The sequence below is a fragment of the Alteromonas sp. Cnat2-8 genome (assembly GCF_022348355.1).
Classification (GTDB): Bacteria; Pseudomonadota; Gammaproteobacteria; order Enterobacterales; family Alteromonadaceae; genus Alteromonas; species Alteromonas macleodii.
Genome location: NZ_JAKREX010000008.1, coordinates 1 through 57,671, shown reverse-complemented (window position 1 = coordinate 57,671; position 57,671 = coordinate 1). Strand labels below are relative to the sequence as shown.

The 57,671-nt window shown below is 44.4% G+C and carries 45 protein-coding genes, 4 tRNA genes, 1 rRNA gene and 1 pseudogene (1 of these 51 running past the window's edge); 20 read left to right on the top strand and 31 right to left on the bottom strand.

Features of this window, described 5'->3' with window-relative positions:
• Window positions 1-151, bottom strand: partial view of a type 1 glutamine amidotransferase domain-containing protein gene (locus tag MHN00_RS19315; RefSeq protein ID WP_202941856.1) — the beginning only. 533 nt of this gene lie to the left of the window's left edge; 151 of the gene's 684 nt are visible here — the first part of the coding sequence; it begins with the start codon at window positions 149-151; the stop codon falls past the left edge of the window.
• Between the two features lie 186 nt (window positions 152-337).
• Window positions 338-3,547: a TonB-dependent receptor gene (locus tag MHN00_RS19310; protein ID WP_202941855.1), complete on the bottom strand. Its 3,210-nt coding sequence runs from the start codon at window positions 3,545-3,547 to the stop codon at window positions 338-340.
• 382 nt (window positions 3,548-3,929) lie between these two features.
• Here MHN00_RS19310 and MHN00_RS19305 point away from each other — a divergent pair, with 382 nt between their 5' ends.
• The 5 genes from MHN00_RS19305 to MHN00_RS19285 all read left to right on the top strand — a co-directional run bounded on the left by MHN00_RS19305 (window position 3,930) and on the right by MHN00_RS19285 (window position 8,838).
• Complete coding sequence (locus tag MHN00_RS19305; RefSeq protein ID WP_202941854.1) at window positions 3,930-4,826, top strand: PhnD/SsuA/transferrin family substrate-binding protein; 897 nt, start codon at window positions 3,930-3,932, stop codon at window positions 4,824-4,826.
• Window positions 4,823-5,773, top strand: coding sequence for a hypothetical protein (locus MHN00_RS19300; RefSeq protein ID WP_239302098.1), 951 nt, complete (start codon window positions 4,823-4,825; stop codon window positions 5,771-5,773). The genes MHN00_RS19305 and MHN00_RS19300 overlap by 4 nt, the downstream gene beginning before the upstream one ends.
• Window positions 5,774-5,981: 208 nt before the next feature.
• Window positions 5,982-6,605 (top strand): uridine kinase, encoded by a 624-nt coding sequence (udk, locus tag MHN00_RS19295; RefSeq protein WP_014950808.1) that lies wholly within the window; start codon window positions 5,982-5,984, stop codon window positions 6,603-6,605.
• Window positions 6,606-6,617: 12 nt separating this feature from the next.
• The gene (locus MHN00_RS19290; RefSeq protein ID WP_239302097.1) at window positions 6,618-7,829 is read left to right on the top strand and encodes a NupC/NupG family nucleoside CNT transporter; all 1,212 of its coding nucleotides are present in this window, start codon (window positions 6,618-6,620) and stop codon (window positions 7,827-7,829) included.
• Window positions 7,830-7,998: 169 nt separating this feature from the next.
• Window positions 7,999-8,838, top strand: a complete 840-nt coding sequence (locus MHN00_RS19285) for a 2OG-Fe(II) oxygenase family protein (RefSeq protein WP_014950810.1) — start codon at window positions 7,999-8,001, stop codon at window positions 8,836-8,838.
• A 55-nt stretch (window positions 8,839-8,893) separates the two neighbouring features.
• Here MHN00_RS19285 and MHN00_RS19280 read toward each other — a convergent pair whose 3' ends face one another.
• Entirely contained in the window at window positions 8,894-10,051 is a 1,158-nt protein-coding gene (locus tag MHN00_RS19280; RefSeq protein WP_239302096.1) for a tetratricopeptide repeat protein, read from the bottom strand.
• Between the two features lie 90 nt (window positions 10,052-10,141).
• Here MHN00_RS19280 and MHN00_RS19275 point away from each other — a divergent pair.
• The 3 genes and pseudogenes from MHN00_RS19275 to MHN00_RS19265 all read left to right on the top strand — a co-directional run.
• Window positions 10,142-10,261: pseudogene (locus MHN00_RS19275) on the top strand (fasciclin domain-containing protein); the annotation flags it as partial.
• Between the two features lie 236 nt (window positions 10,262-10,497).
• Window positions 10,498-10,917 (top strand): MAPEG family protein, encoded by a 420-nt coding sequence (locus MHN00_RS19270; protein WP_239302095.1) that lies wholly within the window; start codon window positions 10,498-10,500, stop codon window positions 10,915-10,917.
• A 206-nt stretch (window positions 10,918-11,123) separates the two neighbouring features.
• Window positions 11,124-12,107: a diguanylate cyclase gene (locus MHN00_RS19265; RefSeq protein WP_239302094.1), complete on the top strand. Its 984-nt coding sequence runs from the start codon at window positions 11,124-11,126 to the stop codon at window positions 12,105-12,107.
• Here the strand turns inward: MHN00_RS19265 and MHN00_RS19260 are convergent.
• The 4 genes from MHN00_RS19260 to MHN00_RS19245 all read right to left on the bottom strand — a co-directional run bounded on the left by MHN00_RS19260 (window position 12,104) and on the right by MHN00_RS19245 (window position 16,700).
• Window positions 12,104-12,790 (bottom strand): 3'-5' exonuclease, encoded by a 687-nt coding sequence (locus MHN00_RS19260; protein ID WP_239302093.1) that lies wholly within the window; start codon window positions 12,788-12,790, stop codon window positions 12,104-12,106. The two genes, MHN00_RS19265 and MHN00_RS19260, sit on opposite strands and share 4 nt — an antisense overlap.
• A gap of 5 nt (window positions 12,791-12,795) precedes the next feature.
• Window positions 12,796-14,625, bottom strand: a complete 1,830-nt coding sequence (locus MHN00_RS19255) for a putative nucleotidyltransferase substrate binding domain-containing protein (protein WP_239302092.1) — start codon at window positions 14,623-14,625, stop codon at window positions 12,796-12,798.
• A 98-nt stretch (window positions 14,626-14,723) separates the two neighbouring features.
• A complete protein-coding gene (locus MHN00_RS19250; RefSeq protein WP_039216400.1) occupies window positions 14,724-16,430 on the bottom strand; it encodes a sodium:solute symporter family protein in 1,707 nt (568 codons plus the stop codon).
• Window positions 16,431-16,433: 3 nt separating this feature from the next.
• Complete coding sequence (locus MHN00_RS19245; RefSeq protein ID WP_039216401.1) at window positions 16,434-16,700, bottom strand: DUF4212 domain-containing protein; 267 nt, start codon at window positions 16,698-16,700, stop codon at window positions 16,434-16,436.
• A gap of 248 nt (window positions 16,701-16,948) precedes the next feature.
• On the opposite strand from MHN00_RS19245, the gene MHN00_RS19240 reads away from it, so the two are divergent.
• A complete protein-coding gene (locus MHN00_RS19240) occupies window positions 16,949-20,392 on the top strand; it encodes a PAS-domain containing protein (RefSeq protein WP_239302090.1) in 3,444 nt (1,147 codons plus the stop codon).
• 47 nt (window positions 20,393-20,439) lie between these two features.
• On the opposite strand, the gene MHN00_RS19235 is transcribed toward MHN00_RS19240, so the two are convergent.
• Complete coding sequence (locus MHN00_RS19235) at window positions 20,440-21,063, bottom strand: mechanosensitive ion channel family protein (RefSeq protein WP_014950819.1); 624 nt, start codon at window positions 21,061-21,063, stop codon at window positions 20,440-20,442.
• Window positions 21,064-21,339: 276 nt separating this feature from the next.
• Here MHN00_RS19235 and rimK point away from each other — a divergent pair, with 276 nt between their 5' ends.
• The 4 genes from rimK (at window position 21,340) to MHN00_RS19215 (ending at window position 24,835) form a co-directional block, all read left to right on the top strand.
• Window positions 21,340-22,245 (top strand): 30S ribosomal protein S6--L-glutamate ligase, encoded by a 906-nt coding sequence (gene rimK / locus MHN00_RS19230; protein ID WP_014950820.1) that lies wholly within the window; start codon window positions 21,340-21,342, stop codon window positions 22,243-22,245.
• Window positions 22,246-22,293: 48 nt separating this feature from the next.
• Window positions 22,294-23,325, top strand: a complete 1,032-nt coding sequence (locus MHN00_RS19225) for a succinylglutamate desuccinylase/aspartoacylase family protein (protein ID WP_014950821.1) — start codon at window positions 22,294-22,296, stop codon at window positions 23,323-23,325.
• Between the two features lie 17 nt (window positions 23,326-23,342).
• Window positions 23,343-23,777, top strand: a complete 435-nt coding sequence (locus MHN00_RS19220) for a RimK/LysX family protein (RefSeq protein WP_014950822.1) — start codon at window positions 23,343-23,345, stop codon at window positions 23,775-23,777.
• Between the two features lie 68 nt (window positions 23,778-23,845).
• Window positions 23,846-24,835: an amino acid ABC transporter substrate-binding protein gene (locus tag MHN00_RS19215; RefSeq protein WP_239302088.1), complete on the top strand. Its 990-nt coding sequence runs from the start codon at window positions 23,846-23,848 to the stop codon at window positions 24,833-24,835.
• On the opposite strand, the gene MHN00_RS19210 is transcribed toward MHN00_RS19215, so the two are convergent.
• On the bottom strand, window positions 24,795-25,439 hold the full coding sequence (locus MHN00_RS19210; RefSeq protein WP_014950824.1) for a response regulator transcription factor: 645 nt from the start codon (window positions 25,437-25,439) through the stop codon (window positions 24,795-24,797). The genes MHN00_RS19215 and MHN00_RS19210 overlap by 41 nt on opposite strands.
• Before the next feature lie 18 nt (window positions 25,440-25,457).
• Window positions 25,458-27,404 carry an acetate--CoA ligase gene (gene acs, locus MHN00_RS19205; RefSeq protein ID WP_239302086.1) on the bottom strand — a complete coding sequence of 649 codons (1,947 nt, stop codon included), beginning with the start codon at window positions 27,402-27,404 and terminating at the stop codon, window positions 25,458-25,460.
• Between the two features lie 245 nt (window positions 27,405-27,649).
• On the opposite strand from acs, the gene MHN00_RS19200 reads away from it, so the two are divergent.
• Window positions 27,650-28,813, top strand: coding sequence for a DcaP family trimeric outer membrane transporter (locus MHN00_RS19200; RefSeq protein WP_239302084.1), 1,164 nt, complete (start codon window positions 27,650-27,652; stop codon window positions 28,811-28,813).
• A gap of 92 nt (window positions 28,814-28,905) precedes the next feature.
• On the opposite strand, the gene MHN00_RS19195 is transcribed toward MHN00_RS19200, so the two are convergent.
• From MHN00_RS19195 to MHN00_RS19185, 3 genes are all read right to left on the bottom strand, one after another.
• On the bottom strand, window positions 28,906-30,060 hold the full coding sequence (locus MHN00_RS19195) for a Na/Pi symporter (RefSeq protein ID WP_239302083.1): 1,155 nt from the start codon (window positions 30,058-30,060) through the stop codon (window positions 28,906-28,908).
• Between the two features lie 110 nt (window positions 30,061-30,170).
• Window positions 30,171-31,223 (bottom strand): aldo/keto reductase, encoded by a 1,053-nt coding sequence (locus MHN00_RS19190; RefSeq protein WP_014950828.1) that lies wholly within the window; start codon window positions 31,221-31,223, stop codon window positions 30,171-30,173.
• Between the two features lie 82 nt (window positions 31,224-31,305).
• Window positions 31,306-32,364: a hypothetical protein gene (locus MHN00_RS19185; protein ID WP_039228583.1), complete on the bottom strand. Its 1,059-nt coding sequence runs from the start codon at window positions 32,362-32,364 to the stop codon at window positions 31,306-31,308.
• Between the two features lie 393 nt (window positions 32,365-32,757).
• Between MHN00_RS19185 and MHN00_RS19180 the strand changes: the two genes are divergently transcribed.
• The 6 genes from MHN00_RS19180 (at window position 32,758) to MHN00_RS19155 (ending at window position 41,713) form a co-directional block, all read left to right on the top strand.
• The gene (locus tag MHN00_RS19180; RefSeq protein ID WP_239302082.1) at window positions 32,758-35,235 is read left to right on the top strand and encodes a S8 family serine peptidase; all 2,478 of its coding nucleotides are present in this window, start codon (window positions 32,758-32,760) and stop codon (window positions 35,233-35,235) included.
• Between the two features lie 92 nt (window positions 35,236-35,327).
• On the top strand, window positions 35,328-36,173 hold the full coding sequence (locus MHN00_RS19175) for a DUF6689 family protein (RefSeq protein ID WP_014977490.1): 846 nt from the start codon (window positions 35,328-35,330) through the stop codon (window positions 36,171-36,173).
• Between the two features lie 154 nt (window positions 36,174-36,327).
• Window positions 36,328-37,167: a GAF domain-containing protein gene (locus MHN00_RS19170; protein WP_014950832.1), complete on the top strand. Its 840-nt coding sequence runs from the start codon at window positions 36,328-36,330 to the stop codon at window positions 37,165-37,167.
• Between the two features lie 79 nt (window positions 37,168-37,246).
• Entirely contained in the window at window positions 37,247-40,405 is a 3,159-nt protein-coding gene (locus MHN00_RS19165) for a protein kinase (protein ID WP_239302081.1), read from the top strand.
• Window positions 40,398-41,087: a sensor histidine kinase gene (locus MHN00_RS19160; protein WP_239302080.1), complete on the top strand. Its 690-nt coding sequence runs from the start codon at window positions 40,398-40,400 to the stop codon at window positions 41,085-41,087. Before MHN00_RS19165 ends, MHN00_RS19160 begins: the two co-directional genes overlap by 8 nt.
• Window positions 41,084-41,713, top strand: coding sequence for a response regulator transcription factor (locus MHN00_RS19155; protein WP_014977493.1), 630 nt, complete (start codon window positions 41,084-41,086; stop codon window positions 41,711-41,713). The genes MHN00_RS19160 and MHN00_RS19155 overlap by 4 nt, the downstream gene beginning before the upstream one ends.
• A gap of 252 nt (window positions 41,714-41,965) precedes the next feature.
• Here the strand turns inward: MHN00_RS19155 and MHN00_RS19150 are convergent, their stop codons facing one another.
• The 18 genes from MHN00_RS19150 to rrf form a co-directional block, all read right to left on the bottom strand.
• On the bottom strand, window positions 41,966-44,413 hold the full coding sequence (locus MHN00_RS19150; protein WP_239302079.1) for a S8 family serine peptidase: 2,448 nt from the start codon (window positions 44,411-44,413) through the stop codon (window positions 41,966-41,968).
• Between the two features lie 223 nt (window positions 44,414-44,636).
• A complete protein-coding gene (locus MHN00_RS19145; RefSeq protein ID WP_239302078.1) occupies window positions 44,637-45,179 on the bottom strand; it encodes a hypothetical protein in 543 nt (180 codons plus the stop codon).
• Window positions 45,180-45,287: 108 nt separating this feature from the next.
• The gene (locus MHN00_RS19140; protein ID WP_239302077.1) at window positions 45,288-45,905 is read right to left on the bottom strand and encodes an ankyrin repeat domain-containing protein; all 618 of its coding nucleotides are present in this window, start codon (window positions 45,903-45,905) and stop codon (window positions 45,288-45,290) included.
• A 150-nt stretch (window positions 45,906-46,055) separates the two neighbouring features.
• Window positions 46,056-47,660: a catalase gene (locus MHN00_RS19135; RefSeq protein WP_275444398.1), complete on the bottom strand. Its 1,605-nt coding sequence runs from the start codon at window positions 47,658-47,660 to the stop codon at window positions 46,056-46,058.
• A gap of 8 nt (window positions 47,661-47,668) precedes the next feature.
• Window positions 47,669-47,845, bottom strand: coding sequence for a hypothetical protein (locus MHN00_RS19130; protein ID WP_155279885.1), 177 nt, complete (start codon window positions 47,843-47,845; stop codon window positions 47,669-47,671).
• A gap of 273 nt (window positions 47,846-48,118) precedes the next feature.
• Window positions 48,119-49,471 carry an alkaline phosphatase PhoX gene (locus MHN00_RS19125; RefSeq protein ID WP_039228568.1) on the bottom strand — a complete coding sequence of 451 codons (1,353 nt, stop codon included), beginning with the start codon at window positions 49,469-49,471 and terminating at the stop codon, window positions 48,119-48,121.
• Between the two features lie 548 nt (window positions 49,472-50,019).
• Window positions 50,020-51,204, bottom strand: a complete 1,185-nt coding sequence (gene tuf / locus MHN00_RS19120) for an elongation factor Tu (RefSeq protein WP_014977498.1) — start codon at window positions 51,202-51,204, stop codon at window positions 50,020-50,022.
• Window positions 51,205-51,271: 67 nt separating this feature from the next.
• Window positions 51,272-51,347 (bottom strand) — tRNA-Thr (locus MHN00_RS19115).
• A 7-nt stretch (window positions 51,348-51,354) separates the two neighbouring features.
• A tRNA-Gly gene (locus MHN00_RS19110) sits at window positions 51,355-51,429 on the bottom strand.
• A gap of 33 nt (window positions 51,430-51,462) precedes the next feature.
• Window positions 51,463-51,547, bottom strand: a tRNA-Tyr gene (locus tag MHN00_RS19105).
• Between the two features lie 7 nt (window positions 51,548-51,554).
• Window positions 51,555-51,630: transfer RNA gene (locus MHN00_RS19100), tRNA-Thr, on the bottom strand.
• 109 nt (window positions 51,631-51,739) lie between these two features.
• Window positions 51,740-52,498, bottom strand: coding sequence for a type III pantothenate kinase (locus tag MHN00_RS19095; protein WP_014950845.1), 759 nt, complete (start codon window positions 52,496-52,498; stop codon window positions 51,740-51,742).
• 147 nt (window positions 52,499-52,645) lie between these two features.
• Window positions 52,646-53,632 (bottom strand): bifunctional biotin--[acetyl-CoA-carboxylase] ligase/biotin operon repressor BirA, encoded by a 987-nt coding sequence (gene birA / locus MHN00_RS19090; protein ID WP_039222269.1) that lies wholly within the window; start codon window positions 53,630-53,632, stop codon window positions 52,646-52,648.
• Complete coding sequence (gene murB, locus MHN00_RS19085) at window positions 53,629-54,660, bottom strand: UDP-N-acetylmuramate dehydrogenase (RefSeq protein ID WP_110289686.1); 1,032 nt, start codon at window positions 54,658-54,660, stop codon at window positions 53,629-53,631. Before murB ends, birA begins: the two co-directional genes overlap by 4 nt.
• A 172-nt stretch (window positions 54,661-54,832) precedes the next feature.
• Window positions 54,833-56,398: a methyl-accepting chemotaxis protein gene (locus tag MHN00_RS19080; protein WP_239302075.1), complete on the bottom strand. Its 1,566-nt coding sequence runs from the start codon at window positions 56,396-56,398 to the stop codon at window positions 54,833-54,835.
• 215 nt (window positions 56,399-56,613) lie between these two features.
• Window positions 56,614-57,141, bottom strand: a complete 528-nt coding sequence (locus tag MHN00_RS19075) for a hypothetical protein (RefSeq protein WP_239302074.1) — start codon at window positions 57,139-57,141, stop codon at window positions 56,614-56,616.
• A gap of 47 nt (window positions 57,142-57,188) precedes the next feature.
• On the bottom strand, window positions 57,189-57,326 hold the full coding sequence (locus tag MHN00_RS19070; RefSeq protein WP_155279878.1) for a hypothetical protein: 138 nt from the start codon (window positions 57,324-57,326) through the stop codon (window positions 57,189-57,191).
• A gap of 227 nt (window positions 57,327-57,553) precedes the next feature.
• Window positions 57,554-57,669 (bottom strand): 5S ribosomal RNA (gene rrf / locus MHN00_RS19065).
• Window positions 57,670-57,671: the final 2 nt, after the last annotated feature.

Sequence of the window (57,671 nt, the reverse complement as noted above, 5' to 3'; positions counted from 1 at the left end):
CCCCCATAGGCGATGCTAACGTTAAGGTATAGCCGGCATCTTTAAATGCATAGTACGGGGCGGCAAACTCCTCTAGCCACATACCGGTTTTCTTGCCCGTATCGCCCATTAGCTCGTGTGATGTCATTACCATTAATACATGTTTGGACATTATTCCTCCTTGCTTGGTTATTTAAATCTTGCGCAAGTTGGTTCGCATGAAGAGAGGCGTTAGATCAGTTTTTGGAAAAATCTTAATGAATGGAAAAGCGGAGTTATTGAATTTTAGGCATAAAAAAGTGCCACCCCCGATTAAGGAAAGTGGCACCTAACACTACAATTGGTTCACACCATTGGATTAGAAGTCGTATTTAATACCGAACTGAACTTGCCATACAGACTGGTCAAGAACTTCTAGGTTCTTAATACGGCTGTCGCTGTTCAGGTCAAAGTACTCGTACTGACCATCAACGATGTTTGCAGAAACAACTGCACGCTCATACTCGTAACGAGTACGCTCGATACGACCCCAGTCGTCATTTAGTAAGTTACCGAAGTTCTCGATATCGAAGAACACAGTAAGCTTATGCTCTGGGTAGAAAGCAGGTAGTTGCTGCTGAATACGTACATCGATGATAGTTGACCAACGAGAGTTGTCACCATTACGCTCAGCGATGCCGCCTTTGTATTGTGCAAGCTCAGAGCTGTTGATGTAATCAATGAACTCTTGCTGAGCAGCTAGGTCGCCACCGAATGAAGTAGATGCAAACAACGGATCGTCGATACCGTTAGGTACGTATAGCAAGTGACCCGCATCATCGTTACGGCTTTCACGCGCACAACGACCGCCACCAACATCTAGCACACACGCGTTGTTTTCGTCGAATGTGTAGCTGTAAGGTTGACCTGAACGACGCTCAGCAAATACGGACACTTTAGTCTCGTAACCGTCGATTAGCTCTTTGCTCCAGTTAAAGCGCATTTTCCATAGGTGCTCAGTCTGGAAGTTAGACGTACCAGCGCGTGGCGCTTGACGGTCATAAGCTGCGAAGTCAGAGTAGTTAGACGTCGCAGTAGATGAAGTACCGTAGCCGATATCTTCTACATCAGCATATGTATAGCTAGTGAAGAAGTCGAATGAACCGTAAGACGTTTCCCACGCTTTTGACGCAGACAATGCGTATAGCATAGCGTCGCCGTCGTCTACAGAACCTGTAACAATCGCTTCTGGGCCTTCGCTACAGTCGTAAACGCCACGACCGTCTGGTGATGTACCAACAGGGTTTTCACAGCGTTGATCGTACCAGTAAGTTGCATTTTCAAGCTTGTTATATAGAACGTCAGCAGAGAACAACCAGCCTTCAAGTACTTCGATTTCTGGCTCGTGTGCAACACCCAAGCTTACTTTCCATGTAGTAGGAATTTCGAAATCTGGTGCTAGTGCGTTTACAGTACCGTCAGGTGCTGTATTCGCTAGCGCATCAAGAACGTTTTGAGGGATATACTGGCCAGTAGCCGCATCAGGCGTAGTTGGTACTTGGTAAGTTTGACCAGAACCAAAATCTTCGTAATCATCAGAGATCACGCCATCGTTAGAGTAGCTGTTTGAAATCCAAACACTTGGCGCACCACCAGAGAAACGACCGATACCACCACGAACAGTGGTGTAGTCAGACGCATACCACTGGAAAGACACACGAGGAAGAATCACGTCAAGACCGTCGATGTCTGTAGTGTTTGTAAAACCATAACGGTCAACAAAGTTTTGGTTTTCACGGATAGAGCCTTCTGACTCATACCAGTCATAACGAATACCAGCGTCGATAGTTAGCTCAGCTGACGCTTCCCATGAATCTTGGAAGTATAATGAGTTGTAGTTATAACCCCAGATTGCACGAAGGTCGTTTTCGTCGTTAGTAACAGCATTGTTATAAAGAAGCGCAGACGCTTGTGCATTTGCTAAGTCTTCAATGCTGTCGAACAAGTATGAACCTTCAGAGTTCTGCGCAAACAAGTTGTCTACGTCTACTTCTTCACGCTCGTAACCAAGTTTAAGGATGTGGTCACCAGTAGTGTAAATACCTACTAACTTAACTTGGAAGAAATCTTGGTCTAGTGAGTTACCGTGACGGAAACGGTCTGGACCAATTGTTAGGTAGTTCTCATCGCCATCTACTTCACGTAGGAAAACAGCGAAGTTAGGGAATTCTGCACCGTTAAGTGAGTTCTGGCCAGTTTCTTGAGTCGTACTTGCAATCTTGAACTGAGTCGAGAAATTTGACGTCCAGTCAGAGAACACGTGAGCAATGAAGCTTTCAACTTTTTCTGAGCGGTCGTACCATGCAGATGATGCACCTAGTACTTCGTCATTAGTCAGGAAGTTGTTACCGTTTTGTTCATTAATAGAGTTACCTTCAGTACTCATGTAAGTGAACTTAGCACGGTGATCAGCATTGATGTTCCAGTCAATGTTAGCAAGGATCTTTTCGTCCTGTACATCGTCTTTCTGGAAGTTACCGATATCGAAGCCCCACACGTCAGATACGATTTGGCCAACTTGTGCAACATCATCCATAGTGATGTTAGCTACTTCGTTTACTGCACCAGAGCCCGCTGGACCACGATTTAGTGGTGCAACAGAATCGAACTTGTCATATGCAACAAAGAAGAAAAGCTTGTCTTTGATGATTGGACCACCAAGTGTTGCAACGAACGTTTTTTCTTCGAAGTCGAAGTTAAACTCTTCATCACCGTTATTGTCGCCCATCATTGAGTCGTCAGTGTAGTAGTAAGCTACTGAACCATGAAACTCGTTAGTACCTGATTTAGTTACGGCATTGATAGTACCGCCAGTAAAGCCGTTGTACTCAACGTCAAACGGAGCAGTTTGGATTGAAAGTGATTCAATTGCATCGTAAGAGATTGGTGAACGCTGAGTTGGGTAACCGTTAGCGTTAAGACCGAAACGGTCATTTAGTGCTACACCATCAACAGTTAAAGAGTTGAAACGGTTGTTTGCACCAGCAATTGTTAGTTCTTTCGCACCACCGCTTTGCACGTTAACAGACGCAAACGGGTCTAGTTGAGCCGCATCAGTAATGTCACGGTCGATTGAAGCAACTTGGTTAAGTGCTTCTAAACCTAAGCTAGTGCTCAAGCCTTCGTTAGTATAGCCAGTACCAGCACTGCTACCTGTTACAACGATAACTTCGGTGCTTTGAGCAGATTCAACAGTGATAGGTAGTGCAAGCGCTTGGTCAAGAGAAAGATAAACGTTCTCTACTTTTGTAGGAACAAAACCGTCGCCTGTAATCGTTACTGTGTATGGACCACCAACACGAAGACCACGTGCTGAGAAGGTACCACTTTCGTTTGTAGTTGCAGTAGATACTGTACCTGAAGGTTCGTGCTTGATGGTAACTGTTGCACCAGCAAGGTTTGAACCAGCTTCACTAACAACGTTGCCTCGAATTGCTGACGTTGTTGTCTGCGCCATAACTGTACCAGCTAGGCCAGCAGAAACAGCAACAGCGATAGCAACGCGGCTGAGTTTTGCTTTGAAGTTCATGTGTGTGTTTCCCTTTTTGTTTAAAATTCTTTTTTATGGACTTGCGCAGGGTGTTGTCCCTATCAAGACCATTGACTATTTTAGTACCGCGAGAAATTGTTATCGAGGTTCATGTCAAATTTATTACAGTTTTACATTTTTATTTAACACCAATCGCCCGAGGCTAGTGACTTTGCAAAAAAATACCTGACCACATGGTCAAGTTAATTTACTTGTTATTATTGTTGTCTATCTGCAGCAATTGGACGGTTCTATTCTTGGCAGATGTGCGACTAATAAACAGCGTTTAATAAAAATCAGGTTTACCTATAAAAATAAACCTTATTTCAACAACTTAACGCTTTAAAATAAATTTACCTATTGCAATAAATAACCTTAACTGATGAAATCCCTACATAAATCGTTAATTCATTTGGTCGTTTTTTTGGCGAATTTTAGAATTGTTGCCTCCGGAAAGTGGATATTATTTGTCATCGTCGCTATCGCGTGCGGTGCTTTTAGCTATTTACAAAAAAACAATATTTATAATGACATCACCCCACAAACCGGTCAATTTTTATACTGCAAAACTGAATTAAGTGCGAATAGCGACATTTTTTCAGTGTACGTTACCGATGGTCGCATTGCTGAAATGGCAAGAGATAGATTGTGCGCTGACAGCACAACAAAGAGGCAATTCGGCGAAGTTAAAATTATCATCGGTCAAAGCGACTACGACACGTTTCGCTACATCAACCACGGCGTTGTTGACCTTGCATTAGTGAAAAAGAACGTGGTCGACGCGTTTGGCGCTGACCAAATATATGGGCTGTCTAAAGTGGCATCGCACCCTAATTACAGCGCCTTTTTCATTGCGTTACGCGAACGCCCGCAATTAAGTAAAGAATACTTGCTTGGTAAAAAAATTGGTTTATTAGATTACCCCAGTAGTCGCTCAGGCCACATTGTACCCAAAACTATTCTACAAAATTTAGGGTTAAGCGACACAAACGTATCAATTGTATATTACAGTTCCCACCAAGAGCTTCGCAGAGCACTGTTAGCAGGTGAGGTTGACATTATTTCGTCTTATTGGGCTGAAGATGACAGTGATCGCTTTTCAAGAAATTACGCAACACCGTTACAAGAAAGCATAGGTGGAATGCAGTGGTACCTGAAAATGCAGACACAAAACACCGATTTGTTCTGTGCTATGCAGTCTGTTGTACATGAAATAGCAATGGCTCACCCGCGACCATATTACAAAAATATTACACTTGAAGCGGGGTGTAACAAATGATCAAACCTAAGTTCAAATCGCCTGCATGCATAACGTTAAACTGGGCACTGCTATTTCTGTGCTTACAGACTATCGCGCTCATTGGCCAGTACTTTTCATTTAAAGCTGATATTCATGAAGCGCAAGATAAAGTCGAACGTCGTATAAGCCTAGACAGCGCATTTCTAGATGTGGGCAATGAAACGCTTAATACGCCGGTCAATCAGCATGCTATCTATAGCTATTTAGATAGATTAAATAGCGAACTAACCAAAGAAGGCTATCCTATTTTAGTGAGCCATATTCAGGAAATCAGCATTCAATCTCAAGATTTCACACAATACCCTAACGTGACATCTACCTTACTGATAAATGCAGAGCAGCGTATTGTAGTTGAGATGCGCAGTAAGTCGTCATGGAGTGGAGTAGGATTTAGTTTTATAGCATTGCTCTGCTCACTTTTACTACTTCCAGTATTTTCTATTGCAACGAAAAAGCGTAAGAAAGTGTCGGCTGTTGAAGAAGAATCGCTGCCGCCAACACCGAAGCTCATTATTAATCTCAAAGATAAAACACTTTCAAACGGTGTTGATGACAAGGTGGTTGCACTACAGAATAAGCCATTATGTTTCTATACTGCTTTAGTTAAGTTTTGTATTGAGTACCCTAATCAGCCGCTTCCTCCGCATAAAGATGTACCACATGAACTTATGATTCTTGCTAACAAGAGCTTTGGTAGACTGATTGAACTTGGGCATACTAAACGCAAAAGGCCAGACTTCAATGCGAATTTAGACAAAACCTTGAGCGAGATCCGTGCAGCCCTTGATGAAGTGTTTGCCGGATTCACTGAAGAAAAAGAAATATACTATCCACCTCGGGCTCAGGGCGAGGGCTCTCGCTCTAAGCAGCACTCGTATGCGTTACCGAGTATAAAGGACGACGATATAGAGATAATTGGTAGCTAGCGATATTTTGACTTGTTCAGTTAAAAACTGACCAATTGGAGAACTTTTTCGTATTTTATGCGAGTTTTAAAAACAGCCCGCAATACCTTGAAAACACAATAAAGTTCTAGCAAAGACCGCGCCCAAAAGTGATAACTTGTGAATATAACATTGATTCGCGAGGCCTAAACGCGTATCTTTGCACCAACAAAACCAGCTTTATAGTACTATGCAATCGCCACTAATTATTGCCATTTCTGGAGCTTCCGGCTCTGGGAAGTCTCTTTTTACAAAAAATTTGTTTAACGGCTTCAGTGCTCAAGGCCGCCCTGTTCAAGTGCTGCGTGAAGATCACTATTACCGCGCACAAGATCATCTTCCCATGGAACAACGTGAGAAGAATAACTACGATCATCCAAATGCGTTTGAACATGAGTTATTGAAAGCACACCTGCAAGCATTGCGTGACGGTCAACCTATCGACTACCCACACTACTGCTATAAAACGCATACGCGTTTACCGGAGACGGAGCGCCTAAACCCCGCCCCAGTCATCATTCTTGAAGGCATTATGTTGCTTGCTCGAACAGACTTGTTACCCTTGTACGACGTGAAAATTTTCATCGACACTCCTCTTGATATTTGTTTGATGCGCCGGATGATGCGCGACCTTAAAGAACGCGGTCGTAGCATTGAATCTGTGGCCAAGCAGTACGAAGAAACTGTGAAGCCTATGTATCATCAATTTATCGAACCTAGCCGCTTCACTGCCGACGTAGTAGTGACGCAAGGTGGCAAAAACCAAATTGCATTAGATGTGATCAAATCACACATTCAGCAAGCGCTTCTTTAAGGGAACATTACTATGGTAGGTTTACTGGGCATTGCAGTCCTTCTGGGTATTGCTTTCGCGTTATCATCGGCGAAACGTAGTATAAATTGGCGCACCGTTGGCGGCGCATTTGCTATTCAAGCATCAGTTGGCGCGTTTGTCCTGTATTCTGAAACAGGTAAAGAAGTATTGTTGAGTGCAACCAAGTTTGTTGCCAACATCATTGCTTACAGCCAAGAGGGCATAAACTTTCTGTTTGGCCCTATTGGCGACAAGTCAATTGCATTCATTTTTGCCTTCAATGTACTCCCTGTTATTGTCTTTTTCTCTGCCCTTATCGCGGTTCTCTATCACCTCAAAGTGATGGGTGTCATCATCAAAGTAATCGGTGGTTTCTTACAAAAGACGCTGGGTACCAGTCGCCCTGAATCCATGTCTTCGGCTGCCAACATTTTTGTCGGTCAAACCGAAGCGCCTTTAGTGGTTCGTCCTTTCATCCCACACATGACAAGCTCTGAGCTGTTTGCCATTATGGTAGGCGGGCTAGCGTCAATTGCAGGTTCTGTGATGGCTGGTTATGCCGGTATGGGCGTTGACCTTAAATACCTACTGGCGGCAAGTTTTATGGCTGCGCCAGGTGGCTTGTTGATGGCAAAAATCATCTTGCCTGAAACCAGTAAACCCAATGAAGATTTACATGACGTAGATGCGGAAGATACCGGCTACGCCAATGTTTTTGATGCTGCAGCCAGTGGCGCAGCGTCAGGCATGCAGCTTGCGTTAAACGTAGGTGCAATGCTACTCGCTTTCATAGCATTAATTGCCATGTTCAACGGCCTTATTGGCTGGACAGCAGAGCTATTTGGCTATGAAAACGTTACGTTTGAAGGGATCCTGGGTTATGTACTTCAACCTCTCGCATGGGCAATCGGCGTACCATGGGAGGAAGCACAACTTGCAGGTAGCTTTATTGGTCAGAAAATGGTGGTCAATGAATTCGTTGCTTACCTTAACTTCTTAGAAAACCAATCGCAGCTATCTGAAGCATCTCAGGCCATTATCACCTTTGCACTTTGTGGTTTTGCAAACTTCTCTTCTATCGCTATTTTGATGGGTGGAATTGGTGCTATGGCACCAACACGCAGAAAAGAAATTGCGAGACTGGGGTTAAAAGCTGTTATTGCTGCAACGTTATCTAACTTAATGAGTGCCGCGCTAGCGGGCTTTTACCTCTCTCTTGGTTAAATTTCATTAATTTGGACCAGTTGGTCAAGATTTTACTAGACTAACCGGTCAGGTTTCTGTAGATTACGCGCAAATTCCTCGCGGGGTTGATTTATGTCAATTTCTGCGACTTTTTTCTGTAGCCCGTCTACCTTTATAATGCCGCAGTCAAAATATACGGGATAAAGTTATGCAATTAGTTGCTGTTGATTACCAAGCGGAAAACGCACAAGAAGAATTCGTGAAGTCACTTCGCGAGACAGGGTTCGGTGTTTTAAAAAATCACCCTATCCAACAGTCATTAGTTCAAGGTATTTACGACAATTGGCAGGGCTTCTTCGACAGTGAAGAGAAGAACGATTACCTGTACAACAAGGGTAAACAAGACGGATTTTTCCCTCAGAGCGTTTCTGAGGTAGCCAAAGGCTTTACGAAAAAAGATATTAAAGAGTATTACCACTTCTATCCGTGGGGTCAGTGTCCAGAAGCACTACACCCGCAGATTTCTCAGTACTATGGGGAAGCAAATACACTAGCGAAAGAGCTATTGGGTTGGATAGAAAAACATTCTCCTTCAGAGGTGAGCGATAAGTACAGTCAACCGCTAGGTGACATGATCAAAGATTCTGATCAAACCTTGCTACGTATACTGCACTACCCACCACTAAAAGGTGATGAAGAAGTAGACGCAATTCGCGCAGCTGCTCACGAAGATATTAATTTGATTACTATCTTGCCTGCAGCCAACGAGCCTGGATTGCAAGTACAAGCTAAAGACGGTAGTTGGATTGAAGTTCCTTGTGATTTCGGGAACTTGATTGTGAATATTGGCGACATGCTTCAAGAAGCATCAGGCGGATACTTCCCATCAACTACGCATAGGGTTGTAAACCCAGATGGTGCTGACATGACGAAATCTCGTATCTCATTGCCACTGTTCTTACACCCTAGACCAGATGTTGTTCTTTCAGAACGTCATACCGCAGGGTCATACCTGCAAGAGCGCCTTCGTGAGCTGGGCGTTATATAAATTAAGTTCCTTTTGTAGTGTTATTCTTTTGCCGCAGCTAGTCTGCGGCTTTTTTTTAACTGCTCGCCAATGTTGCCAGCTTCGACGAATAGCGCTGCTTTTCCTGTTCATTTGGTGAATGTCTCACTGCCCTTTCTAGATAACGCTGTGCTTCGCTGGCATCACCTAATTCATGATATGCTTTGGCCATACCGAACAGAATCTCGTGACGAACGCTATCGAGTTTTAACCCTCGTTCATAATGCGTTATCGCAACTTCAATATTGCCAGACTCAAAAGCCTGCTCCCCTAATATATAATGATAGAAAGGGTTACTTTTTCTCTTCTTTTCAACCATTTGTGTAATAAGCAGTGCTTCCTCACGTCTATCTTGGTGAGTGTAGAGAATAGATAAGTTTTCCCATGCAGTAAGGTTTTCATCATTGAGCGATAGTGCATGGTTGTAAGTCAACTCTGCTTGGTCATAAGCATCGACCATTCTATATAGCACACCTAAATTCACCCAGCTTTGCTGTAATTCGGGAGATAACCTAGCGGCTGCACGAAAATAGCTGTAAGCACGAGTGTAGCTATTAGCTACCAGTGCATCTGCCCCCTTATTGTTGTAGTACATAGATACTATTTTGTTTTTTGTCACAGGCCTGCGGGGAAAATAATTTCGCAGCATTTGCGGGTCAAAATCCACGTCTGCCCATGTCCCTCCGACTAATGCTATTTGGCTGTCACTAGGCATTGAGATACGCATGTTAATATGCCCGTTTAGTAAGCTATATCCTTCTCTTCGCGTCCAGTATTCCGGAATATCTACCTCGTAGAAAGTTGCGTCTAAACCTACATGCTCTGCCAGCGCGTACGTCATAATTGATAAAGATAAACAGTTTGCTGCTCGGTTATTAAACGTTGAATCCGCAGTAGTATTTGCACTATTGCGATATAGCATGCCGTAATCTGAATGATCGAAGATTGCTTTCACAAGTCCTTTAACATTTTTCTTAGAAATGCTTTTGACATATACCGCTTTTTCAGCAAAAAGCTGAGCGTCTTCACCTAAACGAAAAATTTCGTCGATGGTCTCTACGGGAAACAAATGGTAGGACGGGAAGAGGTTGTCGTTTAATAAAGTAGGAGGCGATACTGTATGTTTACTTTCGGTAGACTGGCAAGCGCCGAGTAAGCTACAAAATAGTAGCAAGAAAACTAGTCGAGTATTCATATTAAGGCACCTTTTCTAGTTACTCGATAGTTTAAAATTATAGCACTAAAGTATCTTTTTACATTTTATTTACATGCTAAAGGAAATACTATGAAAAAAGTGATGATAAACGACGCGCAAGTTATCAAAGCTGATGTGATGACCAGCAACGGCGTTATTCATGTTATCGATTCAGTATTACTTCCCGCCGATGTAAGGGCGTCACTGTAATTTATCCGACAAAAATGTAAATGAAGAGCATAGACCAACGATGCTTGGTCTTTGCTCCTCTAAATATATACATAGATCTCTTCCAACAATTCCCGCGTAACTAAAGACAATTCTACAAAAGCCTTTAAATGACCTTGTCAAAACCTAAGAATGGAAAATAGATAAAGGCCATCAACTCGATGTCACTAGACTTATAAATATCAAAGGTCTATCACTAAACCAGAGAAGGAGTTCAAATGTTTGCGGTTTACACATACAGTATTGCTGGGCTACTAGTCATTAGTTTGACTGTGTTTGTTCAAAACATCGTAGCCGCTGTTGCACATAGAAAGCAGTCTCACTACATTCCTGGCAAAGTCAGTGAAGAATTAAGCCATGATAGCTTTGTATTTAGAAGCCACAGAACCTTTCATAACTCGATTGAAAATATTCATCAATTTACCCTGCCCGCCCTACTTTGCATGTTCCTTGGAGCGCAAACAGACGTGCTCGCCATTTTGGTCTGGGCATTCGCAGTAAGTCGTATCATTCATATGGCGCTTTACTATGCTGTTGCCACGGAAAAGAACCCTAGCACAAGAAGCTATTTTTACATGATAGGCGCGCTTTGCACGCTTGGCGTTTATGGCCTCGCGTTTATCAATCTATTTATCTAAAGCAACAATTCGTCGATAAAACTGAATAGATGCGTTCTTTTCTAGAAAAAAGCTGCAGGGGATTAAAGTTTTTTGAGAAAAGGCAGATAAATCAGAAGTTATGCTCAGCGCTTAAATATTACACTTTTGATTAATGTTCTTTTCTTGATTCAGGCGTATTCTTACTATTTGAAAACTCGACCATGCCCATGTGTTTAGGAGATCCAGTGTATATTGACCAAGTCGGGGGTCGTACGTTAGCTGATTGCAACGTATTGATAGTCGATGACCAAGCTAGCAGCAGACTCGTATTAGAAACTTTACTCGAAGAAACAGTAAATTGTTTTTCTGTTGACTCTGGTAAACAGGCTATCGAGTATTGCAAGCACAACACGCCTGACTTGATCCTCATGGATGTTTCCATGCCAGAAATGGACGGACACCATACCACTGCGCTGCTTCGCGCCACCCCCTCTTGCGAACATATACCGGTCATTTTTGTAACGTCTTCTTCAACTGAAGAGGAAGAATCACGCTGTTGGGCATCGGGTTGTGTGGACTTTGTAGTAAAGCCTGTCAACGCCTGTACGCTGCGCAATCGTGTTAAGTCACATATTCACCACAAACTTAGAAGCGATTTCTTAGAAACGCTGATTTATCTCGACAAACTGACCGGGGCCTACAACAGGCACTATTTGGATGACTTTTTACCCCGACTTGTAAGAGACAGCGAGCGTAACGCTTCTCCCTTGTCTCTTGTTATCTTTGATGTTGATCACTTCAAACTGTTTAACGATATGTATGGACATTTAGATGGCGATAGCTGTTTATGGAAGGTCAGCAAAACGATAAGTGACGCACTCCTTCGACCTATGGACAAGTTAGTTAGAATTGGTGGTGAAGAGTTCTTAGTGATTTTGCCAGGCACTGACGGGGAGGGTGCAGTAGCTGTCGCCGAACGTTTATTGCAAACCGTTTACGACCTCAACATTATCCATAGTTCGTCTGAGTATGGGCGTGTAACACTAAGTGCTGGCTTAGCGATAAAAAACGCCAACGATGATAAAACGATTGATTTCGTAATGCTTGAGGCGGATAAAAACTTGTATTCAGCTAAAACCTCTGGCAGAAATCGGTTAGTATCCCCTTCACTCTCGTCTGCAAAAAAAGAAAAGACCATCGGCTCTTCACAACCACAGAAAACTGTCTAGCTATCGCCTAATTGAATGCGTCCAACAGCCCCAGTGTGAATTAAGCAGTCCAGCGTGGCTTCTCTAGTTATACCTAATTCAGTCAATTGAGCTAGGAAGAGCTGCAGTGTAGCCAACGCATCATCTAGCGCATTATGCTCATTAAAAGCAGGAAGGCCCAAGCGTTGGCGGCAGACACTTAGCGTAGCGCTATTACTTGGCAAAACTTGATGCTGCTTATTTAGCTGATATAGCGCAAGCTGCAGGGTATCAATGTAAAGCACATTTATCTTTGGTGCGCCGCACTGTTTAAAAGCTCTGTTTAACGCCGTTAAGTCTAGCCTAGCGTTGTGAAAAATAAGTACGTGTTGTTGAAATAAGGGTGCGAGTGCATCAATTGCCTGCGCTAGGTTTTCTCCTTTTTGCAAAACATCAAGGGTTAACCCATGAATCACCGGGCTTTGCCCTAAATCTGCGGTTGTATTAATGACATGATAGCCGCAAGAAGACAAATCAATACGACTACCTATACCACTCACATAACCCACGGAAGTAATTTGCGTTTTAGAAGGGTTTAGAGACGTAAGCTCCAAATCAACTGCGGTGAACGATGTTTTATAAACGTCAAAATTGCTAAAGCACTGCTTCAGCTTAGCTTTGCTAGAGAGCGCCTGTGAGCATGCCTTAATCCACTCTTTAATCATATCGGTTAACTTACGCCGCCAGAAAACTTCATCACCATAGCTTGATTGGTTCTCTCTATCGCTTTAAATGCCGCTTTAAGCTGATGTTTCTCAATTGAGGACAAGCTGGATATCGACACTCGGTTGTCGGTAACTTTGTTTTCAAGTTGATGGCGCCAGCGCAGGCGATTCAGGAAAAGCCAAATATCGCGAAGATTTGTTGCATCACGCTTCGATAGTTGAGAGCGTTCAGAAAGAACTTCTAGGCGTGCAAGTGTATTAGGTAAAGTCACGCCATCGGCTAGTGCGTAAATTCGGGCGATATTATTAATTAAAGCGACAGCACGGGTTTTAAGATCGATAAGGTCTTTTTGTTTTCTACCCTTTTCATAAACAAACTTCTGAAACATGGAAAGCGGCACAGATATTTCATTACTATGCCTGGCAAGTGCTGCTAAAAACATGTTTTGCTGCATCAAAGGCGCACGCCGTTTTTGAAGGTGCTTGAATAAGCTTATATCTCCCGCTGCACATCGAACATCAAGAAAAATATTAAAATGCATAATCGCATCTTTGGTGGGCGCTTTTACCCATTGTTTCGCCTCTTCAAGAGCCTCATCCAATGACAACCTAAGCTTGGGGTTACTGGCCATAATATTGCCATCGCACAGCTTAATACCGCACTTCGCTAACCCGTTGCATACGTACTGAGCCATATTTGAAAAGTATGCGGATTGCGCTTCGGAAGGTCGTTCTGCAAGAAGCAAGCCGTTGTCTTGATCTGAGCCCATAGTTTGGTCTTCTCTAGCTTGCGAGCCATACACCAACCACGCAAACATCATGGGAGCTTTACCGTTAGCTTGTTGGAAAAAACCAATGAGTTTTCTGGTCATAATATCGGTTGCTTGTGACAGTATTTTTCCAGCAATATCGTAATCACCCGCTTTTTTCGCGTGAGCAGAGAAATAGTGAGGCAGTTGCCACGAGAGGCGAGTGAGTTCATATAAGTTCTCGGCTTTGCTTAGTTCACCAATTATAAACAGTACGTTCCCCCGCTGATGACGAATAATATCGCTGGCCGTTACCATTCCAAGCGGCACTTGCGTTTGGTTGTCGATAACAGGCAAATGATGAATATTTTTTTCTGTCATTAGCGCTAATGCATCAAAAAGCGTTCTGTTTCCCATAATTTGGGCGGGGTTAGCCGTCATTATCTGACTAACAGGGAGATGAATGTCTAAAGATGCCGCAACTACTCTCGACCTTAAGTCACGATCAGTAATAATGCCTATAAGCTTCTCTTCTTGCGTAACCAACAAAGAAGAAACTTTTTGCGACGTCATTAACTGAGCAGCAACCGTAATGGGTGTTTGAGCATCAACGGAAACCGGGGCTTTTTCGATAGCATCAGTAAGGCCTTTGTAGAGCCACATTGAATTACTATCTGCTATAGCGTGATTTTGAAGTGCATTATTTCTAAGCCCATCAAAAAAGTGCCGTATTACTGGGATCTCTAGTAAAGGCTCAATGGCTAGCGCATCGAAACAATAGACCAACCCAGGGCTGTCGACCGTTATGCTTAGTGGGAAATTGCTCTTTTCTATTATATTCGTATAACCGAAATAGTCCCCATCACTCAAGTGGCGCGTGGGAGCATCGGAATCTTTCACAGAAAACTGTCCACTTTGAATAAGAAACAGCGACACCTTATCTTTGAAAACATCGTTAACATTTTCATTAGTTAAATAGATAAGTTCTGTGTGCTTTACCAACGCGTGTTTCTGATCATTATCTAGTAGTTCGAAAGGCGCTGATGTATTGAGAAAGTCTTCAACTTGCTTAGCCATTGCAGTCATAGAAATTGTCCGGTACACAAAAAGAAAAAACCAACCTACTCACTTTCGCCAGTAGATTGGTTTTATTTTGCTAAAGCCTATCTTTAGGCAACATTAGCTTAGTGCGCTGATGCTTCACCCGCTCCCTTAGGATAACGAATGCTTTCAACCAGTTCTTGGATTTCTTCTGGCGCTTCATCTGTTGCTTTGAACACAAGGAAAGCCACAATGAAGTTCACCATCATACCCAAAGTACCAATGCCTTCAGGAGAGATACCAAACCACCAGTTGTCAGGCGTATTAGCCGCTGGGTTTACAAACTTAAAGTAAATAATGTAAGCCGCAGTAAACGCGATACCTGAAATCATCCCAGCAATAGCACCTTTATCGTTCATACGCTTGCTAAAGATACCCATGATAATTGCCGGGAAGAAACTCGACGCCGCCAAGCCGAAGGCAAATGCCACCACCTGCGCCACAAATCCAGGTGGATTAATACCGAAGTAACCCGCTATCACTATCGCCACACCAGCAGCCAGTCGCGCATACATAAGCTCGGCTTTATCGGTAATATTCGGCATAAAGTTCCGCTTCAGTAAGTCGTGTGATACAGAGGTTGAAATAACCAGCAGCAAGCCCGCTGAAGTAGAAAGGGCTGCTGCCACACCACCCGCGGCAACGAGTGCAATAACCCACGCTGGTAAATTAGCAATTTCAGGGTTAGCCAATACCATGATGTCGCGGTCAACTTTCATTTCGTTGCGCTCATCACCCGAATAGAACATCTTGCCATCACCGTTCTTATCTTCATATGAGATAAGGCCAGTTTGTTCCCAGTTTTTAATCCACGACGGCGCTTCTTCATAGCTGGTACCCGTCATTTCAGGGCCGTTAATGGTTTCGATCATATTCACACGGGCAAACGCTGCTAACGACGGTGCTGTAGTGTAAAGAATGGCGATAAATGCTAAGGCATAGCCGGCAGATTTACGTGCATCGTGAACTTTAGGCACAGTGAAGAAGCGAACAATAACGTGTGGAAGACCCGCAGTCCCCACCATTAGTGCAAAGGTGATAAAGAATACATCGATAGTACTTTTCGTTCCTGACGTATATTCATTGAACCCGAGTTCGACGGATAAATTATCGAGTTTCTGCAGCATATGCATCCCCGAACCGTCAGCTAAAGTTGCCCCAAAGCCAGTTTGTGGCAGGATGTGTCCTGTTACCATCATTGAGATAAACACGGCAGGCACTATGTAAGCGAATATCATTACGCAATATTGCGCTACTTGAGTATAAGTGATGCCTTTCATACCGCCAAGCACGGTGTAGAAAAACACAATAACCATGCCGATAACTACGCCAGACACAATATCCACTTCTAAGAAGCGGCTGAATACCACGCCTACGCCACGCATTTGGCCTGCTACATAGGTGAAGCAAACGAAGATGGCACAAAATACCGCAACCGTACGTGCGGTTTGTGAGTAGTAGCGATCGCCAATAAAGTCAGGTACCGTAAACTTGCCAAACTTACGTAGGTAAGGTGCTAAACAAAGTGCAAGTAGAACGTAGCCGCCGGTCCAGCCCATAAGGTATACCGCACCATCGTAGCCCATGAATGAGATAAGGCCCGCCATAGAGATAAACGATGCAGCCGACATCCAGTCTGCCGCCGTAGCCATACCGTTCATAACAGGCGGTACGCCACCACCTGCTACATAAAAGTCATTTGTCGACCCGGCGCGGGCCCAAATTGCAATTGCAATATACAGCGCGAACGACGCGCCAACGATAATGAATGTTAAAGCTTGAACGTCCATGATTTACTCCTCATCTACGCCGTAGCGTTTGTCCATGGCGTTCATCTTCGCCATATAGACAAAGATCAATGCAACAAATACGTAAATTGAGCCCTGTTGTGCAAACCAGAAGCCTAATTTAAAGCCAAAAAACTGAATTTCATTTAAGATATCGACAAACAGTATGCCGGCACCAAATGATACGATGAACCAAACGACTAAAAGCTTAGCGAGGAGTGCTAGGTTTTCACTCCAGTAGGCTTTTTTGTCCTCTTCGTTTCTAAATGCCATTGTTTCACCCTCATGTCAGGTTAACTAGTTGTTATGATTTTACAATTCCCTAACGCTCGGCTTTGTTAACGTTATTGCTGCGTTTGAAAGTTTTGGAAACAAAGCAGCAAAAGTCAAGCATCTAGGAGGTCAGCTACTACTCTAGACCTGAGGTGTGAATTTCAAAATGAGACCATGGTCGTAGGTAGACCATGGTCGAAATGATTATAATATGGGCACAGTTGTTAAAACTAGGTTAAAGGAAGATTATGGTTTTTGGTTGGGTAACACTTGCAGTCTTGTACCTCTTTTTGCTGTTTTCACTGGCAAGTTGGGGAGAGAAGAATTCGCCTACAGCAAGAGCATTAACTTCCCATCCCGCCATTTATTCATTGGCCCTGGCAATCTATTGTACTGCTTGGACGTTTTTTGGCATGGTGGGGCAAGCAAGCAGAGATACATGGATTTATCTGCCAATTATGCTTGGCCCTATCCTAGTGTATGTGCTGGGATACAAATTTATTTATAAGCTGACATTAGTCAGTAAAAAGCAGCATATTACTACCATCTCCGACTTTATTGCCTCTCGTTACGGAAAGCGACAAACCGTTGCCCTGGTAGTAACCCTGATTGCATTACTCGCCACCATCCCCTATATCGCGCTCCAATTAAAAGCGGTTGGCGCAACCTTTCAACTGTTAACTCAGCAACCCAACAGTAATGGAATTATCATTGCAGCCACGGGCTTTATCGCTGTTTTTGCGATCTATTTTGGTACACGCCAAACCGACGTTACAGAATACAGACGTGGTCTAATGCTAGCCATAGCCTTTGAGTCAACCATTAAGCTACTTGCCTTAGTGTTAGTCGCCATTGTCGGCTATAGCGCTTGGAAACGCACGCAATCAGGGGCATTCTTTGAGAGCTTCACGAACGAGGTAGCACTTGCTCAATTTGGCTCATTTAGCTTCATTGCACAAACGATTATGGCTGCGGCAGCCATTGTTTGCTTACCTCGTCAGTTTCACGTAGCCATTATTGATAACTTGAGCTTAGGCCATTTACGCACAGCGCGCTGGCTGTTTCCGCTTTACCTCACCGTTATTTCTGCTGTTATTCCTGTTATCGCTATTGCGGGTAAAGCCATTTTTGCAGGCCAAGGCATTGAGCCCGATTCGTATGTTTTATCACTCGCTATGTTTTCTGAGTCAGCATTGCTTCAGGTCACAGTTTTTGTGGGAGGGCTTTCTGCGGCCACCGCTATGATTATTGTCGCCACGTTAACGCTAAGTACCATGCTTACTAATGACGTGATATTGCCCCGTATTCTTGCATTTTCCGGCAATACTGATGATAAAAAAGACGTGTCGAAAAGAATCCGCCTTATCCGCCGTATCGTTATTGCCTTCATTTTATTAATGGCCTTTTTATACCACCAGCAAATGACCAGCAGTCGGTCTCTTCACTCTATTGGTCTTATTGCGTTTTCTCTTGTAATACAGCTAATGCCTGCCATTGTTGGCGGCCTTTATTGGAAACGCGCTCACGCCCATGGTGTCTACGCAGGCCTAATGGTAGGGCTTGTTATCTGGGTGCTGTGGTTAGTGCTTCCCATTGTGAGTGAACAAGTGTCTCAGATGGAACAAAACGAGCTTATTAGTCAAGGCGCCATGATTAGCTTGGCAGCAAATAGCCTTGTCTACATTCTATTTTCCCACTTTGCACCCCAGCGCCTCATTGATAGAATGCAAGCAGAAGCGTTTGTTTCACCCGCTATATCTGGTACTAATACGGTTAAATCACAAGCGACTAATGTCACCGTGTCTGACCTTATCACCCTGCTTTCAACCTTTATGGGAACAGGCCGCTGCGATCAACTTCTCACTCAATATCAGCAGTTAAATAATTGCCAGCTAAATCATACTGATACGCCTGATGAGTCTTTTTTATCCTTTTGTGAACGGGCTCTAGGTGGTGTGATTGGAGCATCGAGCGCGAAGGTATTACTAGACAGTGCGCTGCGCGGTAAAAAAATGGATTTTACGGAGGTCATTAACTTCTTCGACGATACCACGCAGGCGATGCAATTTAATATGACGGCGCTATTAACCTCGCTTGAAAACATGGATCAGGGAATTAGCGTGGTAGATAAACATTTGAATTTGGTCGCTTGGAATAAACGCTACGCCAACCTCTATCCCTACCCAGACAACTTACTTGCTGTGGGCACACCTATTGAAAAGCTCATTCGATACAACGCGTCGCAAGGCGAGTTTGGAACTCACGATGTTGATGCTGAAGTAGAAAAACGTTTGGCGCACTTGCGATCCGGTATGCCCCATCGCTTCACACGACAACGAATGGATGGACGGGTTATTGAGATGGTAGGTAATCCTTTACCTGGCGGAGGCTTCGTAACAAGCTTCAACGACATCACCGGACACGTGGAAATACAGCAAGCGCTTGAAGAATCAAACATTGACCTTGAGGCTCGTATTAAGAAGCGCACTGAAGAAGTACACTCCATAAACGCCGAGCTTCGACTTGAAATAGAACGGCGCTCTGATGCCGAGAAAGAACTGATAAGGGCACGAAAGGCTGCAGAAGATGCCAATGCCAGTAAAACCCGCTTCTTGGCGCTCGCAAGCCATGATGTTTTGCAGCCGCTAAATGCGGCCAAGCTCTACGTGAGCGCCCTTGAAGAACAAGAACTGACTGAGTCAGCGTTAGCCATTATTCAAAAGCTTAGCCATAGCGTGACGTCTAGCGAAACACTCATTGGCACTTTGCTGGATATTGCACGCTTAGATCAAGGTGAAATGAAACCCGATATTGAGCCTATTGATGTAAGGACCCTGCTGTCACCACTTGTGGACGAAATGGCGATGCGCGCGCGGGAAAAAGGACTTGGTTTTAAAGCGATTATACGCCCGTGCTGGGTAAAAGCTGACAAAACGTACTTATACCGAATAACGCAAAACTTGCTTTCAAATGCGGTGAAATACACGGAAAATGGCCGCGTCTTGTTCATTATCAAGCCTGTCAAAGACACCGTTTATTTCAAAGTTATCGACACAGGCATTGGCATATCTACCGATAAAAGAGACAGCATTTTTGGTGACTTTTTCCGCGCAAACGAAAGTAAGGAACACGGTATTGGTCTTGGCTTGGGGGTTGTTCGACGTTTAAGTCTGCAGTTGAACAGCGATATTAGTGTTACCTCGAAAATAGGCAAAGGCAGCTGCTTTGCGTTTAGCTTGGATAAAGCTGAGCCAAAACAGGTATCCAACGTTACAGCAAAGCCCCGCAGTACAACATTTACAGGCATGGACGTGCTTTGCGTGGACGATCAAAGAGAGAACTTAGATGCCATGCAGACCCTATTACAGAAATGGGGAATCAATGTGGTGCTTGCGAACAATTGGGATGACGCGTTGAAAGTCTGTGAGACTATTCAGCCTCAAATCTTACTCATGGATTATCAGCTCAGTCATGACAGCGAGAAAAATGGGCTAGCTTTGATTGAAGAGATAAGACATCGACTTAATATTGTGGTGCCAGCAGCGCTTATAACGGCGACACCAGATGAAAGCTTAGTTACACAGTGTAAAGCCCAAGGCGTAAACTTCTTAGCTAAACCGCTAAAACCAGCGAAACTGCGCGCACTACTTCAAAGTATGACGCGCTACATCAGGGAGGCGAAAAACGTGTAGCTAGTAGCTCGCTGCATGTTTTTCGCTATTTGTGTAAGGAAAGACGTCTAGAGTAATTCGTCGTGTGGTTTACTTTCTTCAATTTTAACCACCGGCGTTTCTACGCTCGACTTTGCCACCACTTTTCCCATTGCTCCCCACTTCTCTTTAGGGTTGAGCAAAACAGGACGGGTTAAAATTAGGTTATTAGGATACATGAGGGTTTCACGCTCAGCGGTAAGCAAGCGCGTGCTAAACGGCCCTACATCGGCAATCACACCTTCAATGAAGTTATCGCCGTCGAGAATGCGCACATAATTACCTCTGCGATACGCTACGTTAGTGAGCAAAATAAAGTACGCAGTGATGTTGCTTATGAGTGACCAACTAGCAAAAAGCGCAACACCGGTTACCGTGATGATAGAAGTGGAAAGCACTAAGAGCCCAGAAAAATCAATCCCCCATGCTAGCAACAACAAGGCTAACGATACTGTAGCGACAATAACCCGTGCAGCAAAAAGTCCTTTAATAGCACTATTTGATTTTAGCTTTGACTTTACGATGTTGGTTTCTAATTTCGGCAGCAACTTACGAGACATCGCCAAATAAATTAGTAAAACCAAACCACTCCACACGACATTTGACTGGTACTGAGTTAACCACGCCAAAAACCCATGCCACCACTCATTCATTAACCCAAATCCTTACATTTTTTCGTTAAGCAGACTGACCTTAAATTCTGATTTTACGTTAAAAAGGCCGACGCGCTCTAATGCTAACGTGAAAAACTGTCAAGTTCATGCATTAAAAGCAATCGACACAACAAGAATTATTCGTAAGACACCCCCGAACACTTACATTAGTATGCGCGCAAAAATGACTTGTCTATTTAACAATCACGTTCTAACGTGGTAATAGATTGGTCGATAAAACGACAAAATAAAACACAAACTACAGGCTTTTTTATAATGCGCATTGCAATTCTTTCTAGAAATCCTCGTCTTTACTCTACTTCACGCTTAGTCGAAGCTGGGCAGGCTCGCGGGCATCAGGTTGACGTTATCGATACCATGCACTGCTACATGGATATCACCAGTGCGCGACCGTCAGTTCGCTATAACGGTAAGCGACTACCCTATTACGATGCAGTGATCCCGCGAATTGGCGCATCGGTTAGCTTTTATGGCACATCAGTCGTTCGCCAATTTGAAATGATGGGCACATACAGCCTTAACGAGTCGGTTGCTATCAGCCGCTCTCGAGATAAATTGCGTTCATTGCAGCTTTTATCACGTAAAGGCATAGGTATGCCGAGAACAGGCTTCGCACACCACCCTGATAAAATCGATGATGTTATTAAGACGGTTGGCGGCGCCCCAGTGGTTATTAAGTTACTTGAAGGCACGCAAGGTATTGGCGTGGTATTGGCCGACACGCAAAAAGCGGCAGAGTCGATCATTGAAGCCTTTATGGGTCTTAACGCCAGTATTTTAGTGCAAGAGTTCATTAAAGAAGCGGGCGGTGCAGATATTCGTTGCTTTGTGGTAGGTGGAAAAGTTGTAGCAGCGATGAAGCGCCAAGCAGCACCTGGGGAATTCCGCTCTAACCTTCACCGTGGCGGTCAGGCAAGTTTAGTTCGCCTAAGTCCAGCGGAACGCAAAACAGCGGTAGATGCGGCTAAAACGATGGGACTAAATTGTTGTGGCGTGGATATTCTTCGTTCGAACAACGGTCCAGTCGTTATGGAAGTAAACTCTTCGCCGGGCCTTGAAGGCATTGAAAAGGCGACCAATAAAGATGTCGCCAGTATGATCATCGAGTTCATTGAAAAAAGCGCAGAGCCGCACAAAACAAAAACCCGTGGAAAGGGCTAGCGCCCTTTAACCTTTGCTATGCAATAACGTAAATATAGGAAAACGTTAGTGGTAAATGATGTTTTAAGAATTGGGGGTGAAAACATTGCTCCTGGCGAAACAAAAAAGATTGAATTAGAAATGCCGCCGTTGTACACGGCCACCAATATGAGCATTCCGGTTTACGTTAAACGAGGAAAGCGACCAGGTCCCATTATGTTCGTCAGCGCAGCCATTCACGGTGACGAATTAAATGGCATCGAAATAGTAGGCAGACTTATCCGCTCAAAAGCGATTGAACGCCTAAGAGGAACCCTTATCGCGGTGCCTATGGTTAATGTGTATGGCGTACTAAACCAGTCTCGTTATTTACCCGATAGACGCGATTTGAACCGCAGTTTTCCAGGGAGTAAAAAAGGTTCGCTTGCCGGTAGGTTAGCCAACTTGTTTTTCAAAGAAGTGGTAAGTAAGTGCGATGTCGGCATTGACCTTCACACCGGCGCTATACACCGTAGTAACTTGCCTCAGATTCGCGCTGACTTAGACGACCCAGAAGTACTGGAAATGGCAAAAGCGTTTGGCGTACCTGTACTTCTTAACGCAGAGTTACGCGATGGCTCTTTGCGCGAATCGGCCAGTGAAAGTGGCGTTAAAATTCTGCTTTACGAAGCAGGCCAAGCGTTACGTTATGACGAGTTTTCTATTCGTGCCGGCGTAAGAGGCATTATTAATACCATGCGTCATTTGGGCATGCTGAATAAAAGCCGCAGTAAGGGCCACAGTATCGAGCGTTTTATAGCGCGCCAAAGTGGATGGGTTCGCGCGCCAGAAAGTGGCTTTGTGACGCATCTAGCACAGCTAGGTGACCATGTTGAGAAAGGTGACAAACTGGCCATTATTGCTGATCCGTTTGGCAATTATTTAGACAGCCTTGAAAGCCCTGCAGAAGGTGTTGTAATTGGTAAACAAAATATTCCGCTTACCCAAGAAGGTGAAGCGGTTTACCACATTGCATACTTTTCAGAGCCTGATACTGTTGCAGAACACGTAGAATTATTACAAGACAATTTATTGCCACCAGAACAGGGGCCTGTTTTATAAAATTGGTAGAAAAACTGATGAACAATAAAAAAATTGTTGGTGCGGTAGAGCTTTGCGATTTACCAAAACTCGCCATCTCTGATTTGAACGTACGCGTTGATACAGGGGCGGCAACGTCTTCACTTCACGTTGATAACATTGAAGAGTTTGATCAAGACGGTGAATTATGGATTAAATTTGATATTCATCCGGACATTCACAACGTTGAACGCGTGGTTCGCAGAGAAGCACGTGTAGAAGGACAAAAACGCGTAAAAAGCTCAACGGCTACACTTGAGAAGCGCTATGTTATAATTACGCCTATAATAATGGACGGGTACCAGTGGGATATTCAGTTAACCCTAACGGACCGCTCTGAAATGACCTATTTGATGCTGCTCGGAAGAGAAGCGATGAGTGGTCAATTTATTGTAGACCCCGAACACGACTTTTTGCTGACGGGGAAAGACTAGCAATACAAGTTTGCCAATGGTTAAACAACGTTAATACCTGCGGCAGCTTGCAGTAAGGCATGCGTTTAGTGCATGAAATACAAAATATGGACGTTACGAAAAAAGCCCTAAGTGTTGCCGCTTTACTGTTGAGTGTATTTACACTATTGAGTGCTCATGCTCAGCAGCAAAACATAAATGAGGTAAGTACTGACTTACCTCACACCGTTCTCCGCTTGCCAAATATTCATCCTGGACGAGACGCCGTATACGCCTACGCTAAACGTCTTCTCACAGAATCACTGCGCGTTACTGAACCTCAATACGGTTCTTTTGAACTGATTGTCAGCGACCAAGAAACGGCGCAAGAACGTCAACTACGCAGCCTTGAACACAACATGCTAGACGTGACGTGGAGCGTTACCTCGACAGAGCGTGAACGTCAGTTCCTGCCCATTCGCATTCCCATTATGGCGGGTCTTTTTGGTAAGCGTGCACTGCTGGTCAGAGAAGGCGATACGCGACTTAAAGAAGTAAAGTCATTAAACGCGTTACGAGCATACCGCGCGGTTTTGGGCTACGACTGGCCCGATACGAAGATATTTCGCGCAAACGATATCCCAGTGTTGGAAACGACCTACCGAGCGTCATTTCGCATTGTTTCGGAAGGCTTCGCCGATATGTTTCCAAGAAGCGTAATGGAAATCAAAGAGGAACTCTCAGACAAAACCCTTTCTCGCGGCCTAACTATTGATGAACACCTTATAATATCGTATCCAAGCCCCATCTTTTTCTTTGTAGGAAGCGACAATCAGGCATTAGCCGGGCGGATAGCTGAAGGTCTGTTAAGGCTCTTCGAAACGGGTAAGTTTCAGGAGCTACTGTTGGCTCATGATAACTTTAGAGAAGGTATGGCACTTACCGAAGGGCGAACGGTTATTGAAATTGACAACCCTTTGCTAAGTGAACAAAGCCGCTTGGCATTAGAAAAGTTCTTACCGGAATTTGCTACCTCAGAAGCCGTGCTTAAGTTCGACGTTACTGAACCGGCGGCTCCAACTCAAGTTGTGAAGCAATAAGTACCGCTTGTGTGCGGTTGTTTATGCCCAACTTTTTAAAGATAGCAGTAACATGCGCTTTAACCGTGGCCTCTGCGATATCTAAATTAAAGCCAATTTGCTTGTTCAGCAAGCCGTCTCGCATGTAACAAAGCACCTTGTATTGCGAAGGCGTTAGCGAGGCAACTTTGTCCGCTAATTCAGAGAACTCTTCATTCACCTCATCAACGTCTTCACTTAAGTTATCAGGTAGCCATACATCGCCATCCAGAATTGCTTCTACGGCGTTTGCAATATCTTGCGCACTGGCAGTTTTTGGGATGAATCCTAGCGCGCCCACGCTAATAATCTTTGAAATAAGTGTGGTGTCTTCTGTGCCAGAGACTACGGCAACAGGAAGTTCGGGAAAGAGTTTTCGAATATGCAGTAAGCCAAACAAATCATTGCTACCCGGCATGTGCAAATCAAGCAACAATAAGTCGATATCCTCGTTGTTGAGAATATCGACTGTAGTGTTAAGGTCTCCCGCCTCTTTGAGTGTTAAGGCTGGAAGTGACAACGACAACGCGCCTCTTAGTGCATCGCGATACAGCGGATGATCATCAGCGATTAGAAGGGTTATCATTGTCTATATCCTTAGTTTCTACTTATTTAGACGTTCCTCTATCAGTGTATCAACAACCGATGGATCCGCCAACGTAGATGTGTCACCTAATTGCTCATGCTCATTGGCGGCAATCTTACGCAAAATACGGCGCATAATTTTACCAGAGCGGGTTTTAGGTAATCCACGAGACCATTGGATCATATCAGGTGTAGCAATCGGGCTTAGCTCTTGACGCACCCACGCCTTAAGCTCTTTAGTAAGGGCTTCATCTGCTTCAACCCCTTCATTTGGCGTTACGTAAACGTAGATACCCTGCCCTTTGATATCATGTGGGAAGCCAACAACAGCAGCCTCAGCCACTTTAGGATGGGCAACAAGTGCACTTTCGATTTCAGCGGTGCCCAAACGGTGTCCAGAAACGTTTAGCACGTCATCTACACGACCAGTGATCCAGTAAAAGCCATCTTCATCGCAACGAGCACCATCACCGGTGAAGTACACACCTTTGTATGCGCTAAAGTAGGTGTTGATAAAGCGCTGATGATCGCCATAAACCGTTCGAGCTTGGCTCGGCCAGCTGTCTTTAATAACAAGATTACCTTCTGCTGCCCCTTCAAGCTCATTACCGTCAGCATCAAATAGCGCTGGCTGAATCCCGAAGAATGGGCGAGTCGCTGAGCCAGGCTTTAACTCCGTAGCGCCAGGCAAAGGCAGGATCATGTGTCCACCTGTTTCTGTCTGCCACCATGTATCGATAATAGGACAACGGCTCATACCAATTACGCGGTGGTACCATTCCCATGCTTCAGGATTAATAGGCTCACCTACTGTCCCCAAAAGGCGAAGCGATGAGACATCACACCCTTCAGCTGGAATATCTCCGTGCGCCATTAATGCGCGGATAGCAGTTGGTGCAGTATATAAACTATTTACTTTGTATTTTTCTACTACTTGAGCAATACGTTTAACGTCTGGATAAGTTGGTACGCCTTCAAAGAACACTTGTGATGCGGCGTTCACCATTGGGCCATAAACCATGTAGCTGTGGCCTGTGATCCAGCCTACATCAGCGGTACACCAATAAACATCGTCTTCTTTGTAATCAAAAGCATATTTAAAGGTCATCGCAGAATATAAGAGATACCCGCCCGTGGTGTGTACTACACCTTTTGGCGTTCCAGTAGAGCCTGATGTATAAAGGATAAACAGTGGGTCTTCCGCGTTCATTACCTCTGGTTCACACTGCGCTGACACGCCATCAACAGCGTCATGCCACCACACATCGTGCTTAGCATTCCAGTCTACGTCTCCTCCTGTTAGCTTATGAACTAAAACATGAGTAATAGACGGACACGCATCACCAGCCAGTGCTTTATCCACATTCGCTTTCAGTGGAATACTTCTTCCAGCACGACGGCCTTCATCAGCAGTAATCACGACTTTGGCGTTGCTGTCGTTGATACGATCGGCAATAGCGTTAGGTGAAAATCCACCGAAAATCACCGAGTGCACTGCACCAATTCGGGCACACGCTAGCATGGCGTAGGCAGCCTCAGGTACCATCGGCATGTAAATCGCAACACGATCACCTTTTGCTACGCCCATTTCTTTAAGTGCATTCGCTAATTTACAAACTTCATAGTGCACTTGTTGATACGTGATATCTTGGCTATCTTCTGGTGAGTCACCTTCCCAGTGAAAGGCAACTTTTGTAGCATTATCAGCTAGATGGCGGTCAATACAGTTATAGCTGGCATTTAACTCACCATCTTCAAACCACTTAATAGACACATCGTTTTCACCAAACATTGTGTTTTTAATTTTGGTGGGCTTTTGATACCACTCAAGCATGGATGCGTGCTCAGCCCAGAACGCTTCAGGTTGCTCTACAGATTGCTTATACATCTCATCATATTGAGATGCGGTTAGATGTGTAGACTGAAGAATGTTCTCAGGCACAGGATAAGTTTTGCTGGCGGTCATAAAGATTGCCTCCAATATCAATGATGTAAAATTCTTGTTGTATGGTGAAACACTCTAGCCATTCACCCACAAAGCAAAATGAGACTTTGGTCTTAGCAGCATACAACTAAGGTTCTACTAGAAAAGTATTACGACTATAGTCTTATGCGACCATCGGCTTATTTAATTTTTAGATAATAAGTACACAATCAGCAATGTTAACGTTGAATTTACATTTATTTAACCACTTTTTTGGAACAGACACGATGAAAGCTAAAATAAAAAATACGGCTACAGCAGTAGCGCTGTGCCTGGCAGCATCTACCGGTGCAGCACAAGCAGCAACAATCGGCGACACAAGTGTGAAATTCACAGGCTACGTTAAAGTCGACGCTATGGTTAGTGACTACTCAGATGGCACCATTGCATCAGGTAGCGTAGGTCGCGATTTCTATATTCCTTCACTAACACCTGTTGGTGGCGTTGACGAAGATCCACAATTTGACGCGCATATCAGAACCTCACGATTCCGCTTTGCAACGTCAACGCCTACGGCTGAAGGCGACACAATTAACGGTGTATTCGAACTCGACTTCCTTGTAACTAGCGGCGGTGATGAGCGAATCAGTAACTCCTACACTCCGCGAGTACGCCACGCGTACTTAACTTACAAGAATTGGTTGGTGGGCCAAACATGGACGACCTTTATGGACGTAGGTTCATTACCAGAATCACTTGATTTTATTGGTACCACTGACGGCATCACCTTTGCCCGTCAAGTTATGGTGAGATATACCAACGGCGGCCTACAGCTTGCGCTTGAAAACCCAGAATCAACCATTACGCCATTTGGCGGTGGTAGCCGAATTACGAGTGACGACAGCAGCGTTCCAGACTTTGTAGCTGCCTATACGTCAAAGTATGACTGGGGTTATGTAAAAGTAGCGGGCTTATTAAGACAGTTGTCTTACGATAATGCCGCTGGCATTGATGCGGACGAAACCAGCTTTGGTGTATCGGTAACCGGTAAATACAATTTGTCTAATGGCGACGATATTCGCTTCACGTTCAACACGGGTAAAGGTTTAGGCAGATACTCTGCGCTAAACGCAGTTAATGGTGCAGTACTTACCGAAAGCGGCGACCTTGAAGCCATAGACTCAACAGGTTACGGCATTGCGTATCGTCACAAGTGGAGCGAAAAAGCGCGCAGTAGCATCATGTTCTCGGCGTTTGAAGCAGACAATGACGTATCATTAACAGGCTTAGCCACCACTGAAAGCACTTATAGTACACGTGTAAACTACTTGTACTCGCCAACTAAAGCGCTAACCGTTGGTGCTGAATACGCTTTCGCAAAGCGTGAGATTGAAGCCGGCCTTGAAGGCGACATGAACCGCTTCCAAGTTTCAGCAAAATACGCATTCTAAGAAATCCGCTAAGTTAAAAAAGAAAAACGGCACTGAGCTCATCAGCGCCGTTTTTTTGTGCATACAGAAAATAGAATGGCGCGCTACGTTAGCTACATAGTGGTGAAGATAATACCCAAAGGCATAATAAAGAATAAGCCACCGATATAAGCTGCGCCGTACATTTTCCGCTCTGCCGCTATCACTGATAATTGATAAGACAAATTGAGCGGAATATTGCGCAATAAAGGTAGCCCGTAAATAAGCGTAACGCCCAGAACGTTATAAATCAGGTGCACTAGCGCTATTTGTAGTGCAAATCCACTATTAACCCCCACTACACCCAACGCTGCGATAAGCGCAGTGATACATGTGCCTATATTCGCGCCCAATGTGAACGGATAGATATCCTTAGCTTTTAAAATTCCACTACCAACCAAAGGTACCATAAGCGATGTAGTAGTTGACGAGGATTGCACTAGCACGGTCATCACAGCACCCGACGTTATTCCAGAGAGCGGACCTTTTCCTATGCTGGTATGCAATAACGCCTTTGTCTTGCCCACCATAAGTGATTTCATAATTTTACCCATGTAGGTAATTGAAAACATAATAAGGCCAATGCCAAGAATTATTTTCGCTACGCCCGGATAAATAGAAGGTAAAAAGGAGAATGCTTGTGTAACTAAGTCTGTTACCGGTTGCGTCATCGCTTTAATAGGATTAACACCAGACACACCGATGGCTTCACCAGTATGGAGTAGTGCCACCAATTGGGCACTTAAAAACTCCAAAATACCAAACGCCATTTCAAGAGGTAAGAAAATTAGTACCGACAGTACATTGAAGAAGTCATGAATAGTGGCCGCATTGAAGGCTCGTTGAAACTCATCTTTTTTTGCAACATGACCAAGGCTCACCAAGGTGTTGGTAATACTGGTCCCAATGTTGGCACCCATCATCATGGGTATAGCGATAGTTATGGGTAAACCACCCGCTACCATTCCGACAATAATAGAGGTAACCGTACTTGAAGACTGAATAAGTGCGGTACACACCATACCAATAATCAATCCCATGACAGGATTAGAAGCAAAACTAAAAAGAGATTTCGCGTGATCGCCAGTAGCAAATTTGAATCCGCTGCCAATCATGCTGACAGCTAATAACATCACATAGACTAACAAGGCTAAAAGAAACCACTTACGCCAGTTATGTGCTTTTTCTAGCACGCTGTTCTGGGCTAGTTGAGGGTCAATCATTGACATAATACGCACAACTTCATACTTGAAAAACTCATAATATGACGTGCGTATTACACAAAAATGACGGGGAGTGAAGTACTACCCCGCCATTCTTAGGAAGAAAATAAATTCGCTTAGAAGCCTAAAGGATACTGCCTTAGTACACTGTGAATGTCGTCCAATGTTTCCTTCGAAAGTGAAATATCAAACGCGTCTATATTTTCTTTAAGTTGAGGCACAGTGGTAGCACCAATAATTGTTGAGGTAACACCAGGCACTTGCTTACACCACGCCAACGCGAGCTGCGAAGGTGTTATTCCTGCGTTTTCTGCAATCTTCATATATTCTGCTGTAGCTGCCTGCGCTGGCGCTTTATCTCTAAATAACCCCATACGCTGAGCTAGTGTCCAACGACTACCTTCCGGTCTGGCTCCATCCTGATACTTACCACTTAACATACCCGTTGCTAACGGCGACCACGGAAGGTAAGCAATGTTCTCTAGTTCACACATTTCAATTAAATAAGGCCAGTCTTTCGCATGAAGTAAACTGAACTCATTTTGGATAGAAACTGGAAGCGGCATATCCAGCTCTTTGCAAAGTGTAAGAAAGGCGTGAATGCCCCAAGGCGTGTCATCTGACAGCCCCCAGTGTCTAATTTTCCCTTCATCCAGCGCGCGCTTAATGCCTAAAAGGATATCACGCATACCATCCAGTTCTTTTTCTCGATTGGTTTTGGTTGGATCAGCACCATCCGGCCAATGCTTACCGAAATGAGGTGTAACTCTATTCGGCCAATGAAGCTGGTAAACGTCGATATAATCGGTTTTTAAGCGCTCTAATGAATAGGTGAGTGCGTTTGCGATAGCGTCAGCTGTAATGGGCCCTGCGTTGCGAATGTACTTCAAACCGCTGCCAGCAATTTTAGTCATTAAAACAATGTCAGAGCGCTTTGATTCGTTCCGCGAAATCCAATTACCGATAATGCGCTCTGTATCGCCATAGGTATCTACATTTGGGGGAACAGGATACATTTCGGCCGTATCGACAAAGTTCACGCCTTTATCCAGGGCAAACGCCATTTGCTCGTCTGCATCTTGCTGGGTGTTTTGAATGCCCCATGTCATTGTGCCCAAACACACATCCGACACCTGTAAGTCGCTATTTCCTAAGCGGTTAAACTTCATTTTTGCTTCTACCTTGCTTGGCTTATACCTTATTGATGCAATAATGAGTCGACCGCTTAAGAAATAAAAGTGCCCTCTGTGGTTATGAGGCTTTCTTAGTGGCCAACTCGGCTTCTACACTTGCTAGCCGCGCCTCAATATCTCTTTTGGACTCGACCATTTCATTCGCCAATTCTGCGAGTGATTTTAACTCTGCAAACCCTAACTTTCTCGTATCAATCATTTGATACTGACGCTTACAGCGATAAAAGAAAGTAAGAAAGTTAACAAAAGCTCGGTGAAATGTCGCAAAACTCTTGATCAATACCAGAATTAACACGATAGACGTGAGCGCAGCAATACTTAGACTGTAAATACGCACTTGGCCTTCTTGTTGTTCAATCATAGGTTTCAAGGCGGTATCGACACCCTTTAGCTGTGTCTCCACATTATGTGCGCTTTGTCTGAACTCTCCGCGAAGGCCTTCATTGTGAGTTACACCAAACGTTGTGAACGCATCAATTAATTGCAAGAGCGCTTCTCTATATTGTATCAATGACTCATCAAGCGCCGAACTATTGCGGTAATCAGCAACTAAACGCTCAGTCATTTCGTTCATCAACTTCGCATAATACCCTTCTTGGGTTATTTGATAATTTCGCGTGGCGAGTTGAATATTGGTTAACAACTCTCTTGATAATGGGTCTTGAGAAAGTGCCCCTTCGTTGAGTACCTTTTCTAGCTCGGAAATACGCCCTCTCAGCCCGTCATTTTGCGTGAGCCCAATTCGCTCTTGAAGCGAGACAACCTGTTGGAATACCCCGCTGTAGGCCTCCATTGAGGCAGACAGGCTTTCGACATCGGCCACAGGAAGACGGTATTCATTGAACATGGGGACAAGGGTAGTAAGTCGCCCTTTGAACAAATACGACTGCTGAAGAAACTTGTCAAAGTAATCGGTGTCGTGGCGAAGTAAAAAATCCTTTTCGTGTCGTCTCATCTGAAGCAAATCTTGCCCCATTCTCAGTAGCGCATCTCGCTGCTGATTTAAGCCAATTAAACGCTGAGTGAAATAATGCTGACTTATCACCAGCATAGCCATTCCAATCACACAGATAAGGGTCATTAAAACCAATCGAGACTTAATTGAATCAAACTTCATGACAAACTCCTCTTGGGAGAAAACAGAGCGAACAAGATATAAACAAAAACTAATAAACGTTTAAATTTCGCCAACATACGTCATTACTATAGGTGCTTAACGTGACATTTTTTATTAAACCTTTGTAGCAATTTTGCACATTATTACATCAAAAAAAGTCACACATTTAGGGTGAAACCCCTATGTTCGAACAAAATTCAAACGGCCACTATTAGTGCGTACTTTGCTGCGATGACGTTAATCCAAAAACGCCGCGTTTTAATTAAGTACATGGCACGAATGCCATGCGCTTCAGCAACATAAACGCGTTCGGTAATGCTAACGACACAACAAGTCAAACGATTGTCTTAAGCATCTATGAAAAAGCGCAGCCTCAAGAATTTGGAGAAGAATATGAAGAAGTTCGCCCTATCTACGTTAGCTGCAGCTATGCTAGCAAGCCCGTCAGCCCACACACTTGCCGATGCCTACATTGGCTCACAAATGGCTGAGAAACTTGTGTCGCTCTCCCCTGCTGAATCGCTGATGGCTGTTGTTACGTACGATCAAATGTCACCACTTGCCGAGTCGCAAATTGCGCAACTATTAAACTTGGGTATTACAGAAGGCGTCCAATTTAAGAACTTACCTATTATTGGAGTAGTGGCGACTAAGTCACAAATTGAGGCCATTGCCCAATTCGACGGCGTACGTTCAGTGTTCGCTAACCGTGAAATGAGCCTTTTCAACGCAGACGCACGGGAAATAACAGGTGTAGCTGATTTACAGGGCGAAGCATTTGCATCGCGCAACAATGTTGAATTTACTGGTAAAGGGTCAACGGTTTTAGTCATTGACTCTGGTATTGATGCGTCACACCAGGACCATTTCTTCGGTGACACTGTGGTTGATAACGTGCAGGCAATTCTAAATCCTGGTGCGCTGTCGATTGTTGGTATAACCGGCCCTACATTATCAAACCAGGTTAATACAGACTTAAACTCAGGCCACGGTACTCACGTAACGGGCACTATTGCTGGTACTGGCGCTATGTCTGGCGGCAAGCACCGCGGCGCAGCACCCGATGCAGATATTATTGGTTATGGCTCGGGTGCAGCGGTACTGCTACTTGATACCATCGGCGGTTTTGATTACGCAATTAGCAAGCAATACACCTTCGATAACCCTATCAAGGTCATCAGCAACTCATGGGGCTCTAGCGGTAAATATGAACCACTTGGCCCTGTATCATTAGCAAGCTATAAAGCGCACACAATGGGAATGCTAAGTGTTTTCGCTGCGGGTAATAGCGGCCCTGGCGAAGACTCGCATAATCCATACGCGCAAATTCCTTGGGGTATTTCTGTGGGTGCGGGCGATAAGTTTGGCAAACTTGCGGATTTTTCATCTCGTGGGCTTAAAGGCGAGTCTGGTGACTTTACTATGCCTGACGGCACGGATTGGACATATACAAATGACGTAACCGTTGTGGCTCCTGGTGTCGATATTATCTCTACTCGCGCTGTATTAAATGCCGCAGCTAATGGCGGTGATGGAGATCTCGGTGCGATAGAGCCGCAAAACATTCCTTTCTATACCATGATCTCTGGCACATCTATGGCGACACCGCATGTTTCAGGCATTATCGCATTGATGCTGGAAGCGAACCCGAATCTTGATAACGCGACCATTAAGCGCTTGCTGCAAGAGACAGCCACTAACATGCCTGGTTATGAGCGCTGGGAAGTGGGTGCGGGTTATGTCAACGCACGTTCTGCGGTTGCTGCTGCCCTACTTGAAGACATGGATCATAAAGCTACGGTTAATAATCTAGATGGCAAAAGCTTCAAAGCAAATGCGCTAGTCACCACCAGCGACCGTGTAGAAAATTTCGATGTTTTTTACTCACCAGTAGGCACACCTGAAGTCATTGAGTTTGAAGTAGGCACGGAAGAAGTACTTGTAAAGGCCTCTGCCGACAGTTTCGCAAATCTGACCAAGCTTGTGCTAGTCGCGCCAGACGGCACTGAGTATCGCGGTAACTTAACTACGCCTGTACTTTCTACCACTATGCGTGTTGCTGCACCAGCCATGCCTGGTACGTGGGGCGTATATGTTTATGGTTTAACATCACTCTCTGGTGTAGAAGCTGACCCATTAGGTTTAACTAACGGCCCAGGTTTACCTGAAACATTTAACGTAACCGTGTCGTTCGAAAATAGCGGCGGCTTTGAAGGTATGGACGATGTAGAAGGTCACCCTCAACAAAACGCCATAGAGTTCGCGGTAAGTGAGCGCTTAATGGACGCCATCAATAGTCGAGGCTTCTCACCTGATGCGCGTCTTAAACGCAAGGACTTTGCGCGCTATGCGGTAATGGGTGGAGCCGTTAGACAGTACCGTGACCTCTTGAATGAAGAACGTCCAAACATAGGTTCAGTACCTGGTTTTGACAAAGCGTTCGTTGAATCAGTAATGGTTAAAGGTGGCGCACTTAAAGATAAGCTTCGTACACAGTCTCCTGTACTTCGCAGCGAAAATGGTAGTGCTGACCCGTTCGCGAGTGTTACTAAACTAGATATCGCTTACTCACTGGTACAGATGCTTGGCTTGGAAGAAGCAGCACTTAGTTTTGACCCTACCGCCGACATCGTTGTTGACTATAACGGTGAGCAAATTGTGCTAGAAGATCAAGACAGTATTCCGGATGATATGAAAGGCTACGTTCAGTTAGCACTTACTTTGTCGTTGATTAACGCGGAGTTTGGTGTAGAGCAAAGTCCATTCAGCATCACGCCTACTATCACTGCGAGCTTCGCGCCAGATACGGTTATAACCAGAGCGCATTACGCTGTATTAGCTTCGCGCTTCTTTGCTCAGTATTTCGAATAAAATCGCAAACCACTGAAAACGGTGCCATTATATTAATTGATAATGGCATCATTTTAGGTTAAATTTTAACCAATACTGAAAGAGGTCATCCTATGATGTTTACTGCGATGAAATTCAGACAACTCACCACCGTTGTTGCCACCACAGCTCTACTTTTGTTTTCCACTGCACAAGCACAGGTAGTCACGCCTGCAACTCTCACTGTCGACGACAATAAGATTCAGGCCAAACTGACGCTAAGCAGCTTAATTGAAGTAGATTTAACTGTAGAGTTCGAAAACAGTATTGGCCTTAATGCTAACAACATTGACATTACCGCTGAGCTGCTTGACCCCACAGACTTGACCATTACAGACCGCCTGCCCTCAGCACTAACAAGCGCTGTTTCGGGTTTTCCGGTTCTTGTATCAATCTCTCCGAAAGCTGACGCCGGTTTTGGATTTGAAGGTTTAGCGATGGTTGAGCTTTACACTAAAGCTATTCACTACACGCCAACCATTCCATGGCGCTTGTTTACGTCTCACGACGGTGGCGAGTTTGAAGACATAACAACGTTAACGTCATCAGGCAGTTTTCGTGCACGCGGCAGCACAGGACAATTTTCAGATTTTATTATCTTATTAGATAATCGCCCATCAGGTTCTGTTATCAATGACAAAGTTGCTTCTTTAAGCACGATCGTAAATGGCAATCGCAATAAAATTGCTGCGCTATTAGAGGCAGCCATAGACAGTGGAATAAACGATGTCCAGTCGGCATTGGCGGTAAACGATGACGATGCGGCATTGGCTGCTGTAGATAGCCTTATATCGCTTATTGATAATGCGTCTGGCAATGAAATTGCAGATGTATGGCGTTCAAGTGGTGACGTTGTGAACGTGAAAGGTTTACTACTTACTCAACTACAAACATTACGCTTTAGCTTAAGAACATTGTAAATCAAGCTGGAGACTGAAACGTTTAATTGCGTCGAAACCAGAGCAATTAAACCAGCGTTTGGCGTCACTGATAAGCAAGAAACTCTCTTATTTGTGTAATTTTATACAAACAGATGGGAGGAGATGGCACCAGTGACGCGACGAGGAATATGCCATGCCGTTACAAATAGCCTTTACAGAAAATAACGGAAGCGTAAGTGAGCACTTGCTTTTTGAAGGTCGAGAGTATCAGGTCGGCCGCTCTGAAAGCGCGGACATCGTTATACCCCACCCCCAAGTTTCTCGCTCTCATATTGTATTACGAGCAAACAAACAAGCTGACAACGATCACGTTTGGCAGCTAAATGACATGAGCTCTACAGGGTGCTTCAGTGCGGGAATTCAAATAAAGCACCTGACGCTAGACAAACCCCATGTATTACAGCTTGGTCCAGTACCCTGTGAATTTACTCCCCTTGCGCTCAATAATGTGGTCAAACTTGACAGCCAACGAGAGTGGAGAAAGCAACAACTAAAGCAGTACCAAACGCAGCTTCAACAGTGTAATAGCAGTACTGCTCTTATTAACCTTGCCAGAGAATGTTTAACCCAATCATTAGGGTGTGAACGGGCATCACTCATTTTGTTTGATAAGATAAATAACTATCAACTCGGGATAGGCTATGAAAGCTGGATGCAAGGTGAGGACTTTACCGGTAGCCGTACTATCATCAACCAGTGCATGCAAGCTAACGCTGTTCGTGCCATTGGCAATATTGTTTGCGACAAATCGTTAAACAAGCAGCATAGTATAATCAGTCACGGCATTCAGGCTGCCATCTGTGTACCTGTTTGTATTGATGAAAAGCCCGTCGGCGTATTGTACGCAGACTCGACGCTGGGACGCCGTTACTTTACCCAAACGGACATAGATTTTGCCACCTCTTTGGCGAATATGATTTCGATGCGTTTGTTATTCCACACAATTGAGCATAAACTTTCACTTATAAGCTAAAATAAAAATAACAATTTAGTGACGCAATTCGTCTATTCGATTGCGTCGCTGTAGTGGTTAGTGAAGTGTGGAGAAGGCTTTGAACAGGCCCGATGTATTCTCGTCGCAAAACAATTCTCTTAAAACTGAGGCGCTAGCTTTAGGGACTTCTATTGCGCCAAATTCCCGTCTAGCTAACCGGTTTCGAATTGTTGAACAACTTGGCTCAGGTGCTCAGGCCACCGTTTTCAGCGCCATCGATGAATTACTTGATGTGAAAGTTGCACTTAAGGTCATTGAGGGTGGCGCCAGCGACCCGGTTAAAATGCAAACCATCCGCAATGAAGTCAACATTGCTAGGCAACTACAGCATCCTAATATCATCCGTGTTCATGACGTTTTCTCTGATGGAGATACCGCCTTTTTTACAATGGCGTTTATTGAAGGCGAGCCTCTGTATACACGCATTCAACAACCTATCAGCAAAGCCGATTTCGACAAGTGGCAGCAACAGCTCGTTGAGGCACTGTTGGCCTGTAAATCGATAGGCATTAAACATGGCGATATAAAGCCAGACAACATCCTTCTTGATCACAATGAAGACATTAAACTGATCGACTTTGGAATTGGGCAGAGCGCTGCATCTGGCGCTCAAACGAGCGGACACCAACGCTATACCGCTCCTGAAGTCATCCAGACTGGGAAAGCGAGCGAACACTCTGACACCTACAGCTTAGGAAGAGTGTTAGAAGATATGCTGGGCTGTGTCCAAAAAGAAGGATTGGGCTTTTCTCATTACCTGTGGACGAAAAAACGCAGAGCTTGTATTGATCAATTAACACACCATTTGCCCGCGAAGAGACTCTCTTTGGAACAGGCACTTAACATCAGCTCATCAGGCGATAATGGCAGTGCTAATGTAACTTACAAAACCCTTGTCACCTTTTCCGCCATTGCCATATTGGTACTTGTGATTAGCGCCAGCATTTTTTCTTACTCTTGGTATCAAAAAACGCAACCCAGACTGCCCTCTGATACTCCTATTCAGCTACTCGTACTCAATGACCCTCAATATCCACTTTTAGATACGATAAACACGTTACTGCGCTATCCCCTGTCTACTCATCCTCACATTGTTTTAGATGATAAAGCGCAAACCCAAACATTGATGTCAAACTTAGCGTTATCCCCATTTAATAACGACAATGACAGAGTAGACTTAGCGGCTTCCACGTCGGTAAACAGCGTATTATTACTTGATGCTACGCCTACCAGTAGCGATAGTTACCTACTTCACGCCAGCGTACTTAGTATGCCCGCTAACAAACCTATTTTTACCGTGTCGCATAATGTAAATGCAAACACCCTGTCAGATGATTTAACTGTATTTGCTAACAAGCTCATTCAATCGTTATTTGACGCCATCGAAACGCAATCGCCCCAACCACTTCCTGACTTACGCTACCTTGATGCCTTGGATACCGCTTGGCAAAAAGGAGAAGCGTTAAATAGCGCAGACACCGTTGAGGCGATTATAGCAACCACACCGGACTATCCGGGTGGATGGGTGGCAAAGGCTCGAAACGATTTAAATACGGGCGACTATGACGGTGCCAGGCAAGCGGTAGAAACTTTATTCCAACTCTCTGACTTGGCAGTGTATTGGCGTTTACAGGGCGAGCTATTAAGAGCAGAGCTAAACGAAGATCTGTCTCTTGCTCAACAATCAATAGATGCGCTTGTTTCTCAGTTCCCTGACAGACCAGACTTACTGTCGATGCGTGCAGACATATATCAGTGGGCTGGCGAAGATGCCAAAGCAATGTCCGACTATAAAGCTGCTTTAGCCCTTCGCCCCAATAATGGACAACTTTGGTTTGAACTTGCTCGTCTGCAAATTATTAATGGGGACATTGAAACTGCCACCAGCGACTCATTAACTCGAGCACTCGTAGCGTTTCGTCAAGCAAAAGATCCCCGAGGCGAGAGTTTAGTACTTAACGCTTTTGGTATTGCTTACCTACGTACAGCTGACAATGTGGCTGCAGCGCAGTATTTTAAAGACGCACTGGCATTGCGTGATGCAAAAACGCAGCCCTCTCAGCGGGCTAAAACCTTAGCCAACCTCGCCATTGCCACATCTCTTACGGGCGACTATGCCACTGCAGAGGCGTCATTAGAAGAAGCGGTAAAACTACTCCACGATTTAGGTGACTTGACACAAGAAGCCCATGTAAACGATACACTAGGTTTTATGTTTGAAGAGCGAGGCCAGTTCGCAAGAGCGTTAGAGTACTACAAACGCGGTCTTGATATTCGTGTGCAAACCGATGACAAGGTGCTTCAGCCGCAAAGTATGAGCAATGTGGCCTATATGCATTTTCTAATTGGAGATATCTCTCTTGCTGAGATTTACTGGCAGCAGGCGAAAATGCTATTTGAAAGAAATGGGGACGAGTCTCACTTACTTCGAACCCATCAAAATCTTGCACAGTTGAGTTTGGTAAAAGGGGACAAGAATACCGCGACCAATTATTTAACCACTGTCGAGCAACGACTCGGTACACAGCACAATCAAGAAAAGCTTTATAACCACCTGCTATTCAGCTACTTAAACTTTGCAAACGGAAATTTGACTGAAGCCACGCAGCACGCCGCTGACGCAAGGCGCTTAGCTCAGGCTTCTGAAGATGTCAGAGCCCAAACCGAGGTATTACTATGGCAGGGAGAGATGTGTTTACTTACCGCAAACTGGTTATGCCTAGAAAACAGTCTTGAAACCGTGACGCCTACCATTAGCGAAGAGCGCCACGAGCAATTTGCCGTTTATCAATGGTTAACATTGGGATTGAAGCATCATAAAGGCACACTAAATAACGAACGAGACGAGATCTACACTACACTTGTCGATAACACCAACGTGCCGGTCATCACTGAAATTAAAATTCTGCTCGACATACAGCAGCGACTTTCTTTGAATGAAAATAGCAGCGCCATGGAGAAGCTTAGCTCGCTCATTAAACCAACCTACTACCAGCCTTACCTGCAGTGGCTATACGTAAAGGCGTCACTAGGTGATGAAGAGTCCATCGAAAAGTTAAAGCAAAAATTAGCGTTATATCCTAACTACTGGCGTAACCACCTTTACTATCGCGCCATTCCAGGTAAAGAAGACACGGTGGATGACTTAACATCCAAATGGCTATCTCAATTACCTGAGCAACAGGTTGGAGACTACAGGAACGCCTATTTTGACTGACTCGGCCACCGAGATAGAGAACATTAAAGCGTTACAGGCGACACTTCAGGCTCGATTAGATGCCGATCAAGAGGTTTTGCAACAGCTCGCAAAACGATTGTGGGCTCAACAAGAATCAGAAAAAGCGAAGCTTTCTCGTGAATTACATGATGGGATTGGTCAGCTGCTCACAGGGCTGACACGAAGACTGCAAGCATTATCAACCTCTTCGCCTGAGCTTGAAGCACTACACGGCATCGCTGAAATGGCGTTAAATGATGTCAGACAATTATCGCGGCTAATGAGCCCAACAATCCTTGATGACTTAGGTCTTAAACCAGCACTTAACTGGCTTTGTAGAAATTTGCTTAGTGGTGAAGATATTGAATATCACACCGAGATTACCATACCACCTGATCTGCCCAAAGATATAAGCACATTATTATTTAGAATTGCGCAAGAAACGCTGGTTAATGCTATAAAACACAGTGAGGCCACCAACCTTACTTTATCAATTTCTTACCATCATCACGTTATTCGTTTGGATATTCTTGATAATGGTGTAGGGTTTGATAGTAAAGCCATAGAGCCCGGCATTGGCCTTTCTAGTATTCGCGACAGAGCAGAAGCGTTCAATGCGACACTGGAAATAGACTCTGCAGTAGGGCAAGGCACCAGAACAACAGTAACGGTACCCGTATGACAATTCGTGTAGTGCTTGCCGATGACCATGTGCTTATGCGTCAAGGCGTGTCTCAAATGCTAAATGCCAACCCAGATATCAGCGTAGTGGGAGAATGCGACGATGGTGTCGCGCTAATCGCTGCTGTGTTAAAGCTCTCGCCAGATGTTATTTTAATGGACATTTCGATGCCACGTATGAGTGGTCTGGTCGCTATTGATAAAATTCTATCTCAGCGCAGTGACGCGAAAATTCTTGTGCTTTCTATGCACAACGAAGTGGAATACATTGAAGCCATGCGCGACGCAGGCGCTAAAGGCTACATATTAAAAGAATCTTCCGGTGAAAGCTTGGTTGAAGCCATCAAGAAAGTGGCCGCAAACAAAACCTGTTTTCCCGATGAACTAACCCAGTCATCTAGCGATCAATGTCAGAAGCACGTATCGCCGCTAAGTGTATTAACTAGAAGAGAGCGAGAAGTTTTTTTCTTAGTTGCTGCAGGCAACACCAGTAAGAAGATTGCTGAGCTATTAGATATGAGCCTTAAAACTGCAGAAAATCATCGCAGTAATATTTATAAGAAGCTTAATTTAAGCAGTTCGGCAGAACTTATCAGAATGGCTGGAAAAGCAGGTTTATTAGAATAGTTGGGATTTATTCTCAGCATAGAACTCTTTTCCATTCCCCCCACCATATTCCATATTCAGCGAATGCTGGTTGCAGTATTTAAAGCGCTAAACAAAAAAGAGGGGCCTTACTTCAGCCACCCCTCTCTAAAAAGTGTGCGAGGGCCGGTTGTGGCATTCAAAACCCTCAGCAGCAGGGATGCTGCTGTGGAGCGCCCATGGATGGGTTTACCGCGTGTTTTGAATGTTACAACCGGCCCTCGCCTCAAAGGACTAAAGTTCTGCGTATTGCGTTAGGATAAATGCGGCTTCGCCTCTTGATACCCCATTTTGTGGATTAAAGAAGGCTTTAAGCGTAGGCTGTAGGTCAAATGGGCCTTGCTCTACTTTTACTTCTACCTGCATTAGCCCTGCAGCCAGTGCTTGTTGAACATAGCCGCGATACTCAGGAGCAATCGCATCGGTGTCTTCAACTTCCACCGCTTCACCAAGAACAATTGCGATAACCTTTTGAGAGTCAAAGCTTTGCGCTGCATCTTCAAGACCTAATGCTTGAACCATTGAGTACGCCATTTCTTCTTTGCTCACCTGCATGTTGCTACCAAAGAAGTCACCATCAGCTTGCATTACGGGCTGAGTATTCATCTCTAAATCTCCCAACACCGCACCTGTCGCTGTCGCAGAGTTTACCGCTGCAGCATTTTCTGCACTCACATCGGTGTAGTTAACTGTGTTACCGTCGTTTGTTTGACGAAGGTTTGCACTAAGCGCCAACGTATCAGCAAGCTCTACACGAGTTAGTGGTGCGTCTGGCGCAAACCCACTTTCTTTTGCATCCATTAGCTCATTAGCAACAACGTATTCAATGAAAGGTTTAGCAGGATGACCTACTGCATCATCAATACCGGTGTAACCTGATGTGACTAACAAGCGAATATTTACATCGTTAGTGCCAGGGATACCCACACCGTTTGTAACACCTAGTGGGTCAACTGACACACCACTAATGCTACCAATTCCGCGGCTATATAGTTTCCATGTACCCGGCATACCCGGCGCAGCTGCGCCAACAGAAGAACCTAAAACAGGTAGGCCGATACCAGAGCCATAACGGTTGCCTGCTGGATCTTCCAGTACAAACGCCGTAGCCGTTTCAATTGACGCGCTCGCCACCACCATAGATACGTCAGACGTTACTTCAAACTCTTCTACAGGTGACTCACCAACAGGTAGGTAAGTCGTAGGTAGCGTAAAGCTATCGCCTTCAGCAACATTAGCAAATGCGTTAAATTCGCGATTTTTCTTCACGGTATCGCCAAATACTTCTTCACCGTCAAGCACTGCAGTTACCGCAGCATAGGCGTTAACATAACCTGCACCTACTTCCCACTCGTCCATACCAGCCATTGGTGTTGCGGTTTCCAGAAGAATACGCTTCACATCTTCCCACTGAAGGTTTGGATTGGCTTCTAGCATTAGCGCAACAATACCTGACACGTGCGGCGCAGCCATTGATGTACCGCTAGATACGGTATAAAACGGTAGATGTTGTGGCTCAATCATTTCAGCGTCGTCAGCAGCGCTTAAACCGCCTAAGCTAGACAGTGATGCACGAGCAGAAATAACGTCTACACCTGGCGCGGTTACGGTAGGACGGTCTTCCCATGTAAACACTTCTCCATCGACAACCGCTTGTCCGCCTTTCCCGTCGACACCGCGTGAACTAAAATCAGCCAGCTCGCCCTGCTTGTTACCCGCAGCTACCGTAATTACCCAAGGTGCCTTTTTAAAGTTACCGGTAATTGTCGACTCACCTGGACCTGAGTTACCTGCCGAGAACACAGTGATAATACCGTTATCAGCTAATGCTTTAGTCACAACGTTTGTTGGGTCATCTGGGTTAAACTCTGTACCCACATCGCCAGTGTTACCAAACGAGTTTGAGATAACACGAATGTTGTAATCGAACTGGTGCGTTAACGCGTAGTCGAATCCACCGATAGTATCTAAAATGAATAGACCTGCGCCCGAGCCATAACCAATGATGTCTGCGCCCGGTGCTACACCTGCGTGTAAACCGTCGCTCTTAGCACCGTTACCGCCTACTGTACCTGCGACGTGCGTTCCGTGACCGCCTAGAATGTCGGTATTAGATACGTTTTCTTGATAAGTAATCGGTAAAATGCCGCTGTAGCTGTTTAGATTAACTTGCGCTAGGACGTTTTGAACTACGTGATCAGGGAATGCTAAATCACCATGAGTGCCGTCAACACCTGAATCGTTAACAACCACGCCGATGCCTTTTCCTGACACTGGCATTCCGTTAATACGAATGTCACGGTCAGCTCGTAGCGCCTGAACACCTGTAATTTGAGTTGATTCATGATTTTCTAGTTCAAGCGGATCGTTGTTCCATACAGAAACCACGTCATCGCGCTGATAAAGTGCTTCAACTTGTTCTTTGTTAGCTAGCACACCAACAATAGGCACGTTGCGAAGGCTAACACCACCCGTGATGCCTAACGATTCAAGTGCTGTAATTTGTTCTGTTGTGGCTGGTCCCTTACCTTCAAATGTAACAATAACTTGTTGTAGTTCTAGTGGCGAAGCAGCAAGCGCATCGGCCAATGTTTTATCGAAAGTTTTTGCATTCACCATGCTCGCTGGTAGGGCACAAGCAATAGCAACTGATAATACTGTTTTGTTATTAAGGAACTTCATAATACACCTCTCTTTGAGTACCCCTTGAGTATTTAACAACCAAAGAAGCAAAACTATGGGGAGTTCCCCCTATTCGGTGTAATTTATAAAAGCGTTGAGAAAGCAGAAACTTAAAAAGAAAAAAGCCCTCACAAAAGGAGGGCTGAAAACACCAACTATCGAGTAACATAGATATGTTGGAGGGAACGAACGAGGTACCAGAAACACATTAGCTAAAAAAGGGTTACTGTTTGCGCTTTCTCATTGAAGTAAACGCAAACAAAATTAGCATCGCAGTGGCAAAAGAAGCAGGTTCGCTCACTTGTGTTGAGCCATTTGTAGACTCGACAGTTTTAACAAGTTGAAACAAGCCACCTGCGCAGCGGTCGCCATTTTCAAAAAACACGCACGAGTCTGATGATCCTAGCCCGGCTAAACCTGAACTAATAGTGAATTCGTATGGAACGCTTGAGTCTTCAATAAATAGTTGAAAACCTTCACCGCTTTCATCACCAAACACACCATTTTCTAAATCAACTATCGCAAACTCATCAATATCGTCTTCTAAAATATTATAAGTCGTACCATTGAACTCTAGCTGAAAGAAAAATGATAACCACGTGCTCATATCGAATTGGGTTTCGTTTTCATCAAAAGTGATTTGCCCAATTAAACTGGTTTGGTCAGCTTCGTCACCTAACACTAATCGTGTGAAATCATAGGTAATTACGCCAGCGAAAGAAGGCATAGAAAACAGAACGAACACAGCGGCAATTAATGACTTCATAGTAAACCCACTTCTAAATTCTTATGGGCTTAGTATTGAACTTAATGCATTGAATACAAATAGGGAGTTCCCCCTAGTTGTATTCAATGCTATCTAATATGACGTGGTTTAATTAGCGTTTTGTTCGTGTAGTACTTTTGCTAGTTCGTAATTACCTTGCGAAAGAGCAATATCCGCTACCGAATTACCCGCTTTATCCATGTGAGCTGGGTTAGCCCCTTTATCAATAAGCGTATTGATAATTTCTTGTCTATCGAAAAGGCTTGCGAACATCAACGCCGTTTGGCCTTGCTCGTTTTCTTCATCTATATCGCAATCGGCAAAAACCAGTTGCTTAGCTACACTGACGTGACCTTTAAATATGGCCCCCATAAGTGCGGTGTTTCCGCGGTTGTCTTCTTGACATGGGTTGGCATTAGCTTCGCTGATAAGAAAGTTCACGGTGTCGGTATGCCCATGGTACGCCGCAAGAATAAGTGCGGTGTAGCCTTTTTCGTCGGCCACATTAACATCTAAACCGGCTTGATAAAACGCACTCAGCATGGCGCTATCACCTTCCCGCGCTGCATCAAAATAACGTGCTTTCAAGGTCTCCACATTAGGCCTAGTTGCACTTTGTTGAGTATCAGCTTGAGTGGTTGCGTCACTTACCGCACTAGTATAAAAACTGGTGAAGGTGGCAACGACGAACAGTGCTGCCGTAAGTGTTTGCTTTAAAAAAGACATTGTGCCCCCTTACTGGTAAATCTAAATATGGTTACTACAAAACTGTTTTCAGTAAAGCTGTTACAGAAAGATTGTTAAAGAAGAATTGTTTGAGAAAAATGGGAGTTACTCAACACTGTGATGTAACTCCCAACCCTATTGCTACTTAGCTTATTGCATTAGTGCGGTTAGGCTTTCAGCAACTTGCTTTGCTTTAGCGGCACGTGCAGCTTGCTGTTCCATTAAGTCTTTCGCCGTTTGACGAACTTTAGACATTGGTGCTTTCGCTAATTTTGCTACACCTGCACCGTAGTCTTTATCAGCGTTGTACATATAAGCACTAATAATGACGCGAATTTCTTCTTCGGGCACCGATGCCAACGCACCACCTAAGTTACTAATTAGGTTTTTCTGACCTTCTTTAGTTAGGTTTCTGAAAAACTCACCCGCTTGCTTGAAGTTCTGTTCTTTGTAGAACGGAATTTGTTGCGTCATACCTGCAAGCGGCTTGCTTGAGTAACGGAACGCTGGATCTTCGTTAAGATCAAGACGTCGACTTGGCTGATAATTCACGTCGCGCGCAGTGCTAGTCGTTCGAAGCTGACCATGCTGTTCGTGGTTATTAATAACCGCATTTTTAGGTGAATTAACCGGAATGCGGTACGCGTTAACTCCTAGGCGATAGCGCTGTGTATCAGCATACGAGAACAAACGACCTTGAAGCATTCTGTCTTCTGACGGCTCAATACCAGGAATTAAATTACTCGGTGCAAATGCCGCTTGTTCAGTTTCTTCAAAGAAGTTATCTGGAACACGGTTAAGCACTAAGCGACCAATCTTTTTTGCCGGCACTAGCGATTCAGGCCAAATCTTAGTGGTATCAAGTGGGTTAAACTCAAAATCATCCAATTGCTCTGGCTCCAGCTCTTGTAAATAAAGATCCCAAGACGCTGTTTCACCTTTTTCACCAATTCGCGTGTAGATGTCGGTAGTATGCGGCTGCATATCCATTCCCTGCACTTTCATGGCTTCTTCATTGGTAAAGTTCTTTATTGGCTGGTTCGACTTCCATGTGAACTTCACGTACTTGTAATTACCTACGTCATCAACAAACTTGAAAGCATGTACACCTGAACCATCCATATTTAGATAGCTTGCCGGTGTGCCGTAGTCAGAGAAAAGCATAGTTAACGTGTGCGTTGACTCTGGTACGTGCGAGAAGAAATCAAAAATGCGCTTAGGCTCTTGCTTGTTCGTTACCGGCGATGGTTTAAATGCATGCACCATATCTGGGAACTTGATTGCATCGCGGATAAAGAAAACCGGGAAGTTGTTACCGACGAGATCCCAGTTACCTTGTTCGGTGTAAAACTTCACTGCAAAGCCACGCGGGTCGCGCAGCGTCTCAGGTGACAGATGACCATGTACTACCGATGAAAAACGAACAAAAACGTCGGTCTTTTTACCCGCTGATTGAAACGGCGCAGCCAGTGTTTCATCTGAAAGGTCGACCAGGTTTTCATAATATCCATAAACGCCTGTACCACGTGCGTGAACAACGCGCTCAGGAATACGCTCGCGGTCAAATGCCGCTAGCTTTTCAATAAGGTGCGAATCTTGTAGTAAAACCGGTCCCCATGGGCCTGCTGTTTGCGAGTTTTGATTATCGCCTACGGGGGCACCATTTTGACGGGTTAGTGTATCGGCGCTTACGCCTAAGGTAAGCATACTGGCAGCTACGCCGCCTAGGACAAACTTAGTTAACGTTGATTTCATTGAGGTTCTCACAGCTGTACTCCCACATGAAGGTTGGTACGAGGTTTAGGGGCTTTGACTTCTACGCAAACTTGGTCGCCATAATAGTTATCAGCGTAATTGCATTGCGTTCGAATGGGTTGATTAGTTGTGGAGGAAACACGGTGGCTATTCGCCGTTGTTAGCTTTTTTAATAGTGCGCTCATTTGGCTCTCCTTCTTAAGTTGAGAGCATTATCATTAATTGAGCAAAACTATTAAAACGGGTTAAAACGATTCAAATAATTAATTTATTTGATTGTAAAGATGCTAGCTAATCGAGAAAAGGTATGAAAGTAAGTAAATGATGCGTGACGAAAGAAAGGTTGATAGAAATTTGCAGTTCACACTTGGGGGATAACGGCGCCATTTTAAAGTAATGAGAATAAATGACGCCAGTTTTCTAGATAACCGTAATATCTGGTCTCCAACCTCTGATCTCTAACCTTCAAGCCATGGCCCGGTTATAGCTAAGGTCTTCGTTGGAGAGTAAATATTCACGAAAAGCGTATTGCCGTCGGGCGAGAAACACGCGCCGGCAAGTTCAGTTTGCGCATGGAGCTTTGCAAAGTTATACACTTCTCCATTTGGTGTAACACCGCGTAAGTGATTATCAACAATATCAGTATATTGGTCTTCGCACACCAATAGATGCCCGTTTGGACATACGGTTAGGTTATCGCCAAAATTATATAAGTTCTTGTCTTCACTTTCTAAAAATAGCTGAAGCTTGTCCTGTTTACCATCTGCAGAAGGAACAAGTTTCATCACCTGACCGAGCTGCTTTTGGCCACCATTAGTACAGCAAAAATAAAGCTCATTTTCACCCCAATGTATACCTTCACCGCGAGCGAATAAGGCAGCACCTTTCTCATATCCTCTAGCGCGTAGGTCATCGTTCGGGCTTTCTGGATTGTCTAATGCTATCCACTCAACGTCGAACCACGTCGCCAATGGCATAGTTGTGGAACTCCAGTTACGTGTATCAAACTGAGGTTTGTTTTTTACTACCAGGGCTTCTAATTGGCCGCCAGCTGCCAAGTTAGCGTACTCGTTAGGTACAAAGCGATATAGCAAGCTGTCACCCTGATCTTCAGTCAGGTAAACAATGCCTGTTTTGGGGTCAACACATGCCGCTTCATGGTTAAAGCGCCCCATTGCTTTAAGTGGTTTAGCTTCAATGAGTGAGTCAGCATTTGCAGGTACTTCAAATATGTAGCCGTGATCTTTGCTTACCACATCGCCGTTCGGGCCATGAGGTCGGTCTACGGACTCTTCACACGTTAGCCACGTGCCCCAAGGCGTAATGCCGCCCGAGCAGTTTCTTACCGTTCCAACAAGACTGATAAACTCTCGCTCTACCTTTTGCGTGGTAAGGTTGTACACCATTGTTGTGGTGCCGCCTGGTAAAGCAACCCCACTATGATAGTTGTCGTAGGCCAACTCGCTGGTATGCTTTTGAATAGACTGTGGCTGAGCACTTAAGTGTTTGGGGTGCAGTTCGTGGTTACGTATTAGCGCAACTTTGTCGCTAGTACCTTCTATAGGAAGACACCCCATGCCATCCGCTCTGTCAGGTACATGCATACCATCAGACATGTTATTTCCAAGGCTTGATATAACCTTATAGCTAAAGCCTTTAGGTAAATCGAGCAGCTTTTGAGGGTCGGCGATTAGTGCACCATAGCCTTCACTAATCGGCATAGACGCCAAATCCAACTTTTTACCAAAAGCACTGCTAGCTAGGCCACCAAATGCCAAAGAACCCACTAAAAACTGGCGTCGTGTAATCATGAAAATCTCGCAAAACTGATAAACAGAGCATAGTACCCTTTAATTGTTACAGTATCACAACAAAGGGGTTAAATTTCCACTTCTTAGCTTCGTGAATATCTTATACCGTCAGAAGGGAGTGAATGCTGAGCCTTTTTAATTCCGACAACGCATGGTGCGATTCAGGAACTCTTACATAAAAGCGGGGATGGGTTCGCGGCGTGTTACTTCTTCTCCCCCTCAAATGTTTTGATATGCTTCGAGAAGGGAGTGATTGTTGTGCCCTCTGAAACCCTACACCGCAGGGACGCGGTGTCGGAGCTCTTACTTAAAAACAAGGATGGGTTTACGGCGAGCTCCCTCCTCTCTCCAAAGCTTTCTGGTATACAGATTGCGGAGGGAGTGAAGCCCCATCAAAAACTCTCAGCAGCTGGGACGCTGCTGCGAAGCCGCCATGGATGGCTTTACGGCGTGTTTTTGATGGGGCTTCACTTCCGATTTTTCAAATCGCAGGCATAAAAAAAGCGCACCTAAGTGCGCTTTTTTTGGCTTGTGTTGCTAAGTCTAGATTAGTCTAGGATCTTAGATACAACACCAGCACCTACTGTACGACCACCTTCACGGATTGCGAAACGAAGACCTTCTTCCATCGCGATCGGAGCAATTAGCTCAACTTTGAATTTAAGGTTGTCACCAGGCATTACCATTTCTACGCCTTCTGGAAGCTCTACAGCACCAGTTACGTCAGTTGTACGGAAGTAGAACTGTGGACGGTAGCCTTTGAAGAATGGAGTATGACGGCCACCTTCATCTTTAGATAGTACGTATACTTCTGCTTCGAAGTTAACGTGTGGAGTGATTGAACCAGGCTTAGCTAGTACTTGACCACGTTCAACTTCGTCACGCTTAGTACCACGTAGAAGAACACCAACGTTCTCACCTGCACGGCCTTCGTCAAGAAGCTTACGGAACATCTCAACACCAGTACAAGTAGTCTTAGTAGTATCTTTGATACCTACGATTTCTACTTCTTCACCAACCTTGATGATACCTTGCTCAACACGACCCGTTACAACAGTACCACGGCCTGAGATTGAGAATACGTCTTCGATTGGAAGAATGAACGGCTTGTCGATTGCACGCTCTGGCTCTGGGATGTATGAATCAAGCGCTTCACCAAGCTCGATGATTTTCTTTTCCCACTCTGCGTCGCCTTCAAGCGCTTTAAGAGCTGAACCTTGGATAACTGGTAGGTCATCACCTGGGAATTCGTATTCGTTAAGAAGTTCACGAACTTCCATTTCTACTAGCTCTAGAAGCTCTTCATCGTCAACCATGTCACACTTGTTCATGAATACGATGATGTAAGGAATACCAACCTGACGACCAAGTAGGATGTGCTCACGAGTCTGTGGCATAGGGCCATCAGTCGCAGCAACTACTAGGATACCACCGTCCATCTGAGCAGCACCAGTGATCATGTTTTTAACGTAATCAGCGTGTCCTGGGCAGTCTACGTGTGCGTAGTGACGAGTAGGAGTGTCATATTCTACGTGTGAAGTAGAAATGGTGATACCACGTGCTTTCTCTTCAGGCGCGTTATCGATTTGATCGAAAGCCTGTGCGTTACCGCCGTAAGTTTTAGAAAGAACTGTAGTGATAGCTGCAGTTAGGGTAGTTTTACCGTGGTCAACGTGGCCGATTGTACCCACGTTTACGTGGGGTTTCGTACGTTCAAACTTTTCTTTTGCCATTTCTATTATCCCAGCAAAGTTACATTAAAAAATTTAGAAATTTTACATGAGCTGGGGAGAAATAAACTGGTGCTGATAGGCAGATTTGAACTGCCGACCTCACCCTTACCAAGGGTGCGCTCTACCAACTGAGCTATATCAGCACTGATTTGGAGCGGGCAGCGGGAATCGAACCCGCATCATCAGCTTGGAAGGCTGAGGTAATAGCCATTATACGATGCCCGCAATCCTAATTCTCTGGCCACCTCATAGAGAAAGTGGTGGAGGGGGCAGGATTCGAACCTGCGAAGGCTGAGCCGGCAGATTTACAGTCTGCTCCCGTTGACCGCTTGGGTACCCCTCCAGATTGATGGTGCCGACTGCCGGAATCGAACTGGCGACCTACTGATTACAAGTCAGTTGCTCTACCAACTGAGCTAAGTCGGCACTACATCAAGTGGGTGCGCATTCTAGAGTATTGTTTAACTCTGTGCAAGTGTCTTTTTGAAAATTTTTCAATTTTCTTTTTTGACCAATTTTTCAACTAATCAAAAACTTACGTCGATGTTCCCTTTAGAAGTTCACTTCGAGCGTAGCGGGCAAGACCCTGCATCACCAAATGAGCGAGGCGCATGTTATCAGCAGATTTTAAGAATGCAAACACTTTTTTGTCTCCACCCCCTAAAATTATGTCAAATTCGGTTTGTTTGCTTGATATGTAATCAACCGCGCTCAAATAAACACCATACAGGGCAGCATGACACCCTGTTGCAACACAATCTTCTGTATCGGTCCCCACGCCAAAGGTGGTCGGAATTTCATCATTCGCGAACACTTTTTTAGTTGAAGCAACCAATGCATTACGCATTACTTGAAAACCAGGCACGATCCAACCGCCTAAATGTTGACCATCTACCACAAAATCAACCGTTATTGCCGTACCTACATCCATAACAAAAAATGCTTTTTTTGATTTTTCTGCAGCACAAACCATGGCAAGCCACCTATCAACGCCCATTTTTTGAACATTCGCATAACTGTTTTTTATGCCGAAGGCTTCTTTCTCGGTGTGCTTTTCTACAAAAATAATATTTCGCTCGTTACACATGGCGGATATTTCATCAACCAGCTCCTGATTTCTTACTGAAGCTATATATAAATGGGAAATTTTTTTCTGAGAATCAATAAAAGAGAAAAGAGAATTGGCATCTTCGCACGCATTAGGCTCTTCTTCTGCATGACAAAGCAGTGAATATTTTATTCGGGTGTTACCGATATCCACTAATATGACGTGGTTTTCTTCAATGTTGTTCATATTTTTGGTTTCAATCGCAAAGCAATGCGTAAAACGAACGGATAAAATGCTATTTAAAAATCACAAAGATGAACTACGAAGTACTTTTATTATAAAAATGGTCAAAATCTTCGTAGCTCAGATATAAAGCAAAACAAAAATAAAAAGTTAATTGCCTCTAAGGCTAACTTCGCCGCCGTGGAAACGGGTAATACCGTCTTGCGTTTCAACAAGAAGCGCGCCGCTGGCGTCCACTCCCCTATCAATTCCGGAAAAACGCTTCTCACCCATTTGTAAAACAATGCGTTTATCGGCGTATAAGTCGAGCGCTTCCCAATATGCTGTGAATGGCCCGAAGCCCTGCTGGGTAAATTTAGGTAAATAAGACCAAAGCGATTTAATTATTTCTGCCGCCAATGCATTTCTATCTGGGATAGTGCCCAAATATGACGCAAGATCGCTATGAGGCTGACCAACATCGTACTGATTATCGGGTACGCAAACATTCAAACCTATGCCGATAACACTATGCGCCGTAGCGCCTATTTGCCCTTCTACTTCAATAAGTACGCCCGCAAGCTTTTTACCTTGCAAATAAATGTCATTCGGCCATTTAAGCTCGGCGTCTTCCACGCCAAATTCTTTAAGTGCATCGCAAACTGCCAAGCCTACCAATAAAGAAAGTCCTGCCATGCTTTGATAACCGTCGGGAAAAGACCAGTACATAGAAAAAGTTAAGCTTCCGCCAACTGGCGCTAACCATGAACGGCCGTGTCTACCGCGTCCATCGGTCTGAATTTCAGCAAAAACGACATCGCCGTTTTCAAGATCTTCTCGTTTGCTGGCAATACGCTTCTTCATTTCCGTATTGGTGGAAGGTAATACCGACTCCACATCAATAACCGCTCGTTTTGTATTGCCTAAATGACGTTTAATGCTGTCGGCGCTTAACAATGGAAACCCTCGTTCTAAACGGTAGCCTTTACCTTTTACTTTGAATACATCTAATCCCCAATCGGCGAGTTGGGAAATATGCCCTGCAACTGCTGTGCGCGAAAGGCCCACTTGCTGTGCAATGGTTTCCCCTGAGTGAAACTGGCCGTCGGACAACAAAGCGAGTATATGTTTTCTTATAGCTTTTGATGCTTGTCTCATAGCGAAATAAGTCCTTTGCTTCCTAATAAGCGCACTTCTGGCTCAAGCTGTATGCCGAACTTCCCCTGTACGCTTGCTATGATATCTTTTGCCATGGTTATTACATCGTTTCCGGTGGCACCACCTAAGTTAGTAAGTACCAATGGCTGTGTAGGGTGGCATCGTACTTTATTCAAAGTCTTGCCTTTAAAACCTGCCTGGTCGATAAGCCACGCGGCAGGAATTTTTATTTGTTCTTTTTCAGTGGCTGGCAGCTCAACACCTCCGTGCACCACAAAATGGGGCACTGAATCATACTCTTGTGCGATCGCTTGAAACACTGCTTTTGAAACCACTGGGTTTTTAAAGAAACTTCCAGCATTGCCTAGCTCGGCAGGATCGGGAAGTTTGCTCTTCCTAATTTCTATTACCTTACTATACACCTTTTCTGGTGTAGGCTCAGTGAGTGCCGCTAGTTCGCCATAGCTGGTCTCGAGTTCGTAGTGCTTGGGCAGTTTAAAGTTTACATGAGTGATTAGCACTTTGTTCGCTAGTGCATGCTTGAACACACTGTCTCTATAGCCAAATTGACAGTCTTCATTGCCCAACAATACCTGCTCGCCGGTTTCAAGAAATACACACTCTACTTTGTCGATTAACGTATTCACTTCTCGTCCGTACGCACCAATATTCTGAATTGGGCATGCGCCTACTGAGCCAGGTATTAAGGCGAGATTTTCGAAACCATACCACTTCTCTTTCATACACAAAGTGACGAAGTCATGCCAGTTTTCACCTGCACCTACACGTAAGTAATGGTGACTTTCAGTATCAAAATGGCTTATTCCCTTAATCTCGTTAACCAGAATTGTACCGTCAAAGTCGTCAGTGAAGACTGAATTGCTTCCACCGCCCAATATATAAATGGCTTTGTTATTGTTTTTAGAAGTTTTGAAGATAGACAGGAATGAAGTAACGTCGCTAAACGACTGGATAGAATCACAAGAAGCGGCGAGGCCAAATGTGCTGTATGGTTGTAGTGAAGGCATAGAGTTTTACGAACTGCGAACAATTCGCTAATGGTAGGGTAACGAAGCAGCAAATAAAAGCGCAAAGAAGGAATAATATTGTTGCCAATATTGCTAAGCGCTAGAGCATTACCACTTTCATTCGTTAAAGTGAGAAAACGGAAGCTAGCGCTTATACGTAAATACAGAGAACTTACTGCTCTTTGGCTTTATAACCAATACGAAACCCTCCCCAATGTTTACCGTTCACATATATCGGTGCAGATAGATCATGCATGACCTCACCTGTATCTCGCTTGTAAGTTTGTAGCAAGAAAGTAGAGGTATTGCTGCCACAACGACTTCCGGTTTTGTCATCGAATATCCGTTTCGTTCTGTTATTTGCTAAATCCGTATCGTAATTACCAGTAAGGGGCTGACTAAACTTCTTGTTGTGGGTAGGAAAGTAACCATTTACGTCAACTGCGCCGGCATAAATAATGAAACTATGTGTTTCTAATAACGGTTCTTGGATAGCGGGAAGTACGTCGTCGGTGAACTTATCAAAAGGTGTCGTGTGCTTTATAGGATTAGTGTTCGGTATAGGTGAATAGTCAAAATTAAACAGCTTTGCTTCCGATATTTTCCCTTCTGAAATCGCTTGCTCGAAACGCTTTCCAACAGTTTTAGCTGCATTTAATGCAATGTCTCTAACTTCGCTGTTTCGATCATTTACGTCGAAGCTTTCCAGCAGCCTGAAAATATCTTCAGCTTGACTACTCAGTGATAGCGCCTGAGTAGAAACATCAGTGAGGTCGTGCTCTAATTTTTCTGTCGTCGTGTGCAACTGAAGTATATTGGTACTTATACCTGCGCTATGTTCTGCATTATTTTCTACCATTACTTGCATAGCGCCCATCGATTCCCGGGCTTTTGTAGAGAGCATACTGGAGTGTGAGATAGCTTCTTCGCTCTCCTTTAATTTCACATTCATGTTATCACTAGAGTTAAGCACCGTTTCCATAGTAGCCACTGCGGCCTGGCTACTTGTATTCATATCCTGCAGCAAACTTTCAATTCCTGAGGTGGCATCGGTTGTTTTCTTGGCAAGCTCGCGTACTTCATCAGCAACGACGGCGAAACCACGTCCTTGATCTCCCGCTCTTGCAGCTTCAATAGCCGCATTAAGCGCTAGCATATTTGTTTGATCGGCTAATTGGTTAATGGTGTTTGTTATTGTACTTATTCCCTCGGCCTTACTTTTTAATGTAGTAAGCGCTTCAGATGACGCATTTATGTTTTTAACCAGCTGCTGTTGCTGGCTTAATACTTCTTTTAACGACGTACTGCCGAACTGCGTTTTCTCGTCAGATTCATTCATAGAAAATGCAGCATTCTTGGCAAGCTCATCTAACTGAGTTGAGGAGACTTCTAACTGTTGGAGTCTACCGCTCATCTCGCCGATGTTCGCGACTTGCTCATTAAATGCTTTTGATAACTGCTCTAAAAAGAAAGAGATAGAAGCGCCACCAATAGCAATGTTGCTCGCGGCATGGCTAACTTTCGTTGCATCATTGCTGTGTGCATTGTTCTTATAATCGTCAGTTAGAACAATTTTACTAGCGGCTATATTTTGGTTTTGAAATACCTTCTCAATAATAAAGGCCGCGAAAAGGATAGTAAGAAACGTAGCAACTGTAGAGATTAGTAGATGTGAAGTAACAAAAGACATCACTACATTAACGAGACCGGCAATAACAGCTAAAACTAAATACTTCATCATGCACACTTAACATTTTATTAACACCTCAAAAATGTAAAGCGTTTTAAACCAATTATCCATAAGCGGATAGTATTAGTTATGGGGTCAGAGTACTTTATTGGCTGAGTATTGTATTCATAGTAAATAAAATAAACACTTCAAGGTACATGTTGCCTCACTCGTAAGGAGTCTACTTTACTTGGACTCTATCGCTTATAAACGCTTTTTTATTACTAACTGTTATCTGGTACTAACTCGTTAAGGTGCAAAACCATCCAACCGTTAATATAAATATTTCGAGGCCGCCTAGCATCGTAAATGGCACCAGAAGTAACCAAGTCATTTACTTTTGTTTTGCTAAGCACAAGGTTATCAACACGATAGTAATTGCGCAGTAATAACGCTTTATCAAATTTCGCATGTTGACTCGGCGAGACAGGTGTTGTGTGAGCAATGTTTCCGACTTTAAAAGTAAGAGTATCATCATCAACACTAAGTAATTTCAGGGGGACATAGCGAAATCGAGCATCCGATGAAGGCTCTATAGCTCTATAGTCAATATAGAAAAAGTCGTTTTTCTGAGGATTAGCTAAGGCCCGCTCTTTTTCACTATTTTTAATAAATGCATTACCAACAAAGAAGAATGCTATTAGAAGAAAGCAAACAAGTTCTGCATGCAGCTTTAATAGAGCGGTCACTGGTTCAAGTTGAAAATTACCCCGCAAATAAGCCGGGTTATTATTGAATGGTAAGGCTGACATACAAACTTCCTAGCTGTTTAGTGTTTTTACACCATACCGATTATTTTTCAACCTGTCGCTTTTTCTATACATTCAAACAAGTCCACAGCATTGATCCCTCGAATAATAGGGTCAGAGTACATTTCTCTAATAAGGTATGCTGGCGAATTAGAGTACTTCTCCCACACTGTTATGAAATCACGCATAGTTAAATTCGTTTTTTAAAAAAGTACTCTGACCCCTTTATTATTTTTGTGGTGAGCTATTTATGAAATGCTTTCTGGCACTGCCTAAGCATTAAAAGCGGCCGAAGAGTAACTCGTCTTAATTCTGGGGTTTTGCTGAGGGAATGGGGATTAATGTACTCTGACCCCATTTTTTCTTTCTTCCAAACGCAAAAAACCCGCCGTTAGGCGGGTTTTTCTTAATTGGGACCTGGCAGTGTCCTACTCTCACATGGGGAAGCCCCACACTACCATCGGCGCTAATACGTTTCACTTCTGAGTTCGGAATGGAGTCAGGTGGTACCGTATCGCTATGGCTGCCAGGAA

Excerpts from the sequence above, each read along its gene's own strand:
- MHN00_RS19155 (WP_014977493.1), top strand. The coding sequence starts at position 41,084 with ATGACAATTCGTGTAGTGCTTGCCGATGACCATGTGCTTATGCGTCAA.
- MHN00_RS19285 (WP_014950810.1), top strand. The coding sequence starts at position 7,999 with ATGCAATTAGTTGCTGTTGATTACCAAGCGGAAAACGCACAAGAAGAA.
- MHN00_RS19300 (WP_239302098.1), top strand. The coding sequence starts at position 4,823 with ATGATCAAACCTAAGTTCAAATCGCCTGCATGCATAACGTTAAACTGG.
- MHN00_RS19195 (WP_239302083.1), bottom strand. The coding sequence starts at position 30,060 with ATGTCAATGATTGACCCTCAACTAGCCCAGAACAGCGTGCTAGAAAAA.
- MHN00_RS19135 (WP_275444398.1), bottom strand. The coding sequence starts at position 47,660 with ATGAAATCAACGTTAACTAAGTTTGTCCTAGGCGGCGTAGCTGCCAGT.
- MHN00_RS19070 (WP_155279878.1), bottom strand. The coding sequence starts at position 57,326 with ATGCGTGATTTCATAACAGTGTGGGAGAAGTACTCTAATTCGCCAGCA.
- MHN00_RS19250 (WP_039216400.1), bottom strand. The coding sequence starts at position 16,430 with ATGGACGTTCAAGCTTTAACATTCATTATCGTTGGCGCGTCGTTCGCG.
- MHN00_RS19080 (WP_239302075.1), bottom strand. The coding sequence starts at position 56,398 with ATGAAGTATTTAGTTTTAGCTGTTATTGCCGGTCTCGTTAATGTAGTG.
- MHN00_RS19175 (WP_014977490.1), top strand. The coding sequence starts at position 35,328 with ATGATGTTTACTGCGATGAAATTCAGACAACTCACCACCGTTGTTGCC.
- MHN00_RS19150 (WP_239302079.1), bottom strand. The coding sequence starts at position 44,413 with ATGAAGTTCCTTAATAACAAAACAGTATTATCAGTTGCTATTGCTTGT.
- birA (WP_039222269.1), bottom strand. The coding sequence starts at position 53,632 with ATGAGACAAGCATCAAAAGCTATAAGAAAACATATACTCGCTTTGTTG.
- MHN00_RS19200 (WP_239302084.1), top strand. The coding sequence starts at position 27,650 with ATGAAAGCTAAAATAAAAAATACGGCTACAGCAGTAGCGCTGTGCCTG.
- MHN00_RS19290 (WP_239302097.1), top strand. The coding sequence starts at position 6,618 with ATGGTAGGTTTACTGGGCATTGCAGTCCTTCTGGGTATTGCTTTCGCG.
- MHN00_RS19210 (WP_014950824.1), bottom strand. The coding sequence starts at position 25,439 with ATGATAACCCTTCTAATCGCTGATGATCATCCGCTGTATCGCGATGCA.
- MHN00_RS19245 (WP_039216401.1), bottom strand. The coding sequence starts at position 16,700 with ATGGCATTTAGAAACGAAGAGGACAAAAAAGCCTACTGGAGTGAAAAC.
- MHN00_RS19305 (WP_202941854.1), top strand. The coding sequence starts at position 3,930 with ATGAAATCCCTACATAAATCGTTAATTCATTTGGTCGTTTTTTTGGCG.
- MHN00_RS19255 (WP_239302092.1), bottom strand. The coding sequence starts at position 14,625 with ATGACTGCAATGGCTAAGCAAGTTGAAGACTTTCTCAATACATCAGCG.
- tuf (WP_014977498.1), bottom strand. The coding sequence starts at position 51,204 with ATGGCAAAAGAAAAGTTTGAACGTACGAAACCCCACGTAAACGTGGGT.
- MHN00_RS19095 (WP_014950845.1), bottom strand. The coding sequence starts at position 52,498 with ATGAACAACATTGAAGAAAACCACGTCATATTAGTGGATATCGGTAAC.
- rimK (WP_014950820.1), top strand. The coding sequence starts at position 21,340 with ATGCGCATTGCAATTCTTTCTAGAAATCCTCGTCTTTACTCTACTTCA.
- MHN00_RS19170 (WP_014950832.1), top strand. The coding sequence starts at position 36,328 with ATGCCGTTACAAATAGCCTTTACAGAAAATAACGGAAGCGTAAGTGAG.
- MHN00_RS19125 (WP_039228568.1), bottom strand. The coding sequence starts at position 49,471 with ATGATTACACGACGCCAGTTTTTAGTGGGTTCTTTGGCATTTGGTGGC.
- MHN00_RS19180 (WP_239302082.1), top strand. The coding sequence starts at position 32,758 with ATGAAGAAGTTCGCCCTATCTACGTTAGCTGCAGCTATGCTAGCAAGC.
- murB (WP_110289686.1), bottom strand. The coding sequence starts at position 54,660 with ATGCCTTCACTACAACCATACAGCACATTTGGCCTCGCCGCTTCTTGT.
- MHN00_RS19190 (WP_014950828.1), bottom strand. The coding sequence starts at position 31,223 with ATGAAGTTTAACCGCTTAGGAAATAGCGACTTACAGGTGTCGGATGTG.
- MHN00_RS19130 (WP_155279885.1), bottom strand. The coding sequence starts at position 47,845 with ATGAGCGCACTATTAAAAAAGCTAACAACGGCGAATAGCCACCGTGTT.
- MHN00_RS19145 (WP_239302078.1), bottom strand. The coding sequence starts at position 45,179 with ATGAAGTCATTAATTGCCGCTGTGTTCGTTCTGTTTTCTATGCCTTCT.
- MHN00_RS19310 (WP_202941855.1), bottom strand. The coding sequence starts at position 3,547 with ATGAACTTCAAAGCAAAACTCAGCCGCGTTGCTATCGCTGTTGCTGTT.
- MHN00_RS19220 (WP_014950822.1), top strand. The coding sequence starts at position 23,343 with ATGAACAATAAAAAAATTGTTGGTGCGGTAGAGCTTTGCGATTTACCA.
- udk (WP_014950808.1), top strand. The coding sequence starts at position 5,982 with ATGCAATCGCCACTAATTATTGCCATTTCTGGAGCTTCCGGCTCTGGG.
- MHN00_RS19185 (WP_039228583.1), bottom strand. The coding sequence starts at position 32,364 with ATGAAGTTTGATTCAATTAAGTCTCGATTGGTTTTAATGACCCTTATC.
- MHN00_RS19240 (WP_239302090.1), top strand. The coding sequence starts at position 16,949 with ATGGTTTTTGGTTGGGTAACACTTGCAGTCTTGTACCTCTTTTTGCTG.
- MHN00_RS19280 (WP_239302096.1), bottom strand. The coding sequence starts at position 10,051 with ATGAATACTCGACTAGTTTTCTTGCTACTATTTTGTAGCTTACTCGGC.
- MHN00_RS19235 (WP_014950819.1), bottom strand. The coding sequence starts at position 21,063 with ATGAATGAGTGGTGGCATGGGTTTTTGGCGTGGTTAACTCAGTACCAG.
- MHN00_RS19270 (WP_239302095.1), top strand. The coding sequence starts at position 10,498 with ATGTTTGCGGTTTACACATACAGTATTGCTGGGCTACTAGTCATTAGT.
- MHN00_RS19140 (WP_239302077.1), bottom strand. The coding sequence starts at position 45,905 with ATGTCTTTTTTAAAGCAAACACTTACGGCAGCACTGTTCGTCGTTGCC.
- MHN00_RS19075 (WP_239302074.1), bottom strand. The coding sequence starts at position 57,141 with ATGTCAGCCTTACCATTCAATAATAACCCGGCTTATTTGCGGGGTAAT.
- acs (WP_239302086.1), bottom strand. The coding sequence starts at position 27,404 with ATGACCGCCAGCAAAACTTATCCTGTGCCTGAGAACATTCTTCAGTCT.
- MHN00_RS19260 (WP_239302093.1), bottom strand. The coding sequence starts at position 12,790 with ATGATTAAAGAGTGGATTAAGGCATGCTCACAGGCGCTCTCTAGCAAA.